Below are 56,795 nucleotides of genomic sequence, written 5' to 3' on the forward strand. Positions count from 1 at the left end.
GCCGTCTTGGCGGCCCTCACCATGCCGCTACCGCCGCCGCGGCCGGTGCAGTTCGCTGCGCTGAACGGTGGCATGGCCAACCTTCCGGCCGCAAGCGAGATCCGCGCCTTGGCCAGGACCGCTCCCGCCGAGCCAGCCCACGCGCGCACGCTGGTCGCGCCCGATGCCGATGCCAAGCTGCAATTGCGCGCCCTGTTCGAAGCGGTCTCCGCTGGTCCCGTGGCGGCGCCCGCGAGCCGCGGCGCGCCGGTTCGGATCGCCGCGACCCGTGTTCGGGACACCGCGCCGGATGCTGTCGTGGCGGCTGCACCGGAGCGTACGACGACGCGGTTCAGTGCGCGTAGCCCGGGCGATGATCTCACTGCAGCCCGTTTCACGGGATCGGCGACGCGGACGGTGTCCGGAGGGCGCTGAGCCGGCGGGTGTCATCAGGGCCGGCAGCCTCGCAGCCCCCATAGCCTTTGCAAGGAGGATGAGCGCGTAGCCGCGCTTCTCAGACCTACCGGCAACCGACCGCACTGGCGAAGCATCCCGCAGAGGATGTCCGAATACCGTAGCTTTCAGAACAGCATCAGCGCAGCGGCTTCGACAAGTTCACGCACAGCGCCGACATCAGCGTCGCCGCATACCCATCGTCCTGCATGGAGACGATGCGATCAGCCTCGGTGCTGCCGTTTGTTGCCATCGCCATCATGAGCATCCCGGCGGTGACCATTCCGCCGAGCGCAGCTACCAGGGCGAGATAGGCCCGCATGGCGGCGCGCGGTGCCGCCACGACGACCTGCGGTTCGCTGAGGCACAGGGGTGCGGAGTTGGGCTGGATCATGGCCGGTGATTCTGACGGGTGACACTGAACCCGCCGCGGATCGAAGGACGCCACGTCCGACCCATCGGCTCAACAGGTCAACGTTCGTTTTGTAGTTGAGTTCGCGGGAAGAGCCGCCTTTTTCAACGGCCCTTCCCACTCTTGGTTGACGACCGGTTATCGGGCACCACCACGCACCCTCTCCGGCGCAGCTTAGCCTTCCTTGCCGGATACCTTGCCGAGCGCCGCCTGGGCGGCCGCGAGGCGGGCGATCGGCACCCGATAGGGCGAGCATGACACGTAATCGAGCCCGACCTCCTGGCAGAAGCCGATCGAGGCCGGATCGCCGCCGTGCTCGCCGCAGATGCCGAGCTTGATGTTCGCCCGGGTCTTGCGGCCGCGCTCCACGCCGATCCGCACCAGCTCGCCCACGCCCTCCTGGTCGATCGTGATGAACGGGTCGGCCGGCAGGATGCCCTTCTGGGTGTAGGGCCCGAGGAAGGTCGCGGCATCGTCGCGGGAGATGCCGAGCGCCGTCTGGGTAAGGTCGTTGGTGCCGAAGGAGAAGAACTCCGCGGTCTCGGCGATTTGCCCGGCCATCAGGGCTGCCCGCGGCAGCTCGATCATGGTGCCGACCTGATAGTCGAGGTGTGCGCCCGTCTCGTCGGAGACGGCCTTCGCCATCGCGTCGATGCGCGCCTTGACGATGTCGAACTCGGCGCGGGTGAAGACCAGCGGCACCATCACCTCGGGTGTCACGGGGCTGCCCGTGTCGGCGGCCGCCTGCACGGCAGCCTCAAAGATCGCCCGCGCCTGCATCTCGGCGATCTCCGGGAACGCGATGGCGAGGCGGCAGCCGCGGAAGCCGAGCATCGGGTTATGCTCGGACAGCTCGCGCGTCCGGTGCCGAATCTTCTCCTCGGAGACGCCGGTCGCCTTCACGACTTCGGCCACCTCGGCATCGGTGTGCGGCAGGAACTCGTGCAGCGGCGGGTCGAGCAGGCGGATCGTCACCGGCAGGCCGGACATGATCGTGAACAGCGCCAGGAAGTCCTGCCGCTGGTAGGGCAGGATCTTGGCCAGTGCCGCCCGGCGGCCCTCGGCGTCGTCGGCCAGAATCATTTCGCGCACCGCGATGATACGGTCGCCCTCGAAGAACATGTGCTCTGTGCGGCAGAGGCCGATGCCCTCGGCGCCGAAATTGCGGGCGGTCCGCGCATCGGTCGGGGTGTCGGCGTTGGCCCGGACCTTCATGCCTCGGAACGCGTCGGCCCACTCCATCAGCGTGGCGAAGTCACCCGACAGCTCGGGCTCCAGCATCTTCACCTCGCCCTGGATCACCTGGCCGGTCGAGCCGTCGATGGTGATCCTGTCGCCGGCCTTCAGCATGACCCCGCCGACCGTCATAGTCTGCGCCTTGTAGTCGATCCGGATCGACCCGACCCCGGACACGCAGGGCTTGCCCATGCCGCGGGCGACCACCGCCGCGTGGCTGGTCATGCCGCCGCGGGTGGTGAGGATGCCCTCGGCGGCGTGCATGCCGTGAATGTCCTCGGGCGAGGTCTCGATCCGCACGAGGATGCACTTGCGCTCAGCCTTGCGATGGGCCTCCGCATCCTCGGAATTGAACACGATCTCGCCCGTGGCCGCGCCCGGCGAGGCCGGCAGGCCGGAGGCGATCACCTTCCGGTCGGCCTTCGGGTCGATGGTCGGATGCAGGAGCTGGTCGAGGGCGCCGGGCTCGACCCGGCCAATCGCCTCTTCCCGGGAGATCAACCCCTCGCCCGCCAAATCCACGGCGATGCGCAGGGCGGCCTTGGCCGTGCGCTTGCCGTTGCGGGTCTGGAGCATCCAGAGCTTCCCCTTCTCGATGGTGAACTCCATGTCCTGCATGTCGCGGTAGTGGCTTTCCAGGATCCCGTAGATCCGGGTCAGCTCCGCGTAACTCTCGGGCATGGCCTTCTCCATGGAAGGCTTGTCGCTCTCGGCCTCGGCACGGGCCTTCTCGGTGATGTTCTGCGGGGTGCGGATGCCCGCCACCACGTCCTCGCCCTGGGCGTTGATCAGGAATTCGCCGTAGAGCGCCTTCTCGCCGGTGGACGGGTTGCGGGTGAAGGCGACGCCGGTCGCCGAGGTGTCACCCATGTTGCCAAACACCATCGCCTGCACGTTGACGGCGGTACCCCAGCTCTCGGGAATGTTGTTCAACTCGCGATATTTCTTCGCGCGCGGAATCATCCAGGAATCGAACACCGCACCGATGGCGCCCCAGAGCTGGTCTTCGGCGCCCTGTGGGAAGTCCGAGCCGTGCTCCTCGCGCACGATCTTCTTGTAAGTTTGGATCAGGGCCTTCCAGTCCCCGGCGCCGAGTTCGGTGTCGAGGTCGAACCCCTTGCTTTCCTTGTACTGCTCCAGCGCCTCCTCGAAGGCGTGGTGCTCCACGCCCAGAACGACGTTCGAGTACATGGTGATGAAGCGGCGGTAGGAATCGTAGGCGAAGCGCTCGTCATCGGCCTCTTTGGCGAGCGCCAACACGGTCTGGTCGTTGAGGCCGAGGTTGAGGACCGTGTCCATCATGCCGGGCATCGAGGCCCGGGCACCCGAACGGACCGAGACGAGGAGCGGATTGGTGCTGTCGCCGAACTTGCGGTCCGTCAGCGCGCCGACCTGGGCGAGCGCGGCCACCACCTGATCCTTCAGCTCCGGCGGGTAGGACTTGCCGTGATCGTAATAGTAGGTGCAGACTCCGGTGGTGATCGTGAAGCCCGGCGGCACCGGCAGGCCGAGGTTGCACATCTCGGCGAGGTTGGCTCCCTTGCCGCCGAGCAGGTCGCGCATCTGCGACTTGCCCTCCGCCTTGCCGTCGCCGAAGGCGTAGACCCACTTCGCGCTGCCGGTCGCCATGTCGATCCCGTCCATGTCTGTTGCCCGGCTGCCGCCGGGCCGATGGGCGGGGTTGGACCATCCCGCAGCGCAACGCAAGATGAACGCGCGATGGCGTTGTGCGCACGCAGCTAACGGCGGTGGCGGTCTGTCAGGCGCGGCGCCCGCGCCCGCGGAATCTGGCGGATCCACACGTCGCGATCGGGACCAGGAGACCGCGCAGGAAACGCCCCCGCCCTCCCCCGCAGAAGGGCCAGGGAGGGAAGCGAAACGGGCCGCCTGATTTCAGTGCAGAATACCCAGTCCGATGACGCCGACGATAATTAGGTAGATCGCCACGATATAGTTGAGAAGCCGCGGCATCACCAGAATCAGGATTCCGGCAAGAATCGCGATGAGCGGCTGCAGGTTCGAGATGGTGATCGTCATGGGCGCCTCTTAAGGCCGAGCTTGGCCGCCGAGACCGACGCCTCTAGCCGATGGAGGTTCCCTGTGGCTTGCGCGCGGCGGAGCCGTCGGCTCCGCCGCCGCTCGGATCAGGGTGCTGTCGGTTTGGGCGTCGGCGTCTGCGTCCCCGGGATCGGATCCTTTGCCTCGCCGGTCGGCAGGTTTACCGCCACCGTCGGGTGCGCGAGTTCCGGATAGGGCTCGATGACGTTGGCGCCGTTGAGGGGCTTATTGGCACCGTTGTGGCAGGTCGCGCAGTTGATCTTCGGCGCATCGCCCAGCGCCCCGAGCCGATTGCGCGGGAAGGTCGAGGTCAGCGGCGTCATGTAATCCTGGTTGAGATCCCGCACCATGCGGATGCCGTACCAGGCGTGGACGCGGTTGGGCGTGCTCGTGTCCCACTGGGCCACCGAGCGGGTGTTGTGGCAGAAGGTGCAGTTCACGCCGAGCGACTGCGACATGCTGATCATGATCGCGAAGGTCTTCTCCGCGTCCTGGATCGGCTTGCCCTTGGTCTCCGGCAGCGCCGTGGTGCCGTTGACGCGCACGGCGTCCTCCGAGGTCTCCTTGTGCTGGTAGAACGCCTGATAGACGTCGTAGGGCAGCGACGTGTTGCCGACCTCCGCCGAGGCGAGATTCTGGCTGTTGTTGCGCGGGATGAACCGTCCCGCCCCCTGAACCGGATGGTCGAACCAGATATTGGCCGGAACCGGATTGCCCCGGTGGCAGGTGTAGCAGGTGACGCCGGCCTGATGGACGTGGTTCTCCTTCCAGGAGGAGTTGATGTACTGGGTCATCTGGAACATGCGGCGGGCGACGCGCTTCTGGTAGAGCTCGTCGGAGGCCATGTTCTCGGTGCTGTGGCAGTAGGTGCAGCCCTGCTGCGGCGCGACCCATTCGGTGATCGACACCATGACGCGGTTGAACTGCTCGGCCGAGAGGTCACCCAGGACCTGCACGTTCTCGTAGACGGCCGAGGCCTTGTCGCCCCCGGCCTCGGCGGGGTCGGCCGGCGCCGGGGCGACGTTGGCCGCGGCCAGCGCCTCATTGCCGGCCCGGGTGCGGATCAGGTCCATCCCGGTGCCGCGGAAGCCGGTCTGCTTGACCGCCATGGGCGGGTGGGTCCAGCCCGCGCCGCCGAACATCGCGATGGTCAGGAACAGCGCGAGCGCCCCGCCGACGACCGCCAGAACTGTCTTCATGACGGCCTCCTCACGGCTTCATGCCGGGTGCGAGATGGGCGGGATCCACGATCGGGCCGTAGACCTGCGGGTAGGCGGGCGCGACGTGGTGCTTGACGGCCCAGAGATACCAATTGTCGACGACGGTGCCGGTAAGCAGGATGCCGATTCCGCCTGTGAGCGTGGTGAGAACCGCGAACCACCACGCCCAGCGGTGGATCGACTCCATCGTGGCGTTGAAGCCCATGGTCCAGCGCCAGAACAGCGCGGCCCGCTCGGTGGCCGTGCCGCGATCGACGATCTGGTCGATCTCGCGCTCGGCGCCGTAGCGCGAGCAGGCCAGGATGGTGCCCCCGTGCATCGCGAACAGCAGCGTCGATCCGTAGAGGAACGTGATCGAGAGCATGTGGAACGGGTTGTAGAACAGGTTGCCGTAGCGGAGCGAGAACGCCGCCGTCCAATCGAGGTGCGGGAAGATCCCGAACGGCACCGCCTCCGACCACGAGCCCATCAGCACCGGACGGATGAAGCCGAGGACAAGGTAGAGCCAGATCGCCGACGCGAAGGCCCACGGCACGTGGGTGCCGAGGCCGAGCGCCCGCGCTCGCCGGTAGAGATGCACCCACCAGAGCAGGATCGAGGCGGTGAGAAAGAAGCCCGCGATCAGCCACCAGCCGCCCTCGTTCAGCGGCGGCAGGACCTTCAGCCCGTATTTCGGCAGGGGCGGCTCGAGGGCGAGCCACGGCAACTGCCGGACGAACTGGACAGGATTCCAGTTCACCGAAGCCCACATATTGAGGCCGATGATCTCGAAGGCGATCAGACCGCAGGTGATCGACAGCGCCGCGATGTAACCGATGTAGATCGGCCCGACCTGGCTGTTGCCGAAGAGCCCGAACAGGTAGCTGTTGAACGGCTTGCCGACCCGGTCATCGACCGCGACGGGAACGCCGTGCTCCGGGTTCAGCGGGCGCACCTGAACCTGCGTGAAGATGTTCTGGTAATAGGCCATGGCCTGCCCTCCCCCGGGAGTGCCGCGCCCCGGGCGCGACTCGCTTCGTCCGTCTTGCCGTGCGCTCGACCCGGCCTCTCATCGCCAAACCGGCAGGTTGAGCCACCAGCCCCACCATTGCGGCCAGCCCTGCGTCCAGAACGGTCCGCTGATCACGATGCAGACCGCGCTCCAGAATCCCGCCGACAAGGCCAGGAACAGGCCCAACCGGTGGACGCCGAGGGTGCCGATCGAGTAACCGATCGTATCGCGGAAGAACGTGTCCTCGTGCTCGGGCGTCTTGACGGTTTCACCCTTCTTCGGGTTCGTCGCCGAGAGGATCAGGCCGCCGTGCATCGCCAGCGCCAAGGTCGTCGTGAAGAAGAAGGTCACGGCCAGCATGTGCGCTGGGTTGTAGTGAAAGTGGAGGTACTGGTATCCGGTGTTCGACACCCAATCGAGGTGGCTGAGGATGCCGTACGGGAAGCCGTAGCCCCAGGCGCCCATCAGGAAAGGGCGGATCACCACCAGGGTGAAGTAGGCGAAGATCGCCATCCCGAAGGCCACAGGCACATGGTATCCGATGCCGAGCTTGCGGCAGATCTCGACCTCGCGCAGGGCCCAGGACACGAACGAGCCCAGCGCGCACATCGTGATGATCTGCCAGAGGCCGCCCTCCTTGAGGGGCGCGAGCTTCAGGCCGTAGCTGATGTCGGGCGGCGCGATATTGATCTGCCAGATGTTCCAGGTCGGCCCGATCGCCGCGCCGTAGACCACCAGCGCGGTGCCCAGCACCGTGAAGAACAACCCGACCACGCCGAAGAAGCCGACGAAGAACGGACCGATCCAGAAATCGAACAGGTCGCCGCCGAGCAGGGTGCCGCCGCGGATCCTGTATTTGCGCTCGAAGCTCAGCATCGCCATGGCGGCGGATCCTCACTCACGCGGGGAATTGGGAAGGTGACCGCGGCCCTCGCGCGCCGCGGTCCGGACCGGCTCAGGCCGGCATCTGCGGCAGCGCGAGCGTGATGGTGTTCGCGGCGGCCTTGTTGGCCTTCGCACCGTCCAGCCAGTTGAACCGGTCGGTCGAGAGCAGGATAAAGTGGATCAGCAGCGCCAGGATGAAGAGGAAGGTGAACAGAGCCACCAGCGTGCGCCGCGGATCGAACAGCAACCAGACCTTGTGCATTCGAGCCTCCTCAACCGATCATCGTGACGAGGGCGTGGGCCGCATCGCGGACGCCATCGAGGGAGGCGTAGCCCTGCGGTCCAGGGAGCCACGGGCGCCACAGCCAGACGAGGATGTGCGCGACCACGGCTATCGCCGTGAAGATCAGGAAGCTTGTCAGGAAGATCGCGTGGAACTCCTTGGCTTCCGGTTCCGTCAGCCCGGACAGGCTGCTCGGTCTTTCTGTTGTGACGGGTCCACTCGCCATGGTTCAGACCTCCGTGTGTTGGCCGCGCCCCTAGGGAAGCGCGACGGGTTCCGCCGTGGCCCGCTGGGCGGTCACGGCTTGACTTCCCCCGCGTCACCGGACGGAAGCATCTCGAGCAGGGCGCTCAGCCCATGAAGGCGAAGGGGATCGCCTGAACCGCCATGGCGCGAGCCTCGCCGAAGACCGAGCGGCGCGTCGGTGCCACGCCCGGACGGGCGACCTCGCGGGCAGGCCTCACCCGGTTCACCGCCGCCGCAGCGAGGAAGAACGGGTAGGTCGCCGCCAGGATCAGCCGGAACTGGATCGCCTCCTGGTGCTGGCGGCCGGTCAGGACCATCGTGCGCATCGGCAGGTCTCCTCTGGGTGAAACGGAAAGCTGGCTCATGCCGGGATCCCCCCGGCGAGATCGGCCCGGGCCCGCGCCACGTGAGCGGGCGCCACGGCCTCGGATTCGGCGTCGCGGGCGGCGCGCTCGGCGGCGTCGCGCAGGCGCTTGGCGGCGGAGATGCGGGCGAGCACCGGCTGCGACTCCACCAAGGTGTCGAGCGCCTGTCGGGCGTCTTCGTCCCAGGGCAGCTCCGCGTGGCGCCGCGCCGGGGTGGCCTCGACCTTATCCAGGTCGCGGGCGAGCGGCAGAATGTGGAAGAGGGTGTCGAACAGGGCGTTGCAGACCTCCTGGACGAGGTAGGTCGCCCCGGCGTAGCCCATGAACGGCGTGCCGGTGTGCCGCCGGATGATCGCGCCGGGGAACGAGGCCGGGACGTAGGTCGCCCGGGCGCCGCACTCGGCGAGGTACATCCGCTCGTTGAACGAGCCGAACAGCACGAGCGGGGGCTTGGCGGCGATCACAGCCCGCACCGCGGCGTTGTCGGGCTTCAGACCGGCCGAGCGCCCGAAGGCGAAATGGCAGGGCAGCCCCATCTCGTCTTCGAGGAAGTGGCGCACGCCCCGGGCGTAGGTCTCGGTGGCGACGATGCCGAAGCTCGCCGTCCCGAAGAAGTCCTGAGTCACCGAACGCCAAAGGTCCCAGACCGGCTTGATCGTGGTGTGGCGCTCGCGCTCGATGAACGGCTCGGGATCGAGCCCGAGGATTTCGCCGAGCGAGCGCAGGAACTTGGTGGTCGAGAGGATGCCGATCGGCGCCTGCAGGTAGGGCCGCTCCAGATCCTCGCAGAGCAGCCGGCCGAACTCGCGGTAGAGGCAGATGTTGGCGTCGGCGTTGACGAGCTTGGGCACGTCCGCGAGGTGCGAGCCGAGCGGGAAGGTCAGGTTCACCTCGGCGCCAATCCCCTCCACCAGCCGCCGGATCTCGGCGAGGTCGGAGGGCATGTTGAAGGTGCCGTAGGCCGGGCCGATCAGGTTCACCTGCGGCTTCTCGCCGGGCTTCTTCTCCGGCCGGGCCGGGATACCCTTCTTGGCGAATTTCTTGGCGCCGTATTCCTGCCAGAGCCAGCGCATGGCGCGGTCGGCGGCCTGCCACTGGTCCTCATCGATGGTGCGCGGCAGGAAGCGCTGGAGGCCGGTGCCCTCCGGCGTCACGCCGCCGCCGATCATCTCGGCGATGGAGCCCGTGACGACCACGCTTGGCTGGCCGGGATCGAGGGTGGCGTGGGCGCGCTTCATGGCGCCCTCGGTGCCGTGGCGGCCGAGTTCTTCCTCCGCCAGGCCCGTGACGACGATCGGCAGCTCGTGCGGCGGCAGCGCGTCGGTGTAGTGCAGCACCGAGGTGACCGGCAGGTTCTCGCAGCCCACGGGGCCGTCGATGACGACCTGCAGGCCCTTGATCGCCGTGAAGACGTAGACCGCGCCCCAGTATCCGCCGGCCCTGTCGTGATCGAGGATCAGCATCACGCCATCTCCCCGATCGGCTTCTTGGGACCTTCGATCTTCGGGCCCTGGCGGCGCTGCGGCACCTCCTGCCATACCCCCGCCGCGTGGCCGGTGCCGACACCCTCGAAGAAGGCGCGCATCGCGTCGAACCGTGCCTTGTTGCCGAGCGCCGCGTTGATCACGGTGGCCAGCGAGCCGGCGCCGGCCGCGCCCATCAGCGGGCGGGCCGAGATCAGGTTGGTGAAGTAGAGCGCCGGCGTGCCGCGCTCCTTGGCCCGCTGCACCACCGGCGTCGTGCCGATGGCGAGATCGGGCTTCAGCGAGTCGAGCGCGTAGAGGTCGTCCTCCAGGGAGGCCCGGTAGCGCACCTCGGTGCCGCGGGCCTCGAGCCAGTCGCGGTCGGCTTCGGACCAGGGCGTGCGCGGGCAGGCGGTGCCGACATAGGGCACCTCGGCGCCGCTCTCGATCAGGAGGCGCGCCACCAGCAATTCCGAGCCCTCGTAGCCCGAGAGCGTGATCCGGCCCTTGATCGGCATCGCGCCGAGCGCGCCGCGGATGCCGGGCAGGATCCGGTTCTTGGCCGTCTCGACGGTGGCGCGGGCAACGCCACAGGCCTCGCCGATCCGGTCGAGCCAGTCGGCGGTGCCATCGACGCCCACCGGTGCCGAGCCGACGATCGGGCGGCCCGCCGCCTCGAACTCGCGAATGGAGGCGGTGTAGAATGGGTGGATCGCCGCCACCGCGGCACAGTCGAGGGCGGCATAGAGCTCGCGCCACTCGCGGGTCGGCACGACCGGCCCGGCCGACAGCCCGAGCGGCTCCAGGAGCGCGCCGATCACCACCGGGTCGGCGGGAAACACCTCCCCGAGGAGCGCCACGCTCGGGCGCTCCGAGCGGCCGCCTCGGGGCGCCGCGACAGGACCCCGCTCGGCTTCGCCGCGGGCGACCTTCAGCATGGCACCGGCCAGGACATCCTTCGCCTCGGCGTGAGTCGGAACGCCGAAGCCCGGCACGTCGATGCCGATCACTCGCACGCCGTCGATCTCTTTGGGAAGGAGGCGCAGCGGCACGCCGGAGGCGGTAGGCACGCAGAGGTTGATGACGACGACGGCGTCGTAATCCTCAGGCTTGGCGGTGGCGTGGACTGCCTCGCGGATGTCCTCGAACAGCTTGCCGGTGACCAGCGTCTCCGAGTTGAACGGTACGTAGCCGACACTGCGCTTCGCCCCGTAGAAATGCGACGTGAAGGTCAGCCCGTAGACGCAGCAGGCCGAGCCAGACAGGATCGTGGCGGTGCGGCGCATGCGCAGGCCGACACGCAGCGAGCCGAAGGCCGGGCACATGCTCTGCGGCTGGTCGTGCGGACCCTGCGGATAATCGCTGCGCAGCTGCGCCAGCGTCTCTGACATGCCGGCGGCTTCCGCAGCCGCCACCATCGCGTCCTTGCCGGCGTGGCAACCGAGCCCGTCGGCTTGCGCCGCCGCGAGGTCGACGTTGGCGGGCGCTTTGCAGGCCCGCAGATCGGCGATGTCGAGGGAGACAGCCATGCGCGTCAGACCTCGTCGTAAACGACTTCGAGGGACAGCTTGGCCGCGTGGGCGACGCCGCACATGTCCTCGTGGGTCGCCGGCACCAGAACGACATCGCGGCCGGTCACGTCGCTGGAGAACAGGCCGAGCAGCCCGTCCTGCGTCAGCGGCGTCGGCCGGTGCGGCGCGGCGTCGGCGACATTGGCGGCGAGGTCCGCGAACAGCGAGCCCCAGCGGCTCTCCGGCCGGCCGATGATCTCGTAATTCGCGCTCTTGCGCCGGATGTCGTCGTCGGCCGGGATCGAGGCCAGGACCGGAATTCCGGTGGCGTCCGCGAAGGCCTGGGCCTCGCCGGTGCCGTCATCCTTGTTGATCACGAGGCCGCCGACGCCGACATTGCCGCCGAGCTTGCGGAAATACTCCACCGCCGAGCAGACGTTGTTGGCGACGTAGAGCGATTGCAGGTCGTTCGAGCCGACCACGATCACCTTCTGGCACATGTCCCGGGCGATCGGCAGGCCGAACCCGCCGCAGACCACGTCGCCGAGGAAGTCGAGCAGGACGAAGTCGAAGCCCCAGTCGTGGAAGCCGAGCTTCTCCAGCAGCTCGAAGCCGTGGATGATGCCACGCCCGCCGCAGCCGCGCCCGACCTCGGGACCGCCGAGTTCCATGGCGTAGACGCCGTCGCGCTTGAAGCAGACGTCTCCGATGGCGACTGCCTCGCCGGCGAGCTTCTTCCGGGTCGAAGTCTCGATGATGGTCGGGCAGGCCTTGCCGCCGAAGAGCAGCGAGGTCGTGTCGCTCTTCGGGTCGCAGCCGATCAGCAGCACCTTCTTGCCCTGTTGGGCCATCATGTAGCTGAGGTTGGCCAGCGTGAACGACTTGCCGATGCCACCCTTGCCGTAGATCGCGATGATCTGCGTTTCTTTCTTCACCGGCGCGGTGGCCACGGCATCGGGCTCGATCGCGGCCTCGGCGCGGAGCTGGGTCGCTTGGCTGAGGGCGGCCTTGTTGAGTTGAACGTTCACGCCGCGTCCCTCCAGTCGAGGATCATCTTCAGGCAGGCGGGATCGGAGAAGGCGATGCGATAGGCGCCTTCGGCCTGCGCGGCAGAAACTCGATGGGTGATCAGCCCGTCGAGCGAGAGGCGGCCGTCGTCGATCAGGCGCGTCACGGCCGCGAGGTCGTCCGGGCGGAACTCGGCCGAGATCCGGATCCGGGCCTCGCGCATGAAGGCCGGCGGGAAGGCGAAGCTCAGCGGCGCCTCGTAGAAGCCCGCCAGCACGATCTCGCCGCCGGGCGCCAGACGGGCGATCAGCGCGTCGAGGCCGGAGGCGTCGCCGCTGACATCGGTGATCACCGCGTAGTCGCGGCGCGGATCATCCTCCGGGACGAGGACCGGGTAACTGTGTTCGCCCGCTAGGCGGACCGGATCCCGCTCCCAGACGGTCGGTGCCGCGCCGGCTGCCAGCGTCAGGCGTGCAAGCAACCGGCCGAGCACGCCGTGCCCGACGATCAGCGGAGTCGCGCCGGGCCGGATCCCCCCAAGCGCACGATAGGCCGTCGCCGCTAGGGCGAGGAGACAGGCGGTGTCGCCGAGCGCTGCATCGACCGGCACGAGCCGGCTGGCGGGCGCGACCAGATGGGAGGCGGCGCCGCCGAACAGGCCGCGCACCGCGCCGAAGCAGCGGGCACCGGGTACGAAGACGGTCTGGCCGACCCGGACGGCCCCAGCGTCATCCGCCTCCACGACCGTGCCGACGGATTCGTAGCCCGGCACCAACGGGTAGCCCATCCCGGGGAACGGCGGCATGCGGCCCGACCAGAGCAGACGCTCGGTCCCGGTGCTGATGCCGCTCCAGGTGATCGCGATCACCGCGTCGGACCCGTTGGCGGGCTCCAGCGGCAGCCGCTGGACCGAAAGCTGCTCCGGACGTTCGAGGATGACGGCGAGCGCATCCATGGTGGGAATTTCCGCCCTGTTTCCCGCGACTCCCGCAGAAGCGGGGTCGCTATGTGTCATCCTAGATAGACATAGAGCAGCGTCAAGTCAGAGTTACGAAACAGCGCCTGATTTCTGGGCGATCAGCACCCGCGCGAGCAGCGGGCGTCGGGTTTTGGGCTCTCGGACCGAACCGAATCCCGCCTCCCGCAGCATCGTGCTGAGTTCCCCGCTGCGGCGTGGTCGGCCGGAACCCATGGCCAGTAGGTAGAGGCCGAAATAGGCATCCCCGACGGGCTCGGCCCCCGGCGTTCCGGCCATCGGCTCGGCCAGGATCAGGCGACCGCCGGGGGACAGCGCTGCGTGGGCCGCCGCGAGTAGGGCCTGCGCCGGGCGATCGTCGTGATCGTGAACGATCCGCACGAGGGAAATGGCGTCGACGCCTGTCGGGAGACCGGCATGGAAGTCGCCGCCGCGGCAGGCGATTCGGTCGCCGAGGCCCAGCTGCGACAGCCGCTTCGAAGCGCGCTCCGCGACGGCGGGCAGATCGAAGAGGGTCAGGTCGAGCTGCCCATGGCGGGCGGCGACCGCCTCGAGGAAGGCACCCTCGCCGCCGCCGACATCCATCAGGCGCCGTGAGCCGGACAGGTCGCAGGCGTCGAGGACATCCTCGGCGATCATGGCCTGCGAGGCGCCCATCAGGGCGCTGTAGCGGGCATAGGCCTCGGGCTCGGCCGCGGCGCCGGACGCGTAGGGCCAGTAGCCCGACAGGCGCGTCGGCTGCGCCTGGCCGCGCAGGAGGCGCACCGGATCGGCGAGATCGGCGTAGAGCAGCGCGTGGTGCTCCACCATGCCGGCGATCCCGGGATTGCCGATCAGCGCGGCGCCGAGATCCGCGAGCCCGTAGCGGTCGCCCTTGAGCTCCCGCACCAATCCGAGCGATTCGGCGGCGCGGAGCAGGCGCCGCGCATTGTCCAAGGGCAGGTCGAGCCGGCGCGCCAGCCGGTCGGTGCGCATCGGGCCATCGGCTAGAATGGCGAACAGATCGAGCCGGATGCAGGCGGTCAGCACCTGCGCGTAGACGAAGCCGGCGCACAGATCGAACAGGGCGCGGGTGTTGCGGCGGGCGATGCCGCGGGTCAGCGGAAACCCCGCCGCCCAGCGCTGGAACCGCGGGTTCGCCACGAGGCGGTTGCGCCACGCGAGCCACCGGTCGCTCCAGGCGGCCGATGCCGGCGGATTCATCTCTGCGCCGGGCAGGGACCCGGCGCTCAGGCCGCCACCGCCCGCAGGCTCGCGGGCAGAAACAGCCGCACCTGCGCCTCGATCTCGGCGGTGAGGTCCGCCGCGCCGGGACAATCCGGGATCGCCGCCACGGCCTCGCGAGTGAGGCGCGACAGGCGCTCCAGAGCGCCGCCCGTCCCGAGGAGCGCTGCGGCGTTCGGGCGCCCGAGCGTGGCATCGCGCCCGGCAGGCTTGCCGATCTCCTCCTGGCGGCAGGCGACGTCCCGCAGATCGTCGGCCACCTGATAGGCCTCGCCCAGGCATTCGCCGAGCCTGCGCCAGGGTTCCGCCTCGGCTCCGGACGCCGCGGCACCCGCCGCCGTGGCGGCGGCGAACAGCGCGCCCGTCTTGGCCTGCTGGTAGTCGCTGAGGCTGATATGCGCCTCGGATTCCCAAGCCTGACCGGCCGCGATGCCGGAGGGCGAGCCCGCGGCCCGGCCGAGAAGGCCGACGAGGCGGCCGAGCCGCCCTGAATAGGGACCCGCCGCCCGAGCCAGCGTCTCGAAGGCGAGCACGATGAGGGCGTCGCCCGTCAGCACCGCGATCGGCTGGCCGAAGGCCACGTGGACCGAAGGCTTCTGCCGGCGCATCGGCGCGTCGTCGAAGCACGGCAGATCGTCGTGGACGAGCGACGCGCAGTGCAGCAGCTCGATCGCCGCCGCCGCCGCCGTTGAGCCGGCCGGATCGTCGTCGCCGCAGGCCTGCGCGACGGAGAGGCAGAGGCGCGGGCGGATCCGGTGGCCGCCCGGAAACACCGCATAGCGCAGGGCCTCCGCGAGAATTGGCGGCGCCCCCGGGGCCTCCGCGTGCGCCACGGCGCGATCCAGCGCCATCTCGATTCGCCGGCCCGACTCCATTGCGCCGCCTCCCATGTTATTATGGCTTGTCAGCAACAAGTGTCATTTCTTATTGACACTCTCGGGCCGGGAGATCAATCCCGTTCCGGGGCTGGAAGCGGGGCGAGCGTGGCGCAGGAGCGCGTCGTCGTGATCGGGGCCGGGATCGGCGGCTTGGCCGCCGCGCTTCGGCTCGCGCAGGCGGGGCTCGACGTCACGGTTCTGGAACGGGCCGCGAAGCCGGGCGGCAAGATGCGCAGCGTTGTGGTAGAGGGCCAAGCGGTCGAGGCCGGGCCCACGGTCTTCACGATGCGCTGGGTGTTCGAGGAGCTGTTCGGCGAATGCGGCGCGCGGCTCGGCGACCGTGTAGCGCTGAGCCCGGCGAATCTCCTTGCCCGGCATGCCTGGAGCCGAGACGAGCGCCTGGACCTGTTCGCCGATATCGAAGCGTCCGCCGCCGCCATCGCGGCCTTCGCGGGCGACCGCGAGGCCGACGGCTACCGGCGGTTCTGCGCCCGGTCCGCGGAGGTCTACCGCACCCTCGAAGGCCCGTTCATCCGCGACGGGCGGACCAACCCGGCGGGCCTTGCCAAGCGGGTGGGCATCTCGGGCCTCGGCGATCTCTGGCGGATCCAGCCCTTCGCCACCCTGTGGTCGGCGCTGGGCACGTTCTTCCGCGATCCGCGGCTGCTGCAGCTGTTCGGCCGTTACGCCACCTATTGCGGCGCCTCCCCGTTCAGCGCACCGGCGACGCTGATGCTGGTGGCCCATGTGGAGCAGGCGGGCGTCTGGACCGTGGCGGGGGGCTTGAGCGCGTTGGCACAGGCCGTGGCGGATCTCGCCGCGGAGCGCGGCGCGACGTTCCGCTACGGCGCGCCTGTGGAGCGCATCGTCGTCGAGGGTGGCCGGATCACCGGTGTAATCCTGGCCGGCGGCGCGCGGATCGCGGCCGACACGGTCGTCTGCAACGCCGATTGCGCCGCCCTGGGCGCTGGGCTGCTCGGCCGGGATGCGGCGCCAGCCGGCGAGCGGCTGGCGCCGGCCGAGCGCTCACTCTCGGCCGTGACCCTCTGCGGGGTGGCGGAGCCCCGGGGCTTCCCCCTGGCCCACCACACCGTGTTCTTCTCCCGAGACTACCGGGCCGAATTCGACGCGATCCTGCGCCAACGCCGCCTGCCCGACGATCCGACCGTCTACGTCTGCGCGCAGGACCGGACGGGTTCCGGACACGCGCCGGCAGGACCCGAGCGCCTGCTCCTCCTCATCAACGCCCCGGCGGATGGCCGGGAACGTTCGCTTTCGCCGCCGGAGATCGAGACATGCGTGAGGAACCTGTTGCGCCGGCTGGAAGCCTCCGGGCTGAGCCTGAACATGGCGTCACCCGGGGTGACGACGACGCCCCGGGATTTCGAGGCGCTGTTTCCGGGGACGGGGGGCGCGCTCTACGGCCGGGCGGCGCAGGGATGGGCGGCGACGTTCAAGCGGGCCGGCGCGCGGACGGCCCTCCCGGGCCTCTACCTGGCGGGGGGCTCGGTCCATCCGGGTCCGGGTGTGCCGATGGCGGCGCAGTCCGGCCGGCTGGCGGCCGCGGCGATCCTGGACGACCGCGCTTCGACGGCCCGGTCGCGCCGGGCGGCTACGCGTGGTGGTACGTCGATGCGGTGAGCGACGACGGCCGCCAGGGCCTCACCATCATCGCGTTCATCGGCAGCGTGTTCTCGCCCTACTATGCCTGGAGCGCGGAGCGGGATCCGTTCGACCATTGCGCGATGAACGTCGTGCTCTACGGCGAGCGGAGTCGCTTCGCCATGACGGAGCGCCGCGCCGACAGCCTGTCGCGGAGCGCGGACCACATCGCCATCGGTCCCAGCGCGATGCACTGGGACGGCACGGCGCTGACCGTCCGGATCGACGAGCGCTGCGCGCCGCTGCCCTCCCGGCTGCGCGGCACGATCCGGCTGGAGCCGCCGGGCTTCACCGGCGGTCCGTTCCACCTCGACCGCGCCGGGCGCCACCGCTGGTGGCCGATGGCGCCGTCCTCGCGGGTGGAGGTCGCGTTCGATCAGCCCGGCCTCGCTTGGAGCGGGAGCGCCTATTTCGACACCAATGACGGCGACGAGGCCCTGGAGGACGCGTTCACCCGCTGGACCTGGTGCCGTGCCGACTTGTCGGATGGCGCGGCGATCCTGTACGACGTCGAGCACAGGGCCGGCGGCGGCCAGAACCTGTCGCTACGCTTCAACCGCGACGGCAGCCGCCGCGAGATTCGGCCACCGACGGCCGCGCGCCTGCCGGCGACGCGCCTCTGGCGCATGAACCGCGAAACCCGCAGCGATGATGGCCGCTCCCGCGTCCTGACCACTTACGAGAACACGCCGTTCTATGCCCGCTCCTTGCTCGCTTCGACGCTGTGCGGCGAACCGGTGCGCGCGATGCACGAGAGCCTGTCGCTCGACCGGTTCCGAAACCCGCTCGTGCGGCTGATGCTGCCGTTCCGCATGCCCCGGCCGCTGGTCCGGCGCACGTAGCGCCGCCGGCCCCGCAGGTCCGGCGGCGGAAGGCGCCCGTCACACGACTGCAATAGGGCCGATGCAACGCCGCCCTTCGGCGCTGTTTACCGCCCGGCCCAGCTTGTGCGAGAGGGCCTCGGCTGCGATCCTCGCGCCGTCAACTGAGGCGGTCACCGGAATGCGAGAGGACGAGGCGTCATCCGGCCCACGCGTTCTCATCTACAGCCACGACACTTTCGGGCTCGGCCATCTGCGCCGCTCGCGGGCGATCGCCAACGCGATCGTGTCGGGTGAAGGGAGAGCGCAGGCGGTGATCGTGTCGGGCTCGCCGGTGATCGACCGCTTCGCCTTCGCGCCCGGCGTGCGGACGGTCCGGCTGCCGCCGGTCGTCAAGTTCCTCGACGGGGGCTACGCCAGCCGCGATGCCGCCATACCGCTCGACCGGACGGTGGCGCGGCGGACGGACATCATCGCCCGCACCTGTGCGGCCTTCGCGCCCGACATGATCGTGGTCGACAAGGAGCCCGCCGGGTTTCACGGGGAGTTGCTTCCGACCCTCGAACGGGCGGCTGCGGCGGGGATCCGCTTGGTTCTCGGCCTGCGCGACGTGCTCGACGAGGCCGACCGCCTCGTCCCCGAATGGGAGCGCAAGGGCGCGGTCGAGACCATGGCGCGCTTCTACGACGAGATCTGGGTCTACGGCCTGAGCCGGATCCACGAGCCGCTGGCGGCACTGCCGATGGAGGCCGAGACCGCCGCCCGGATCGCGGAGCGGCTGATCTTCACCGGCTATCTCCGCCGCGACCTGCCGGAGCGTCGCCCCGGGCGCGAGGAGCCCGCCATGGCAAAGGGCCCGTTCATCCTCGTCACTGCGGGCGGCGGCGGCGACGGCGCCGCGCTAATCGACTGGGTCCTGGCCGCTTACGAGGCCGATAGCGGCATCCCGCTGCCCGCGCTCGTCGCCTTCGGGCCGTTCCTCGACGACGCGGCCCGCGGCGGGTTCGACGCACGCATCCGCGCGCTTGCCGGGCGGGTCGCCGCCATCACCTTCGACAGCGAGATCGAGTTCCTGATGAGCAAGGCGGCAGGCGTCGTCGCCATGGGGGGCTACAACACCTTTTGCGAGATTCTGTCTTTCGACCGTCGCGCGATCCTCGTCCCGCGCACCGAGCCGCGCCGGGAACAGGCGATCCGCGCCCTGGCGGCGGAGGGTTTAGGGCTCGTCCGGGTTCTGATGGAGGCGGATGGCCGGGCGCCGGAGCGCATGGCGGCGGCGCTGCGCGCCCTGCCAGATCAGGCCGAACCGTCGCGGGTGCTCGTTCCGGGCCTGCTCGACGGGCTCAACGCCGTCGCCCGCCGGGTCCGGGCACTCGCCGGCCCCGGCCTCGGTCACCAGCGCGTGCGGGCCTACTCGTGACGGCCTCGCGGATCGCCGTCGTCCTGAAGGGCTATCCGCGGCTGTCCGAGACCTTCATCGCCCAGGAGATCCTGGCCCTGGAGCGGCGCGGGCTGCCCCTGGAGATCTGGTCCCTGCGCCGGCCGACCGACCGGGTGTACCACCCGATGCACACGGCGGTCCGCGCGCCGGTCTCCTACCTGCCGGAGTATCTCCACACGGCGCCGCTGCGCGTGCTGCGCGGTGCCCTCGCGGCGCTCCGGCGACGCCGGCTTCCCGCGCTCCTGACGCTCTTCGCCCGCGATCTCCGGCGGGACCCGACGGCCTCACGCCTGCGGCGCCTCGGCCAGGCCCTTGTGCTGGCCCGGGAACTGCCCGCCGCGGTCACGCACATCCACGTCCATTTCCTGCACACGCCCGCCAGCGTCGCCCGCTATGCCGCCCTGCTGACCGGGCGCGGATGGAGCTTCTCCGCCCACGCCAAGGACATCTGGACGACGCCGGACTGGGAACTCACTGAGAAGCTGCACGACGCCCGCTGGGGCGTGACCTGCACCCGCGACGGCCTGAGACGCCTCGACGGGCTGGCCCCAGGCCGGACGCTGCTCGCCTATCACGGGCTCGATCTCGGCCGCTTCCCCGCGGCGCCGCGCCGGGACGACAGGCGGTCCGGTTCCGAGCCCGAGGCGCCACTGCGTCTGCTCTGCGTCGGACGGCTGGTCGCAAAGAAGGGGCACGACGACCTGATCGACGCCCTCGCCAGCCTGCCGGCCGGCCTGCACTGGAGGCTCGATCTGATCGGCGACGGCGCGTTGCGCGGCGCGCTCGAAGCGCAGGTCCGCGCCCGCGGTCTCGCCGGGCGGGTGACGTTCCGGGGCGCCCTGGCGCAACCCGAGGTGATCGCGGCCATGCGCGAGGCCGATCTGTTCGTGCTGCCGACGAAGCCCGGCCCCGGCGGCGACCGCGACGGCTTGCCGAATGTCCTCATGGAGGCCGCAAGCCAGGCCCTGCCGATCGTCGCCACAGCCTTCGGGGGCACGCCGGAATTCATCGCCGACGGCGAGCACGGCGTGCTGGTCCCGCCCGGTGAGCCAACCGCGCTGACGGCGGCTTTGACCCGCCTGGCGGGCGATCCGGACCTGAGGTGCCGCCTCGGCGCGGCGGCGCGTAGCCGGCTCGTGCTGGACTTCTCGGAAGAGGCCGCGGCGACCCTTATCGCAGGCCGCCTGCGGATGTCGGGCGGTCTCGGCGCCGCGATCGACAGCGTTGCGGAGGCCTCCGCGTGCGCGTCCTGATCACGGTCACGCATCTGCTCGGCGCGGGGCATCTGACCCGCGCGGCGGCCCTCGCCCGGACCTTCGCGGCGGCCGGCCACACGGTGATGCTGATTTCCGGTGGCGTGCCGTCCCCCCTGGTCCGGCTCGACGCGGTGCGCGTCGTCCAGCTACCGCCGTTACATATCGTCGGCACCGCGTTCTCGGCGCTGCTGAAGCCAGACGGTGAGCCGGCGGATGCGGAGTGGCTGGCCCGCCGCCGCGCGCTGATGCTCGACGCATTCGAGACCTTCGCGCCCGACGCCGTGTTGACCGAGCTGTTCCCCTTCGGCCGCCGGGCCCTGGGGGCGGAGTTCCTGGCCCTCGTCGAGGCCGCGCATACCGCGGTGCCGCGCCCCTTGATCCTCGCCTCCGTGCGCGACATCCTCGTCGCCCCGACGCGGCCGGAGCGGATCGCGCTGGCCCATGCCCGCGTGGCCGCGTTCTACGACGCCGTGCTGGTCCACGGCGATCCGGCCCTCGTGCCCCTTGAAGCCTCCTGGCCGCTCGATACCGCGACGGCGAGAAAACTCCGCTACACGGGCTATGTCGACGAGGGGATGCGCCCTGCTCCGGCCGCAGCGAGGGCCGGCGTGCTCGCCGCTGCGGGATCCGGGCCGGCCGGGCTGCTCCTGCTGCGCGCCGCGGCCGACGCGGCCCGGCAGCGGCCGGATCTGGATTGGCGGATCCTGGCCGGCCACGGGGTGCCGGAGGCCGCGCTGTCGGAGATCGGGCGCGGGCTGGCGGAAGGCGTTCTCGGCCGCGCCCGGGCGGATTACCGGACCCTGCTGGCCGATGCCGCGCTCTCGGTGAGCCAGTGCGGCTACAACACGGCCACCGACATCCTCGCGGCCGCCGTACCAGCCGTGCTGGTGCCGTTCGAGGCCGGCGGCGAGACCGAGCAGCGGCTGCGCGCAGAACATCTCGCCGCGCGCGGCCTCGCCCGGGTCCTGCCCGAGGCGGCGCTGAGTGCCGCGACGCTGCTCCGCGCCGTGGAGACGCAGCTTGCGGCGGCCCCGCCCGGCTTCCATGGGATCGATCTCGGCGGGGCCGCGCGCACGGTCGAGATTGTCGAGCGGCTGTATGCGGACCGGAGCGGCGGAAGCCGCTTCGCCGCATCGGCTCTCGATCCAGCGCAAGCCAGCCCGGTCAAACACGCGCACGACGCCGGATCAGATCGTGATGGCACGGCACGCGATGGCCGAGCTTGGTCGGATATCGGGGGTGCGACGAGACTTAATCCTCGCGTGAGCGGGGGTTGGGATGAGGGACGCGGAGAAACAGGATTTCCGCGCGTACAGGCTCAGTCCCTTTCGGACCGCCCTCATCATTCACCCTATCCCACCCGCGCGACAGAGCGGAGATCCGCACCGCACCCGTCTGCCGGCTCGCGCTGGCGCAGCCTGCGTGATGCCCTTGACGCCACCGGCCAGCGCAGCCTCACGGTTCGGTTCTTCTGGCGCGACGACGATGCGGTCACGGCCACGCCCGCCCTCGATCGGCTGCTCGCATTGGCGCAGGCCCACGATGCGCCACTCCTGCTCGCCGCCATCCCGGCCGGCATCGACGCCGACCTGGGACGGCGCCTGGCAACCACGCCCGAAGTCAATGTCGCGGTCCACGGCCTCGCGCATCGGAACCACGCCCCCTCCAACGCCAAGCCCTCGGAATTCGGCGCCGATCGCCCGCTTGTCCAACTCATCGCGGATGCCGCCGCCGGACTTCGGATCGCGCAGGAGCGATTACCGGATTTGCGCCTCCTTCCGATCTTCGTCCCTCCCTGGAACCGTCTTGCGGCGGCGCTCGCCGCCGCCCTGCCGGCCCTGGGCTATCTGGGCCTCTCCGCGGTCCCGGGGCCGCCGGTCCCCGGCCTGCGCCGGATCGACGCCACGCTCGATCCGATCGACTGGCGCGGTTCGCGCTCCCTGCGCGACCCAGACGCGATGCTCGCCGCCCTCGCCGAACACGTTGCGCGGATGCCGGAGCGCCCGATCGGCCTGCTGACCCACCATCTCGTGCAGGATTCGTCCATCTGGTGCTTCGTCGAAGAGCTGCTCGCCGTGCTCCTGAAGCATCCGGCGGTCGAGATGCTACAGCCGCGCCACATCGTCGACAGCGTCGCAATGGACAGGGGCGGTACGCCGCTCCATCATTCAGGCCACCAGCCCACGGGGACTGTTTGAGCGCGCTTCTGTCCATACGCGACCTTGCCGTCGCGTTTCGAGCCGAGCCGACACCGTTCGAGGCGCTGCACGGCCTGTCCCTCGACGTGAACAGGGGGCGGACGCTGGCGCTCGTCGGCGAGTCGGGTTCGGGCAAATCGGTGACCGCGCAGGCGATACTGCGGATCCTGCCGCCCTCGGCCACCATCACCCGCGGCCGGATCCTGTTTCGCGACGGCGCTGCGGAGGTCGACATCGCGCGGCTCCCCGCCGAAAGTTCGACGATGCGGGCGATCCGCGGCCAGCGGATCGCGATGATCTTCCAAGAGCCGATGACCTGCCTCTCGCCCCTCCACACGATCGGCGATCAGATCGGCGAGGCCCTGCGCATCCATACCGGCGCCGACCGGCGCGAGGCCGACGCGCGCGCGCAGGAGGCCCTGGCCCGCGTCGGCTTCCCGGATCCGAAGCGCGCCCTGGGGACCTACCCGTTCGAGCTGTCGGGCGGCCTGCGCCAACGCGCGATGATCGCCATGGCGCTGATCCTGAAGCCGGCCGTGCTGGTCGCCGACGAGCCGACCACGGCGCTCGACGTCACGACGCAGGCTCAGATCCTCGCCCTGCTGTCCCGGCTCCAGGAGGAGACCGGGATGGCGATCCTGCTGATCACCCACGACCTTGGCGTAGTCGCCAACGTCGCCCACGACGTTGCAGTGCTCTATCGCGGGCGCCTCGTGGAATCTGGGCCGCGCGAGGCGGTGATGCGTGCGCCTGGCCACGCCTATCTCAAGGCGCTGCTCCACGCGGTGCCCCGGTTCGACATGGCGCCGGGCGAGCGCCTGACCCCGATCCGCCCGGCCAAGGCCGACATTCCGCCGGAACGGGAGCGTGCGCCGCTGACGGGGCCGATCCTTCAGGTCGAGGGCGTGAGCAAGACCTTCACGCTGCGCTCCGGCCGCCTCTGGCAGAAGCCGCGGCTCGTCCACGCCGTTGCCGACGTGTCGCTCAGCCTCGCGGCGGGCCGGACGCTCGGACTGGTGGGCGAGTCCGGCTCGGGCAAGACCACGGTTTCGAAGATGATCATGCGGGCCCTGGAGCCGGATTCCGGCCGGATCCTGTTCGACGATGGCGGCGGCCCCCGGGACGTCCACACATTGAGCGGCGACGCGCTTTTTGCCTACCGGCGCACAGTCCAGTTCGTCTTCCAGGATCCCTACGCCTCCCTCGATCCACGCATGACGGTGCGCCAGATCCTGTCCGAGCCGATGGAGATTCATGGCGTCCCGGCCGCAACGCGCAAGGAACGCTGCCGTTCGCTGATGGCGATGGTCGGCCTGGAGGCGAGCGGCCTCGCGCGCTATCCGCACGCCTTCTCGGGCGGGCAGCGCCAGCGCATCGGCATCGCCCGGGCGCTCGCCGTGGAGCCGCGCCTCCTCGTGCTCGACGAGCCGGTCTCGGCGCTCGACGTGTCGGTGCAGGCGCAGATCCTGAACCTGCTCAAGGATCTCCAGGCGGCTTTGGGCCTCTCCTACCTGATCGTGTCCCACAACTTGGCGGTGATCGACTACATGGCGGACACGATCAGCGTGATGTGCCGGGGGCGGATCGTCGAGGAAGCGCCGCGGGCCGCCCTGTTCCGCCGGCCGGTCCATCCGTACACCCGGGCACTGCTCGCCGCCGTGCCCGATCCGAGCCTGGACCATCCCCTCGATTTCGCGGCCGTGGCGGCCGACCGCAACGACCCGACGCGCTGGGAGGCGCCCTACCGGCTGGAGCCCGACGAGGCGGGCGCGATGCGCGCCATCGAGGCCGGCCATCGGGTGCGGTTCGGCGGCGCGACCGAGGCGGCGGCCGCATGAGCCAGATGCGGCCCCCCGTCATGATGGAACGCCTGCGCCGGAAGGTGCTCGCGCCCTTGTTCGACCGGTTGGGCTACGACCTCGTGCCGGCAGCGCCCGACTGGAGCCACCGTCCGACCTCCCCGCGCGAGGTCGCAACGCTGCTCGACTCCGCCGCCGCCATCCTCGAACGCGATCTGACGGCGGCCGGGCTGGCGCCGGACGGCGCCGTCATCGATCAGGTCCGCACCTTTTGGTCGCTGATCCCGACCGCTCCTGTCCGGCAACGGCGGGGCGGCAGCGGCTTCAACGGGGCGCTGCAGCTTTATGTGGCGCTGCGGGCGCTGAAGCCGCAATTCGTGATCGAATCAGGCGTGTTCCGCGGTCTGACCACCTGGGTGATCCGGCAGGCCTGCCCGGAGGCGCGGATCTTCTGCCACGACCCTGACCTGTCGGGGCTCCAGTACCGCGACCGGCAGGCCCGCTACAGCACCGCCGACTGGTCGACGGCCGAGTGGTCGGGACTCGACCCGGCCGCGACGGTGGCGTTCTTCGACGATCACGTGGCGCAGGGCCGGCGGGTGGTGGAGGCGCACGCGAGGGGCCTGACCCGCCTGCTGTTCGACGATGACGCGGCTGGCCATCGGATCCACGCCCATGGCGGGCCCGCGCACCCGACCATCGCGATGATCACCGGCCCCGAGCACAGCCCGGAGCCGATCCGCTGGACCCGCAACGGCCGCCAGTTCGAGCAGCCCGCCGACGACGCTCTGGTCCGGCAGGCGGCGGGTCTGATCGCCCGGTCGCACGCCTTCGACGATCTACACGGGGCCACGGGGTATTCCCCGGCGCGGCTGACCTCTGTGACGTTGCGGGGTGGGCCATGAGCGGGTCGGATGGACGCGACGGTGTCCCCTACCCCCACTTCGGAGGCGGGAAGCTCAATGGGCGCCCTCTGAGTGAGCTGAGGTCGGGGCCAGACGAAGTCCCGCGCGGGTGGGGGGAGAGCGGTGTCTCCCGCCGCGCCCTCCTCGCCGGGCTCGGCGCCACGCTCGTCTGGTGGCGTGCGCCGTCCGCCGCGGGGGCCGACACGCCGGCCGAAGCCCCGGCCCCGCCGGACGCGCCCCTCGTCGTCGACCTCGCCGCCCATGGCCGCCGGCTCGGCACCGCCGGCGGCACGATCCGGACCCTGATCGCGAAAGCGCGGGACGTCCGCTACCTCTCGGTCTACGGCTACACGCGCTTGGTCGGCTACGATGCCGAGCTGAACCTGCGGCCGGACGTGCTGGAACGCGTCGATGTCGCTGGCGGGCGCTTCACCTTCACCCTCCGCAAGGGCCATCGCTGGTCGGACGGCCACCCGTTCACCACCGAGGATTTTCGCTATTACTGGGAGGATGTCGCCAACGAGAAGGCGCTGAGCCCGGACGGGCCGCCGGCCTTTTTCCGGATCGACGGCAAGCTGCCCCAGGTCGAGGTGCTGGATCCCGTCACGATCCGCTTCGGCTGGGACCGGCCGAACCCGCTGTTCCTGCCCGCCCTGGCGGCGCCGCGAGACCCGTTGATCTACCGGCCGGCGCACTATCTCAAGCCGGTCCACGCCCGGTACATCGGCAAGGACGCTGCCGACGCGAAGGCCAAGGCGCTCAAGCTCCGGGGCTGGGCCGCCCTCCACAACCGTATGGACGACAATTACGAGCTCAACAATCCGGACTGCCCGACCCTCCAGGGCTGGATCCCGAAAACCCGCTCGCCCGCCACACGGTTTCGGTTCGAGCGCAATCGCTCCTACCATCGGGTCGACACCGCCGGCACCCACCTGCCCTACATCGATTCGATCGTGATGGACGTCGCCTCGCAGGGCCTGCTGGTCGCAAAGACCAATGCGGGCGAGGCCGATCTGATGTTCCGTGGCCTGTCGATGCCCGACATCCCGAGCCTCAAGGAAGGCGAGGCGACCCATCGCTACCGTACCAACCTGTGGCCGGTGGCGCGCGGCTCGGAATTCGCCCTCTACCCGAACCTGACCACGATGGATCCCGTCTGGCGCCAGATCAACCGCGACGTGCGCTACCGTCACGCCCTGTCACTCGCGATCGATCGCCGGACCCTCAACAACACGCTTCTGTTCGGGCTCGGCACCGAGGGCAACGACACGATCGTGTCCGACAGCAAGCTGTTCGAGCCGGAGATGCGCACGCTCAACGCCGGCTACGATCCGTCCGAGGCGGCCAAACTTCTGGACGCGATCGGTTTGACCGGCCGTGACGGCTCCGGCACGCGGCTCCTGCCCGGCGGCCGCGCCCTGGAGATCGTCGTGGAGAGCGACGGCGAGGCCGAGATGGTGCTCGATGCGCTGCTGCTCATCACGGAGTTCTGGCGCGAGGTCGGCATCCGCCTGATCACCAAGCCGCAGGAGCGCACCAACCTGCACCGGCGCTCGATCGCCGGCCTGACCGTGATGGTGGCGGCCCAAGGGCTCGACCTAGCGGTTCCGACCGCCATCATGCCGCCGACCGAGCTGAGCCCGGCGCAGCCCGAGCATTATTCCTGGCCGCTCTGGAGCATGAACCTCGAAAGCCGCGGCAAGAGCGGTGAACCCTGCGACGTCCCCGAGGTCCAGCGCCTGATCGAGCTCGACCGCCAGTGGCGCGATACCGACGACGCGGTCCAGCAAGCCGCGATCTGGCGCGAGATGCTACTGAACCACGCGAGCAACACCTGGGTGATCGGTACCGTGGCCGGGGCGTTGCAGCCCGTGGTCGGCGCCGATCGCCTCGTCAACCTGCCGAAGCGCGCCCTCTATTCCTGGGAGCCCACCGCCATGATCGGCGTGCAGCGCATCGACGAGCTGTTCTGGGACACCGGCGCCGACACGCGCGCGGAGGCCCGGTGATCGCCGCGATCCTGCGCCGCATCGTCACCATGGCGGCAACGCTGCTGGTGATCTCGGCGCTCGTCTTCATCATCATCAAGTTGCCGCCGGGCGACTACCTGACCAACCAGATCTTGGAGCTGCGCGCCACCGGCGACGCGAGTTCCGTTGCGAAGGCCCAGCTGCTCGTCACGCAGTACGGGCTCGACCGGCCGATCTGGCAGCAATACCTGATGTGGATCGGCGTCATGCCCGGTGCGGGAGGCTTCTCGGGGCTGCTGCAGGGTGATTGGGGCTGGTCATTCGAGTACGACAAGCCGGTGGCCGACGTGGTCGGCGACGCCCTGTGGCTGACCCTGCTGATCAACCTGACGGCCGTGGTGTTCGTCCACCTCGTGGCGATCCCGGCGGCGATCTACTCGGCGACGCACCGGAACACGTTCGGCGACGCGGTGGTGACCCTGCTGGGCTATGTCGGCCTCGCGGTACCGGGCTTTCTGCTGGCGCTGATCCTTCTGTTCTACGCCAACCGCTGGTTCGGCCTGTCGATCGGCGGCCTCTACGATTCGGCGCTCACCAACCGGCCCTGGACCTGGGACAAGATCCGCTCCCTCCTCGGCCATCTGATCGTGCCGACCCTGGTGATCGGGCTCGGCGGGACGGCGGCGATGATCCGGCGCATGCGCGCCAACCTGCTCGACGAGCTGGCCAAGCCCTACACGGTCACCGCCCGGGCCAAGGGCCTGCCGCCCCTGAAGGCGCTGCTGAAATATCCGTTCCGGATGTCGCTGAACCCGTTCGTGGCGGATATCGGCAACCTGCTGCCGCACCTCGTGTCGGGTTCGGTTCTGGTCTCGCTGGTACTGAGCCTCCCCACCGTGGGGCCGCTGCTGCTCGATGCCCTGCGCAGCCAGGACCAGTTCATGGCCGGCTTCATCCTGATGTTCGTCGCCGCCCTGACGCTCGTCGGGATGTTGATCTCCGACCTGACCCTCGTCTGGCTGGACCCGCGGATCCGCATGGGGCTGCGATGATGGACGCGATCCCCGCCGGCCGCCATTTCGTCGATCCGGCGCCCTTCGAGCCCGAGGCCGGCCCCGAGGGCGGTGCCGGGAATGCCTCCGCATGGCGGCTGATCGCCCGAAAGTTCCTGCGTCACCGCTTGGCGGTCGCATCGGCCGTGATCCTGCTCCTGCTCTACGCGATCGTGCCGTTCGTGGAACTGCTGGCGCCCTACGGCCAAGCGCGGCGCAACGGCGACTTTCTCTACGCGCCGCCACAGGGTGTTCACCTCGTCCACGAGGGCGGCTTCGTCGGGCCGTTCGTCTACCCGTACCGAGCCCATCTCGATCTCGACACGTTCCGCCGGGACTACAAGGTCGACACGGCCGCCCCGCAGCCCCTGCGCTTCCTGTGCCGGGGCGACGGCTACGACTGGCTCGGGCTCGTCCATACGGACCTGCACCTCGTCTGCCCGCCGGAGAACGGCACGCTGTTTCTGCTCGGCACCGACAAGCTCGGCCGCGACCTGTTCTCGCGCCTGATCTACGGCGCGCGAATCTCGCTCACCATCGGCCTCGTGGGCGTCGCGATCTCCTTCACGCTCGGGCTCTTCTTCGGCGGCATCGCGGGTTATTTCGGCGGGATCGTGGATGCTGGGGTACAGCGGCTGATCGAGGTGGTGCGCTCGCTCCCGGAGCTGCCGCTCTGGCTCGCCCTCTCGGCCGCCCTGCCGCCGAGCTGGAGTCCGCTGCTGATCTTTTTCGGCATCACGGTGATCCTGGGGCTCCTGGATTGGCCGGGCCTCGCCCGGGCGGTGCGCGGCAAACTCCTGGCGCTCCGCGAGGAGGATTTCGTTCAGGCGGCCGAGCTGATGGGCGCCTCGCCGGCCCGCGTGATCGGCCGGCACCTGATCCCAAACTTCATGAGTCACCTGATCGCCTCGGCGACGTTATCGATCCCCACCATGATCCTCGGCGAGACCGCCCTCTCCTTCCTGGGCCTCGGCCTGCGGCCACCCGTGACGAGCTGGGGGGTGCTGCTCAACGAGGCGCAGAATCTGGCGGCGGTACAGCTCTATCCCTGGCTGCTGGTGCCGGTTCTGCCGGTGCTGGTGACGGTGCTGGCCTTCAATTTCATGGGGGATGGCCTACGCGATGCGGCCGATCCGTATCATTGAGACTGCGGCGACCTCGGGTCATCCCGCTAGCGGAAGCGGCGCGATCCGCGCTGGCGCGGCGGCGCTCTTGCGTTCCAGCAGGCCCGGCGGCGGCACCGGTGCCTCGATGGTGCAGACGACGCCGGCCGGTTCGTAGCTCAGGGCGACCTCGCCGGCGAGTTCCCGGGCAAGGCTGCGCTCGATCAGGCGCGAGCCGAAACCGGTGCGGGTCGGCTTCTTGACCGGGGGACCGCCGCGCTCGGACCAGCGCAGGTAGAGGCGGATCTCGGCCTCGCGCCGCACGGTCCAGGAGATGTCGACCATCCCGCCCTCGATCGACAGGGCACCATACTTCACCGCGTTGGTGCCGAGTTCGTGCAGCGCCATGGCGATGGACAGGGCGAGCCGCGGTGCGAGGCGGAGCGGCGGCCCGTTGACCCGGAACCGCGAAGCGCGGCCGTCGCCGGATTCGAGCGGACGGATCGCATCCGCAACGACAGCCGACAGCTCCGCGCCCTCCCAGCTCTCCCGGGTGAGCACGTCGTGGACGCGGGCCAGAGCCAGAAGCCGCGCCTCGAAGGCGGCCCGGGCGGCGTCGGCTTCGGCGCCTTCGAGGCCGCGCAGGGACTGCACGGCGATCGACTGAACCGTGGCCAGGGTGTTTTTCACCCGGTGATTGAGCTCGTGAATCAGCAGGAGCAAGTGCTCCTCGGCATTCTTGGCATCGGTGATGTCGATGTTGCAGCCGGTATAGCCCAGGAAGTTATGGTCATCGTCGAGGCGCGGAACGCCCTCGCAGCGCAGCCAGCGCGCGGCCCGATCCCGGTCGATCACCCGAACCTCGATGCGGAACGGAATACGGTCATCGAAGGCCTCCGAGAAGGCGGCGCGGAACCCTTCGAGGTCCTCGGGATGGATGATCCGCGTCCAGCCTTCGTTGGCGAGTTCGGCTGCCGGCATCCCGAACATGTGCTCGAAATGCAGGTTGGCGAAACTCACCTCGCCGGTCTCGTCCGTCATCCAGATCAGAGCCGGCGCCGAGTCGGCCATGTGCCGGAACCGGGCCTCGCTCTCGCTGAGCGCCGTCAGGCCGCGCCGCGTGTCTTCGAGCGCCCGATCGCGCTCCTCCTCCCGGGTGCGCAGCCGGAGCGAGGCCTCGGACAGCACGAGGGCGAGCCGCTGGATCTCGTGGACCGGCGAGGCGATCCGTGGAATCGCCTCGCCGCGCGCCAGAGCGGGTCCGGAGGCGGAGAGCAGACGCAGCGGGCGGGAGACCCGCGACCATAGATTGACGGCCAGCAGCGATGAGGTCGCGAGAACCAGCAGGCCGAAGCCCGCGAAGGCCCAGACCCAGCGCCTGACGCGCGCGTCGACCAACGCCTGGGGGATGCTGGTGGCGACCATCCAGCCTGTCAGGCGGGAGCGCGCCTCGATCACCACCACCGGCTTATGCTGGCGATCCTGCCCCTCCCAGACGCCGGGCGTCGCGGATTGTACCTGCCGCAGGCTCGCGAGCCGCGGACGGCCGATCACCGCATCGGGCTCCGGCAGGCGGGCCAATACGATGCCGTTGCGGTCGCTGATGCCCGTCGTCCAGCCGGGCACGACCTCGCGCGACAGGATGCCCTGGAGGCGTGACAGCGGAACGGTGAAGCTGAGGATGTAGCCGACCTCGCCGTCCATCATCACCGGCACGCCGACCGCGTAGGTAGCCTCGTTGACGGAGGGGCCCGGCACGTAGCCGCTCACCATGGCGCGCTGCGTCCCCTTCGTCAGTTCCTGGTCGAAGGGCAGCGCAACGACCGGGAGCGGCGCGCCCCGCGGCACGCCGGTGTTGACGACCTCCTGGCCGTTCGGACGCCTGAGCAGAACGTCGAGGTCAATTGATTCGCGCACGAGGCGCGCCTGCGCGTCGAAGGCGTCGAAATCGCCCTGCCGTATCCGCGGGGATGTGGCCAGCGTCTGCAGCACGGATACGAGGCCGGCGGTGTCGCGGTCCAGCGAGAGGCCGATCCCGCGCACGTTCTCGCGCGCATCCTGCTCGAACCGCGCCCGCTCGGCTGAGGCGTAGCGCATCAGCAGGATGCCTGTGAACAGGAGGCCCGGCCCGATCAGCGCCACGACGAGGGCGATCAGGTAGACCTGCGTCGAGAAGCCGTTGCCGGCGAAACGGTGAAGCCGCCGCGACAGCCACGACCGGCGCGCGGGGATCACCGCCGGGACGCCGCCGCCCGCCTGCTGGTCCGGACTCAAGCGGGGCCCGTCCCCGGCCCGCAGCGCCCCGCGGGCTCCTCGCCGTTGCCTCGCCTCATGACCGATCGATATGGCCGAGATCGCGCTCCGGGTCGAGGTGGTCCCGCACCCGTTGCTTGAGCGCCTTCACGTCGGGGAAGCCACCGTCGCGCACCCGCTCCCAAACCACCGCCGTCCCGATCTCGATCCGGAACGCCCCGCCCGAAGCCGGGATCAGCGCGACCTCGCCGAGAGCATCGCGAAAGGTCGAGAGCAGCTCCTGCGCCATCCAGGCGGATCGCAGCAGCCAGTTGCACTGCGTGCAGTAGGTGATCGCCACGCGCGGCGGTTGCGCTCGGCTCGCGCCATCCACCGTCACGTCGCTGCCGGGATTCACGTCCACTGACCCCTCGTGCATATGGGCACAGCGCACCGGACCAGACGACTTGTCAACCTGGGGACGGACGAGACGCTGGGGGATCGGCTCCTTGCAGTCCCAGAACGTCCGGCCTGCCGTCGCACTCGTGAATCAGCGAACGTCGCTTGACGTCCAGGCCTGCCGCGCCCTAGAAGGCCGGCCACCGGATCGCAGCGCTTCGATCGGCGGCGCCGACCGGCGCGTGGCCGGCACGGACGGTTAGCACAGCGGTAGTGCGTTCCCTTCACACGGGAAAGGTCGCAGGTTCGATCCCTGCACCGTCCACCAGCCTTCTCCCCCTCATGTCCAACCGCACGGAGCGGCGCGTCTGTTTGCCGCCCAGAAGGCGCGTGCTAAGGGCGCACAAGCGGTCAATGCATAAGCTTGGACCGGCCCGATCCGGGTCGCGCGGTCCAGCAGGGGAAGGGCGGACGTCAACCATGAAGGATATCCTCGACAAGCTCGAAGAGCGCCGGGCGCAGGCCCGTCTCGGCGGCGGTGAGCGGCGCGTCGAGGCGCAGCACAACCGCGGCAAGCTGACCGCGCGGGAGCGCATCGAACTCCTCCTCGACCACGGGTCGTTCGAAGAGTTCGACATGTTCGTGCAGCACCGCTCCACGGATTTCGGCATGGAGGCCCAGAAGATCCCGGGCGACGGCGTGGTGACCGGCTGGGGCACGATCAACGGCCGCACCGTCTTCCTGTTCTCCAAGGATTTCACGGTGTTCGGCGGCTCCCTGTCGGAGGCCCACGCGCAGAAGATCGTGAAGGTCCAGGACATGGCGCTGAAGATGCGCGCCCCGATCATCGGCATCTTCGATGCCGGCGGCGCGCGCATCCAGGAGGGCGTGGCGGCGCTCGGCGGCTACGGCGAGGTGTTCCGCCGCAATGTCATGGCGTCGGGCGTCATCCCGCAGATCTCGGTGATCATGGGACCTTGCGCGGGGGGCGACGTCTACTCGCCGGCCATGACCGACTTCATCTTCATGGTCCGCGACACGAGCTACATGTTCGTGACCGGTCCCGACGTCGTGAAAACCGTGACCAATGAGGTCGTCACCGCCGAGGAACTGGGCGGCGCCAAGGTCCACACCACCAAGTCGTCGATCGCGGACGGCGCGTTCGAGAACGACGTGGAGGCGATCCTCCAGATCCGCCGCCTGCTCGACTTCCTGCCGGCCAACAACATCGACGGCGTGCCCGAGATCGAGAGCTTCGACGATGTCGAGCGGCTCGATTCGTCCCTCGATACGCTGATCCCCGACAACCCGAACAAGCCCTACGACATGGGCGAGCTGATCCGGCGCATCGTCGACGAGGGCGATCTTTTCGAGATTCAGGCGGCCTACGCACGCAACATCATCACGGGCTTCGGCCGGATCGAGGGGCGTACCGTCGGCTTCGTGGCCAACCAGCCGCTGGTTTTGGCGGGCGTGCTTGACGCGGACGCCTCGCGGAAGGCGGCGCGGTTCGTGCGCTACTGCGACGCCTTCGGCATCCCGATCGTGACCTTCGTGGACGTGCCGGGCTTCCTCCCGGGGACGGCGCAGGAATATGGCGGCCTGATCAAGCACGGCGCCAAGCTGCTCTTCGCCTATTCGCAGGCGACCGTGCCGCTGGTCACCATCATCACCCGCAAGGCCTTCGGCGGGGCCTACGACGTCATGGCATCGAAGCACGTCGGGGCCGACGTCAACTATGCGTGGCCGACGGCCCAGATCGCCGTGATGGGCGCCAAGGGTGCAGTGGAGATCATCTTCCGCAGCGAGATCGGCGACCCCGAAAAGATCGCGGCGCGGACCGGCGAGTACGAGGACCGGTTCCTGTCGCCCTTCGTGGCGGCCGAGCGCGGTTACATCGACGAGGTGATCATGCCGCATTCGACCCGGCGCCGGATTGCCAGGGCACTCGGCATGCTCCGCACGAAGAAGATGGAGCAGCCCTGGAAGAAGCACGACAACATCCCGCTCTGAGGCGGGACCGCGCCGCTCCGCAGCGTCAGCTCCGGTCGCTGTGCTCGATCACGGCGCAGAGCGTCAGTGGCCCCTTGTCGGGCGAGACCATCGCCGAGCACGTGATCCGGGCGCCACCGAGATCGACGTTGCTGTGGCGGAGCCGGATGGAGGCCGCCTGGGCCTTGTGGGCGGCCTCGGCGATTAACGCGGCATCGATGCCGGTCACCGCGTGCCCGGCATGGCCGAACAGGTCGTAGTAGGAGTCGGGCGGGTTCGCCCCGCGGAACTGGGCGCCGACCGAGGACAGGTCCGGGCCGCCGCAGGCGAGCGTCAGCGTCATGTCGGGGCTCGCCGAAAAGCTCGCGTAATCGCTGCGCCGCTCAGTCGCCTGCGCGGCGGTCTCGGCGGTGACTCGATCGACGAGGGTATCGCAGGATTGGGCTCGCGCGGCTCCAGGGGCCGCAGCAAGGCAGGACAGGGCGAGGAGGGGGAGCAGCGCGCGCATGCCGAGCAGGTAGCGCGGCCCGAGCCGGGCGACGAGCGGCGTGGCGTTCGGGCGCGGTGCCCCATCCGCACCGCAACCACCCCATGACCGCCAAACCCGAACACGCTCGTCGCCGTCCGGCTGTCAGGCGGACCCGTCCCGGCGTGTGTCGAGCGCGCGCGTCTCGCCCGCCAGAAGCTTGCGCCGGAGCCGGGCGATGCCCGCGCGCTGAAGCGCGCTCGGGGCCGAATGGGCGCCGGCGACCTGGGTGAGCATCGCGATCAGTTCCGTGCGCTCGGCCAAGGTAAGCGTCTCGCGGCAGAGCGGCGTGAGCTGATCGGAGACCAGCGAGAACGGCAGACGCGCCTGCGTGTAGCCCCAGGCCCGCTCGAATGTCGCCGAGATTCTTTCGATCTTTAGGGGCGTCTCCATGAATTCGAGGATCCAGGTCTTCTCGCTCGCCGTGAGGGGGCTACCCGTGCGCACGATCTGGATCATCAGGATCGTGACCGCCAGACGCGGATCCCGCACGCGTTGCAGCGGGGTGCCGACGATATCCTCGAATGTCGAAACGGCCCGGCGCTGCAAGCCCTTGGTGTCGCGATCGACGGCCTGCAATCCCTTGACGGTGCCGTGGACCCGCAGAACCCAGAACAGGATCGCGGCGAGCACGCCGACGAGACCAAGGAGCAGCGGCATAAGTGTCTTCTGCCGAATCGACAGAGGACGATTCCATGAGAAGCGACGGCCGTCAAATGATGACGGAGGTCGATTGCCGTTATATTCAATCACAAGATCTGATTTTCATAGATATTCTAGAGATGGAGAGCCATTAATTCTTTAGATGAAACGGACGTCTAACGATTTTCGACAAATTGAGCGCCGCCGAGATCGCTCAGGCGGCAGCTTCGGCTTGGTTCTGGCCGAGTTCGAGCAGCACGATCTCTGGCGGCACCCCGAGCCGCACCGGGATCCGGCTCATGCCGAAACCGCCGGATACGATCATGTGGCGGCCATCCTCCACGACGTGCCCGTAGGAATAATCGTGGCCGCGGACCTTGCGGACCGCGGGCGAGCGTCCGAACAGCCGAATCTGCCCGCCATGGGTATGGCCGGCGAGCGTGAGCGAGACCCGTTCCGGCACCGTCGCGAAGATGTCGGGCTCGTGCGCCATCAGGATCACCGGCGCCGCATCGGTGACATCCTTGAGCGTACGCGGCACGTCCGCGTGACTCAGCGACATCCAGGTGCTCTTGAACGGCTGCTGGTCCGCCAGACCGGCGAGCCAGAACGGACGCCCGTCCTTCACCAGGCGGACGGCTTCGTTCTCCATCACCGGAATGCCCCGGTCCTCGAGCAGGCGCTTGACCGCGGGTGTCCCGCTTCCGGCTTTCTGGACGGTCTCGTCGTCCCACCAATCGTGATTGCCGAGGATCGCGTGCGTGCCGAGCGGTGCCTTCAGGTCTTCCATCATCCGGGCGAATTGGCTGAGCGGCAGCGTCTGCCACGCGATCTGCCCCGCCGGGTAGTCGCCGAGGAGCAGCACCAGATCGGGCTGGAGGGCGTTGGTGGCGTCCACGATCTCGGCGACCCGATCGAACGGCATGTACGGCTCGCAGATGTGGAAATCCGCCAGAACCGCCACGCGCAGGCGCAAGCCCGGATCCCAGCGCGGCAGGGCCGGCGCGTAGGCTGTCACGACTAAGCGGTGCAGCGGTTCGACGTCGAAGGCGTAGACGCCCGTGGCGGCCGTCAGGCCGACGCCCGCGCCGAGGCCGGTTAGGAACTGCCGTCGGCTCGGCAGGATCAGCATGGCACCATATCCGTTCGCCCTATGTCGCGCCGTCGCCCCGCTAGGCACGCAGTCCGGCGAAAGCGGGGCGGCGCCGCGGACGGTTTTGCCGCACGGCCGGTTCAGGAAAGCTGAATACCGCTGACCGCAGCGTGACAGCCGGTCTATAAGAGCCTGCCCTTACCAGCCGAGAAGTTCCGAACACAGATGTTGAACCGCCCCCTGCGCATCGGCACCCGCGGCTCCCCGATGGCGCTCGCGCAGACCGGAATGGTGCGCGACCGGATCGTCGCGGCCAATCCGGGCCTCGACACCGAGCTCGTCGTCGTCACCACGGTGGCCGACAAGATCCTGGACCGACCCCTCTCCGAGATCGGCGGCAAGGGGTTGTTCACCAAGGAGCTGGAGCAGGCCCTCTTCGCCGGGGAGGTCGATGTCGCCGTCCATTCCATGAAGGATGTGGAGACCTGGCTCCCGGACGGCCTGACCATCGCCTGCATCCTCGAGCGCGACGATCCGCGAGACGCCTTCCTCTCGCCGCACGCCGACGGGCTGGCGGCCCTGCCGCAGGGCGCGCGGGTCGGCACCTCGTCGCTGCGCAGGGGTGCACAGGTCCTGATGCACCGTCCGGATCTCAGGGTCGTGCCGTTGCGCGGCAACGCCAACACCCGGATGCGCAAGCTCGAAGCGGGCGAATGCGACGCGACGCTCCTCGCGCTGGCGGGCCTCCAGCGCCTCGGCTTGGAGACCATGGCCCGCAGCGTCCTGTCCGTGGAGGAGATGCTGCCCGCGGTGGCACAGGGCGCCCTCGGAATCGAATGCCGCGCGGCGGACGGCGCGATCCGCGAACTCCTGGCGCCGATCGCCTGCACCCGCACGACCACGGCGATCACCGCGGAGCGCGCGCTCCTCGCCGAACTCGACGGCTCGTGCCGGACGCCGATCGCCGCCCTAGCGCGGATCGAGGGCGAGGCCCTGACGCTCGATGGCCTTCTGTTCCTGCCGGACGGCAGCCGACACTGGTCGGTGTCACGTCACGGGCCGGCTGCCGAAGCCGAGCGGATCGGCCGCGAGGCCGGCGCGGCCCTTAAGGCTGCGGCCGGGGATACCTATGTGCGCGATCTGAAGTGAGGTTCAGCCCCCATCACCGCCGCTCGAGCGGCTGCCGGATCCTTCGCGATCGCGGCGCATGCTCCGGCGGACGGCGATGAGTTGCCAGAGGCCGATCCCCAGCACCGCGGCGAAGGCGAGCCCGAGATCGAGGGCGGCGAACAGCGATTGACCCATTTGCACGCCGCTCAGGACGCCGCGGACCGGCCGAACGCCTCCCGCTGACGCATCCGCTCGATCAGGTCGAGGACGTGGACGACGCGGCCGGCCACATCCCACCAGGGCCGCAGAGCGGGCCGCTGGCCGAGGGCCGGAAGCGGATGGCGCGCGACCGCCTCGATCAGGAACAGCGCCTGCGGCAGCGCAGGCGCTGCGGGACCCGGGGCGGCGGCGGGTGCCCGCGTTGCCTGGGCGATCAGCGCGAGCTTGCGAACGCCCGCGACGCGGGCCCGGCGAGAGACCGAATCGTGTCCTGATGCGGCGATCACCCGCCCGATCTCGCGGTAGATCATCCCGGCCGCATGGATGGCCGGCCGGCAGCGCGTCGGAAGCAGCGCGATCCCGTCCGCGGCCTGGACGTAGAGCCGGTCGGCCTCGGCGAGCAGCTGGGCAACGACGGCGGCGAGCGCCGGACTCGGCCGCGGATCGGCCAGGAAGGCGTCGGGGTCGATCCCGGCTGCCCGCATCCAGTCGCGCGGCAGGTAGAGCCGGCCCAGGCGGGCATCCTCACCGACATCGCGGGCGATGTTGGTGAGCTGCATCGCGGCCCCGAGATCGCAGGCCCGGGCCAGGGCCTCAGGTGAGCGCACGCCCATGATCAGCGCCATCATGGCGCCGACCGAGCCGGCGACCCGCGCCGCGTAGGCGTGGAGCGCGTCGAGATCGGCGTAGTGCCGCCCCTCGGCATCCCAGGCGAAGCCCTCGATGAGCGCCTGAGGCAGGGCTTCCGGGATCGCGCAGGCAGCGACGATCTCCGAGAAGGCCCGATCGGCAGGCGTATCGGCGGGCTCGCCGGCATAAGCTCTCGCGATCCGATGACCAAGGCGCGCCACCGCCGCGTGGCGGGCGGAGGCGCTGGTGGCCTCGTCCACGAGGTCGTCCGAGTAGCGGCAGAAGGCGTAGAGGCCGTAGGCCGCCTCGCGGACCTCCCCGGGCAGCATCTGGCCGGCCGCGAAGAAGCTCTTCGACCCCCGCCGGATCGCGGTCCGGCAGGCGGTCCGGTCGGCCGCAGCGGCGAATTCAGGCGGTAACGCGGGCATCGGGAACCACGGTGTCGAGGACGCGGGCGGAGGAGAGTACGCCGGGCAGGCCAGCACCCGGATGCGTGCCCGCGCCGACGAGGTAGAGGTTGCGCACGTCCCCGGAGCGGTTGTGCGGCCGGAACCACGCGGACTGCGTCAGCACGGGTTCGAGCCCGAAGCCGGAGCCGCGGTAGCTCAGGAAATCATCCTGGAAATCCTGCGGCGTCGTCACGCGGGATGTGACGATCGTCTCCGACAGGCCCGGGAGCACGCTGGTTTCCAGGATCCGGGCGATCCGGCGCCGGTACGGCTCCGCCAGCGCCCGCCAATCCTGGCCGCCGGCAAGGTTCGGCACGGGCGCAAGGACGTAAAACGCATCGCATCCCGGCGGTGCGAGACCGGGATCGGTGGCGGTGGGTCGGTGCAGGTAGAGGCTCGCATCGTCGGCCAGCACCTTCCGGTCGAAGATGTCGGCCAGGAGCCCGCGATAGCGCGGCCCGAGCAGGATCGTGTGGTGATCCACCTCCGGGTAGCGGCGCTTCGTGCCGAAGTACCACACGTACAGGCCCATGGAGGAGCGGGCGCGGCGGTACCGCCATGGGCTCCAGCGCTGGGCCTCCGGCAGCAGGCGCGCATGGGTGACCGCCGAATCGGCATTCGACACGACCAGATCCGCCGCGATCACCTCGCCGCCGTGCAGTTCGACACCGGTCGCCGCCCCGCCTTCGACCCGGATGCGCGCGACGTCGGCGCCGAGCCGCACCCGTCCGCGCTGGCTGCGGATCAGGCGCACGAGGCCATCGACGAGCTGCCCGGTCCCGCCCAGGGCGAAATGGACGCCCCAGCGGCGCTCCAGATCCGCGATCAGGCAGTAGATCGCGCTTGCCCGGAATGGATTCCCGCCGATGAGCAGCGGGTGGAAGCTGAATACCGTGCGCAGCCGCTCGTCGCGGATGAAGCGGGCCACCACTTCGTGGACCGAACGGTGCCCCGACAGACGGACCAGATCCGGGGCGATCTTCAGCATCGCGCCGATCCGCCCGAACGGGACGTGGCCGAGCCGCTCGAACCCGATCTCGCAGACGGCCCGGCTGTGCGCCATGAAGCGCTCGTACCCCGCGACATCTTCCGGCGCGAAGCGGGCGACCTCGGCGCGCATCCGTTCCGGGTCGCCGCTGTAGGCGAACGACGAACCGTCCGCGAACCGGATCCGATAGAACGGATCCATCGGGACGAGCGTCACGTCATCCGACAGGCGCCGGCCCGCCAAAGTCCAGAGCTCCTCGAACAATTGGGGCGCCGTGACGATGGTCGGGCCCGCATCGAAGGTGAACCCGTCCTGCCGGTGAACCCGCGCGCGACCGCCGGCCTGGTCCAGCCGTTCCAGGACGGTGACGCGGTATCCGCGCGCACCGAGCCGCACGGCGGCGGCGAGCCCGCCGAAGCCCGAGCCGATGACCACGGCGTGCGGGCGCCGATCACGCTCTTGTCCTACGCTCTGATCGACCGCAAGTGTCAGCATGGCTTGACACTATCGCGGCGTCTCGACGGGGCGCAAGGGACAATCGTCGACGCGCGTTGTCCGATCGCGACGCAGTCTGGGCCGGAGCATTCGGTTCGCGCGTGCGGGCGAGGCTTCGCGGGCGAGGGTTTGTCGTGCGAGGTGCGCGTCCTGGCCCTCGCCGCTCGGTACCACCCCCGGTATCGCGGAGCTTTCACGTTCGCGCCGCGATTCTCCGGCCGAACGGCGCTATAGGGCCGTGACGAGGCGATGATGGGATTGGGAACGGGGCGGGTGATGGACGATCGCGGTCAGACGATCTTCGTGGCGGGCCATCGCGGCATGGTGGGCTCGGCGATCGTGCGCCGCCTGAAGGCACAGGGGCACGAACGGATCCTGACGGCCGACCGACAGACCCTCGACCTGCTCGATCAGGGCGCGGTCCGGCACTTCTTCATCGAGAACCGAATCGATCAGGTCTATCTCGCCGCCGCCAAGGTCGGCGGCATCCACGCCAACAGCACCTTCCCGGCCGAGTTCATCCACGACAATCTCGTGATCCAGACCAACGTCATCCACGCCGCCCATCTGAGCGACGTCGACCGGCTGCTGTTCCTGGGCTCGTCCTGCATCTATCCAAAGCTCGCCGAGCAGCCGATGCGCGAGGACGCGCTACTCACCGGCACGCTCGAGCCCACCAACGAACCCTACGCGATCGCCAAGATCGCCGGGATCAAGATGTGCGAGAGCTACAACCGCCAGTACGGGCGGCGCTACCGCAGCGTGATGCCGACCAATCTCTACGGTCCCAACGACAACTTCCACCCCGACAACGCCCACGTGCTGCCAGCGCTGATGCGTCGCCTGCACGAGGCGAAGGAAGCGGGCCGTGCGAGCGTCATGGTCTGGGGCACGGGCCGGGCGAAGCGCGAGTTCCTCCACGTTGACGATATGGCGCGCGCCAGCGTGTTCGTGATGGCGATGGACGAGGCAGTCTACGCGGCCAACACGCGGCCGGACCTGTCCCACATCAACGTCGGTACGGGGGAGGATTGCACGATCTTGGAGCTGGCCGAGGCGTTGGCGCGGGTGATCGGCTACGAGGGCCAGCTCGCGTTCGACGCGACGAAGCCCGATGGCACGCCGCGCAAGTTGATGGACGTTTCACGGCTCAAGGCCATGGGTTGGCGGCCGGAGATCGGGCTGGAGGACGGCTTGCGTGAGACCTACGGCTGGTTCCTCGCACATCAGGCCGACCTGCGCAGCTAGGCAGATGTCACGGTGGCGCGGATAGATCCGCCGGGGGGAAGAGCGCTCATGGACCAGCGGTCGCCTCATGCCGACGCCTACGTCCGATAGCAGCTGGTGGTGGAGCCACTTCGCAAGTTGGCGGTCGCCGCCGTGTCGTTCGGCGCTTGAACAGGAGCCTCGCACTGAACCATGATCAGTCCGATCGTCTTCATCGGTGACTCGATCACCGAGCAATGGGGCAACGACCGCGCCGCGGTCTTTGCGGCCCACGATCTGATCCCCCGCGGGGGATCGGGCCAGACGGCGCGCTGGATCACCATGCGGTTCCGCCGCGATCTGGAGGAGACCGGGGCCAGGGGCGTGCATCTCCTGTGCGGGGTGAACGACATCGGCCGCAACGAGGGATTCTTTGTGCCCGCCGACGGCATCGCTCAGACGATCGCCGGCATGCTCGACGAGGCGCGGGCGATGGGCGTGCAGGCGTGGGTCGGCTCGATCATGCCGGCCGCCCGGATCCCGTGGAACCCTGTGGTCCAGGACGCCCCGGCGATGATCGCCGCGGTGAATGCGTGGCTGCGCAACCACGCGCATGAGCACGGGGCGACCTACATCGACTACCATTCCGTGCTGGCCGACGAATCGGGGGGCTTGCGGCGGTCCTACGGAACGGATGGGCTTCACCTCAGCCCGGCCGGATACCGGGCGATCGAGCCGCTCATGCTGACCGCCCTCGGACGCACCCCGCCCGGCGCGACCGCCGAGGTCGCGCCGGCGCGCAGATCCCTGCGTCAGCGCATCACCGCCCTGGTCAGGGGCAGCCGCTGATCAGACCCGGCGCACGGCCCCGTGGGCGGCGCTGGTCGTGAGCATCGCGTAGGCGCGCAGAGCCGCGCTGACCTTGCGCGTGCGGGGCTTCGTGGGCTGCCAGCCGGCCGCTTCCTGCTCGGCGCGGCGCCGATCGAGTTCGCCCGCATCCACGTCGAGGCGGATGCTGCGGTTCGGAATGTCGATGGCGATGATGTCGCCGTCGCGCACGAGGCCGATCAGGCCGCCCTCGGCCGCCTCGGGAGAAACGTGGCCGATCGACAGGCCGGAGGATCCGCCGGAGAACCGCCCGTCGGTCACCAGGGCGCAGGCCTTCCCGAGCCCCTTCGATTTCAGGTAGCTCGTCGGGTACAGCATCTCCTGCATGCCGGGGCCGCCGCGGGGTCCCTCGTAGCGGATCAGCACCACCTCGCCGGCCGCGACCTTGCCGTTGAGGATGCCGTCGACCGCCGCGTCCTGGCTCTCGAACACCCGGGCCGAACCCGAAAAGGTCAGGATCGCGTTATCGACGCCCGCGGTCTTCACGATGCAGCCCTGCTCGGCCAGGTTGCCGTAGAGCACGGCGAGGCCGCCATCCTGCGAGTACGCGTGCGCAGCGTCGCGGATCACGCCGCCCGCCCGGTCGAGGTCGAGTTCGTCGAAGCGGGAATCCTGGCTGAACGCCACCTGGGTCGGCACGCCACCGGGGGCGGCGCGATAGAAGGTCTCGACGGACGCGCTTGGCGCGGCGCGCACGTCCCAGCGTGCCAGGGCGCCGCCCAGCGTCCCGGCCGAGACGTTGCCGACCTCCGTGTCGATCAGGCCGGCGCGATCGAGCTCGCCCAGGATGCCCATGATGCCGCCGGCACGGTGCACGTCTTCCATGTGGACGTTGGCGACCGCCGGGGCGACCTTGCACAGCACCGGCACCCGCCGCGACAGCCGGTCGATATCGGCCATCGTGAAGGGCACCTCGCCCTCGTGGGCGGCGGCCAGCAGGTGCAGCACCGTGTTGGTCGAGCCGCCCATGGCGATGTCGAGCGTCATCGCGTTCTCGAAGGCCTTGAGGCTCGCGACCGCGCGCGGCAACACGCTGGCATCGTCCTGCTCGTAGTGGCGGCGGGCCAGATCCACGATCAGGTGGCCGGCCTCCACGAACAGGCGTCTGCGGTCGGCATGGGTGGCCAGCACCGAGCCGTTGCCCGGTAGCGCCAGACCCAGTGCCTCGGTGAGGCAGTTCATCGAGTTCGCCGTGAACATGCCCGAGCAGGAGCCGCAGGTCGGGCAGGCCGAGCGCTCGATCACCGCCACGTCGGCATCCGAGATCCGGTCGTCGGCCGCCGCGATCATCGCGTCGACGAGGTCGACCTTCCTGGCGATGCCAGGGAGCTGCACCTTCCCGGCCTCCATCGGGCCGCCGGAGACGAACACGGTCGGGATGTTGAGGCGCAAGCACGCCATCAGCATGCCGGGGGTGATCTTGTCACAGTTCGAGATGCACACCATCGCGTCGGCGCAATGCGCGTTGACCATGTACTCGACGGAATCGGCGATCAGCTCCCGGGATGGCAGCGAGTACAGCATCCCGTCATGGCCTATGGCGATACCGTCATCGACCGCGATCGTGTTGAATTCCTTGGCGACGCCGCCGGCCGCCTCGATCGCGCGGGCCACGAGCTGGCCGAGATCCTTCAGGTGAACGTGGCCGGGCACGAACTGCGTGAACGAGTTCACCACCGCGATGATCGGCTTGCCGAAATCGCCGTCCTTCATGCCGGTGGCGCGCCAGAGGCCGCGGGCGCCGGCCATGTTGCGGCCGTGGGTGGTGGTGCGGGAACGATAGGCAGGCATCGGCAGAGTCGACCGTTTCGAGATGCCGGGCTTCTGCGCCCCTGGTCGCCCGCCTGCAAGCGTCGCCGAAGGCCACGCATCCGTGGCATGCTCCCGGCGGATAGCGGGATGGAGGCGACAGCGCACGATGGCACAGGTGGACTTCCTGCGGCGGGCCATCGATCAGGGATCGGGCCGTACCGAGGCCGATCTGGTCCTGAAGGGCGGGCGGTTCCTCGATCTCGTGACCGGCGATCTCGTGGCGTCGGACATCGCCCTCTGCGGCGACAGAATCGTCGGCACCTTCGGGACCTATCGCGGCCGGCGCGAGATCGACATCGTTGGCAAGGTCGTGGTGCCGGGCTTCATCGACACGCATTTCCACGTCGAATCGTCGCTGATGCCGCCGCAGGAATTCGAGCGGTGCGTCCTGCCGCACGGCGTGACCACCGGGATCTGCGACCCGCACGAGATGGCCAACGTCCTCGGCGTCGAGGCCTTCACGTGGTTCCTGGCCTCGGCGGAGACGATGGCGATGGACCTGCGGGTGCAGCTCTCCTCCTGCGTGCCGGCGACCGACCATCTGGAAACGTCGGGCGCGCGGATCGAGGCAGCCGACCTGCTGCCCTTCGCCGCCCATCCCAAGGTGATCGGGCTCGCCGAATTCATGAACTTCCCCGGGGTGCTCGCAGGCGAAGCGGGGGTGCTAGAGAAGCTCGCGGCCTTCCAGGGCCGGCATATCGACGGCCACGCGCCACTTCTGCGCGGCGAACGCCTCAACGGCTACATCGCCGCCGGCATCCGCACGGAACACGAGGCGACGACGCCCGAGGAGGCCCTTGAAAAACTCTCGAAGGGCATGACGGTGCTGATCCGTGAGGGTTCGGTCTGCAAGGATCTGCACGCGCTGGCGCCGATCCTCACCGAGCGCACCGCGCCGTTCCTGGCCTTCTGCACCGACGACCGGAACCCCCTCGAGATCGCCGAGGAAGGGCATCTCGACTTCGTCATCCGCACCGCCATCGCGCTCGGGGCGCCGCCGCTCGCCGCCTACAGGGCCGCCTCATGGTCGGCGGCCCGCGCTTTCGGCCTTCACGACCGGGGGCTCGTCGCGCCGGGACAGCGCGCCGACCTCGTGGTGCTCGACGATCTCGCGACCTGCGCGGTCTCCTCGGTGCTCGCCGCCGGCCGGCCGGTGGAGGAGACGCTGTTTGCCGCCCGCCCGCCCATCGCACCGATCGGACGGGGCAGCGTCCGGGCGCGGCGGGTGACGGCGGCGGACTTCGCCGCGCCGGGATCCGGACCCGCGACGCCGGCGATCGGCGTCGTGCCGGGCAAGATCATAACCCTGCGCTACGACCTTTCGCTGCCCTATGCCGACGGCCATCGCCACGTCGATCTCGCGCAGGACGCCATCAAGGTCGCGGTCGTGGAACGCCACGGGCGGACGGCGCCGGGCGCAGGCGGGATCGGCATCGCCTTCGTGAAGGGGTTCGGGCTGCAACGCGGCGCCATCGCGTCCTCGGTCGGGCACGACAGCCACAACATCACGGTGGTCGGCGTCGACGAGGCCGACATGGCGGTGGCGGTGAACCGTCTGGGCGAGATCGAGGGCGGGTTCGTGGTGGTGGAGGGCGGCCAGGTGCTCGCCGAGATCGCGCTGCCGCTTGCCGGCCTCATGAGCCTGATGCCGTTCGATGCGATCCGGCTGGATCTGATCGCCCTGCGGGCCGCAGCGCGGAGCCTTGGCGTTGTCCTGCCCGAGCCGTTTCTGCAAGTGGCGTTCCTGCCCCTGCCGGTCATCCCCCATCTCAAGATCACCGATCGCGGGCTGGTCGATGTCGATCGATTCTGCCTGATCGACCCGTGAATTTAGATTGCGCACAATCTAAAATGGGCCTATGCATTCGCCTGCCGGCCCCTAGATGCCGACACCCATTCTGATACCGGAGATTCTCATGTCCGTGGACGTGAAGTACCGCACCACCGCCACCGCCACCGGGGGCCGCGACGGCGCCGCTCGCACCGCCGACGGCAGCTTCGAGGTCAAGCTCTCGACCCCGAAGGAACTGGGCGGCGGCGGTGGTCCCGGCGCCAACCCGGAACAGCTCTTCGCCTCCGGCTATTCGGCGTGCTTCCTCGGCGCGATGAAGGCCGTGGCGCCCTCGCTGCAACTGAAGGTCCCGACCGACACCAGCGTGACCGCCGATGTCGGCATCGGCCCGCGTTCCGAGGGCGGCTTCGGCATCACTGCAGACCTGACGATCAGCCTGCCGGGCCTCGACCGCGCCGACGCGCAGAAGCTCGTGGACGCCGCCCATCAGGTCTGTCCGTACTCGAACGCCACGCGCGGCAACGTCGACGTCGGGCTGAAACTCGCCTGAGCCGGGTGTCGTGACGGTGAGGCGCCTCCGAGGGCCTCACCAGCGCGGCGTAGAACGGTTCGCGATGGGAATCGCCCGTCCCATCATTCGCCTCACCCTGAAGTGCGAGTACGGCGAGCCTTGAGGAGCCCTCCAGAAGCCACGCGGTCGCTGGAGCCCTCCTCCGAGGCCTCCGCTGCGCTCCGGCATTTCAGGATGAGGTCGAGGGTCGGACCATCGTCTCCCCCTCGGCCCAGGCCCGCATGCAGACGCGGCCCGTCTCATCGAGCGTGACGCCCTCGTACCCGGCCTCGCTCATGCGGCCGCACACGCGAAAGACCTGGTTCGCGGTCATCGGGGACAAGCCGCGATAGCGGAAGATTCGCGGCACGTGCCTCAGCATCGTGGCGGCGAGGTTCATCAGCAGCGTCGCCTGCATCGGTCCGTGGACCACGAGGTCGGCATAGCCTTCCACCCGCGTCGCATAGGGCTGGTCGTAGTGGAAGCGATGCCCGTTGAAGGTCATGGCCGAGTAGCGGAATAGCAGCGTCGGCGTCGCGGGCACCGACCAGACCTGCGCGTAAGCGCTTGCCGCGTCGCGCTCCCCGTCGGAGTTCCGGCCCGTCTGCGCATCGGCCGCTTCCCGGTATACGATATCCTGCCGCTCGCGGATCGCTACGCCGCGGCCCGTCTCCACGACGTGCTCCACGGTGACGAAGCATAGCTGCCCGCTCCGCCCATCCTTCAGTGCGACGTCCCGCACCGTTTCCGAGCGCGTGACGGAATCGCCGATTCGCAGCTCCGAGAAGGTCTCGATCTGTCCGCCGGCCCACATGCGGCGTGGCAGCGGCACGGGGGGCAGGAAGCCGCCCTTTGCGGCATGGCCGTCCGGACCGAGGGCGTCGGCCGGCGGCGTCTCCGGGGCGAGGCACCAATGCAGGGCGGGCGGCACCGTCTGATCCATGGCCGGCGCCAGGTGCGGCGCGAACGTGGCCCTGAACTCGGCGCACAGCCGCGGCGTGACGAGATCCGATTGCTCGCGGGTGCGGCCGATCCAGGCGGTCAAGTCGGTCATGTCAGTACGAGCGCGGCAGGCCGAGCACATGCTCGGACAGGTAAGCCAGGATCAGGTTCGTGGAGATCGGCGCGACCTGATAGAGGCGCGTCTCGCGGAACTTGCGCTCGACATCGTATTCCTCGGCGAAGCCGAAGCCGCCATACGTCTGGATGCAGGCATTGGCCGCCTCGAAGGAGGCATCGGCGGCGAGCATCTTGGCCATGTTGGCCTCCGCGCCGGGATTGGCGCCGCCCTCATAGAGGGTCAGCGCCTCGCGGACCATCAACGCGGCCGCCCGCATGTTGGCGTAGGCCCGGGCGATCGGGAACTGCACGCCCTGGTTGGCGCCGATCGGCCGGCCGAAGATCGAGCGCTCCCCGGCATAGACCCTCGCCTTGTCGATGAACCACTTGGCGTCGCCAACACACTCGGCCGCGATCAGGATGCGCTCCGCGTTCATCCCCGAGAGGATGTAGCGGAAGCCCCGTCCCTCCTCGCCGATCAGGTTCTCGGCCGGCACGCGAAGGTTGTCGAAGAACACCTCCGTGGTGGCGTGGTTCATCATCGTGCGGATCGGCCGGATGGTAAGGCCGTTGCCCCGGGCCTCGCGCATGTCGACGAGGAGAACCGACAGGCCGTCCGTGCGCTTCATGCCTTCCGTGCGCGGCGTCGTGCGGGCCAGCAACAGCATCAGGTCGGAATGCTCGGCCCGGCTGGTCCAGATCTTCTGCCCGTTGACCACGTAGTGGCCGCCCTCGCGGCGCGCCGTGGTCTTCAGACTGCCGGTATCGGTACCGGAGGTCGGCTCCGTCACCCCGAAGGCCTGGAGGCGGAGGCGGCCCTCGGCGATGCCCGGCAGGTACTCAGCTTTCTGAGTCTCGGATCCGTGCCGGAGCAGGGTGCCCATCGTGTACATCTGGGCATGGCAGGCTCCGCCGTTGCAGCCGGCCCGCTGCACCTCCTCCAGGATCGCGGCGGCCGCCGAGAGCGGGAGCCCCGAACCGCCATACGCCTCCGGGATCAGGACCGAGAGGTACCCGCTTTCGGTGAGCGCGTTCACGAACGCGGTCGGGTAGGCCATCTCCCGGTCCAGGGCACGCCAGTAGGCGCCCGGGAAGCCCGCGCAGAGCTTCGCCACGGCGTCGCGGATCTCGGTATAGGCTTCCATGGCGTGCTCCTCAGGCCGTGCGACCGCCATCGACCGGTAGATCGACGCCGGTGATGAACTCCGCCTCGTCGGAGGCGAGGAACAGCGCCGCCGCCGCGATGTCGCGCGCCTCCGACATCCGGCCGAGCGGGATCGTGGCGATGAACCGGGCGCAGTTCTCGGGCGTGTCGGGCACGCCCATGAACTGTTTGAGCAGCCCGGTCGCGCCCATCACCGGACAGAGGGCGTTCACCCGGATCTTCCAGGGCGCGAGTTCCAGCGCCAGCGACTTGGAGGCAAGGCTCGCGGCGCCCTTCGAGGCGTTGTACCACGTCAGCCCGGGACGTGGCCGGAGCGCCGCCGTCGAGCTGACGTTCAGGATCACGCCGCCGCCCTGATCGCGCATCTGCGGGGCGACTGCCCGGACGAAGTGGAAGATCGACTTCACGTTCACGCGGAACACGCGGTCGAACTCCTCCTCGGTCACCTCCAGCAACGGCTTGTTGCGGTGGGTGGTGCCGGCATTGTTGACCAGGATGTGCGGAGCGCCGAACCGCGCGCAGGTCGCCGTGACGGCAGCCTCGACCTCACCGGCGTCGCCGACATCCGCGCCGATCGCGAGGGCGTTCGCGCCGATCTCGGCCGCCACGCGCTCGGCCGACGCACGGTCGAGGTCGAGGCAGGCGACCCGGGCGCCTTCCTCCGCGAAGCGGCGGGCGATACCCGCTCCGAAGCCGCCGCCCGCGCCTGTCACGATCGCGATCTTGCCGTCGAGCCTCATGGTCCCCTCCCCTGTTGTGTTGGTCAGCGCGCCGCGAATTCCGCGCGGATGCGCGCGGTGTGCTGGCCGATATCCGGAACCGGGCCGAGCGCCCGCGCCTGCCCGTCGACCAGCACCGGCGGAGCCACGATTCGAGCGGTCCCACCGGGCGTCTCGACCGCGGCGCGCAGCAGGGCGGGATGGGTGGCGAGATCGGCGAGCGTGTTGACGAAGCCGTAGGCGGTACCGGCTTCCGCCAGCCGAATGGCCGCCGTGTCGCGGGTTAGCCGCGCCAGGGCGTCGCCGATGCGCCGATCGACCGTCTCCCGGTTGGCCACCCGGGCGGTGTTGGGCGCGTAGCCCTCGGCCGTGGCGAGATCGGGTTCCTCCAACACGACCGCGCAGAAGCGCGCCCATTCGCGCTCGTTCTGAATCGAGATCAGCACGAGGCTGTCGTCGGCCGTCGGGAAGGCGCCGTAGGGGCATATCGACGGGTGGGCGAGGCCGACCCGCTGCGGCACCCGACCGGTGCCCTCGAAATAGAGCAGCGGCACGTTCATCCAGTCGGCCGCGCCGCTGAACAGGCTGACGTCCAGAGCGCAGCCCTCGCCGGTGATGCCCCGGGCGATCAGTGCCTCCAGCACGGCGGCATGGGCGTCCATTCCGCAGGCGACATCGCAGACGGAGACGCCGACCCGGCCCGGACCGGCAGGATGGCCGGTGATCCCGGCGAGCCCGCTCTCGGCCTGGACCAGCAGATCGTAGGCCTTCATGTCGCTGTAGGCGTGGCCGGCGCCGTAGCCGGAGATGTCGACGGTGATCAGGCGCGGATGGCGGGCGCGCAACGCGGCGGATCCGAAGCCCGCGCGGGCGGCGGCACCGGGGGCGAGGTTCTGCACGAACACGTCGGCCCGCGCGAGGATCGCGTGGAGCAGGCGCGCATCCGCTGGATCCTTGATGTCGGCGACGAGGCTCTCCTTGCCGCGGTTGAGCCAGACGAAGTAGCTCGACAGGCCGTGGACCGCGGCGTCGTAGCTTCGGGCGAAGTCGCCTTCCGGGCGCTCGATCTTGATGACGCGGGCGCCGGCATCGGCGAGCCGCGACGTGCAGTACGGGGCTGCGACCGCCTGCTCCAGGGCGAGGACGATCAGCCCTCGCAACGGCAGGTTCCAGCTCATCGACGTCCTTCGGATCCGAGGCCTATCGGCCGATCCGGACTCAAGTGGTTCGTCAGCGGGTTACGCCAAGCGGCGCGGGGTTACAGGGGCCGAGGGCTCAGGGCCAGGGCCGCCGGACCCGTGTCCGTCATCGCGAGCATGGAAAAGCGACCCGGGCGGCGCGACCCGACAGCGCGTCGCGCCGGACGGGGTTGGTTCGCTCCACCGACCGAGACGGCGGCGCGGCTCCAGCCTCACTCCGCCGCCCGCAATGTCGGAGGCCCACGGACTTCCTCCACGGGCTCCGCCTCGGGCTCGACAGCCTCGATCGCCGCCGGCTTGTCCCGGTAGGAGAAGCGATGCGCCAGCTGGTCGAGGTAGATGTAGATCACGGGCGTCGTGAACAGCGTCAGGATCTGGCTCACTGCCAGCCCGCCCACCATGGCGTAGCCCAGCGGCTGCCGGATCTCGGATCCGGTGCCGTGCGCGAACATCAGCGGGATGCCGCCGAGCAGCGCCGCCATGGTGGTCATCAGGATCGGGCGGAAGCGCAGCAGGGCGGCCAGGCGGATCGCCTCTTCGGGGCTGAGGCCCTCCTCCCGCTCGGCCACGATCGCGAAGTCGACCAGCATGATGCCGTTCTTCTTCACGATGCCGATCAGCAGGATGATGCCGATCAGCGCGATCAGGCTGAAGTCGAACCCCGCCCACATCAGCACCGCCAGCGCACCGACGCCGGCCGAGGGCAGCGTCGACAGGATGGTGATCGGGTGGATGAAGCTCTCGTAGAGGATGCCGAGGATCAGGTAGACCACGAACAGGGCCGCCAGGATCAGCAGCGGCACCGTCGAGAGCGATTGCTGGAAGGCCTGCGCCGTGCCCTGGAAGCCGCTCACCACGGTCGGCGGAACCTGCAGCTCGCGCATCGCCCGTCCGATCGCCTCGGTGGCCTGCCCGAGCGCGACGTCGGGGGCGAGGTTGAAGCTGATCGTCACCGCCGGGAACTGGCCCTGGTGGTTCACGGCGAGCGGCGCCACCGGAACGGTCGTCCAGTGGGCGAAGGCCGCAAGGGGCACCTGGCCGCCGCCGTTCGGCGCCTTGATGTAGATCTTGTCCAGGCTCTCGACGCTGCCTTGCAGGACCGGCAGCACCTCCAGCACCACGTGGTAGCTGTTGAGCTGCGTGAAGTACTGCGCAATCTGCCGCTGGCCGAACGCGTCGTAGAGCGTGTCGTCGATGAGCTGGGGCGAGATGCCGTAGCGCGGGGCGGCGTCGCGGTCGATCGACAGGGTCAGGGTGGTGCCCCGGGTCTGCTGGTCGGTGGCGACGTCCCGCAGCTCCGGCAGGGTCTTCATCCGGTCGAGGATTTTTGGCGCCCAGGTGTTCAGCTCGGCGAGATCCGGATCCTGAAGTGTGTATTCGAACTGCGTGCGCGAGGTGCGGCCGCCCGTGCGCACATCCTGCGTCGCCTGGATGAAGGTGCGGATGCCCTCGACCTGATCCAGCTTCGGGCGGAGACGCCCGATCACCTGGAAGGCATTCACGTCCCGCTCGTCCCGGGGCTTGAGCGTGATGTACATGCGCCCGGAATTCAGCGCCTGCCCGTTGCCGCCGAGCGACATGCCGACCGTCGCCACCGCCGGATCGGCCTGGACGATGGCACCGACCTTCTCCTGCAGCGTCTGCATCGCCGAGAACGAGATGTCCTGCCCCGCCTCGGTGACGCCGATCATGAAGCCGGTGTCCTGCTGCGGGAAGAAGCCCTTCGGGATCGCCACGAACAGGTAGCCGGTGAGTGCCAGCGTGGCGAAGAAGACGAGGAGCGTGACCTTGCGGAAGCGCAGGGCCATGTCGAGGGCGCCCTCATACGTGGACAGCAGCCAGTCGAAGCCGGCCTCGCTCATCCGGTAGAGGCGGCCGTGCCGCTCGGCGCCGTGCGGCTTGAGCAGCCGCGAGGCCATCATCGGCGTCAGCGTCAGCGACACGAAGGCCGAGACCGCGATCGTCATCGACAGCACGACGGCGAATTCGCGAAACAGCCGGCCGATGATGCCGCCCATCAGCAGCAGCGGGATCAGCACCGCGATCAGCGACACCGAGATCGACACGATCGTGAAGCCGATCTCGCCCGCACCCTTGAAGGCGGCCTCCATGGGCCGCATCCCCTCCTCGACGTAGCGGCTGATGTTCTCCAGCACGACGATGGCATCGTCGACCACGAAGCCCACCGCGATGGTGAGCGCCATCAGCGAGAGGTTGTCCAGGGTGTAGCCGGCGAGCCACATCAGCGCGCAGGCGCCGAGCAGCGCGAGCGGCACGGTGACGCTCGGAATCACGGTCGCCCAGAAGCTGCGTAGGAAGACGAAGATCACCGCCACCACCAGCACGATGGTGAGCAGAAGGGTGAACTGCACGTCCTCGACCGAGGCCCGGATAGTCTGGGTGCGGTCGCTCAGGATACCGATCTTGATGCCCGCCGGGAGGGTCGCGGTGAGCTGCGGAAGCTGCGCCTTGATGCTGTCCACCGTGTCGATGACGTTGGCGCCGGGCTGCTTGAACACCACGAGGAAGACGCCGCGCCTGCCGTTGGTCCAGCCCGCCTGCTTGGTATCCTCGGGCCCGGCGACCGCGCGGCCGATGTCGCGCACGCGCAACGGGGCGCCGTTCTGGTAGGCGACGATCACGTCGTCCCAGTTCTTCGCCACCGTGAGCTGGTCGTTGGCGTAGATCGTGTAGCTGTGGCTGCCGCCGTCGATACTGCCCTTCGGATTGTTGACCGTCGTCAAGGTGAGCTGCGAGCGCACGTCCTCCAGCGACAGGTTCTTCGCGACGAGCTTGGCGGGATCGACTTGGATACGGATCGCCGGCTTCTGCTGGCCGCCGATAAAGACCTGCGCGACGCCTGAGATCTGGCTGATGCGCTGGGCAAGCTGCACGTCGACCGCGTCGTCGACATCGATCAGCGGCAGGGTGTCGGAGGTCGCCGACAGCAGAAGGATCGGCGAATCGGCCGGGTTGACCTTGCGGTAGGTCGGCGGGCTTGGAAGATTCTTCGGCAACTGGCCGCCAGCGGCGTTGATCGCGGCCTGGATGTCGCTGGCGGCGCCGTCGATGTTGCGGTTCAGATCGAACTGCACCGTGACCGTCGAGATCCCGAGGGAACTCTGCGACGTCATCTGCGACACGCCCGGGATCTGCGAGAACTGCCGCTCGAGCGGCTGCGCCACCGAGGATGCCATGGTCTCCGGGCTCGCGCCGGGGAGCTGTGCCGTCACCTGGATCGTCGGGAAATCCACCTGCGGCAGCGGCGCGACGCCCAGCAGCGGGTAGGCCACCACCCCGAGGAACAGGATGCCGACCATGATCAGGGTGGTCGCCACCGGGAAGCGGATGAACGGCGCGGAGATACCGCCTTTCATCGCCCGCCCCCGCGGCGCCGGGGGGCCATCCTCAGGGCAAAGGCCTGCATCAGCGCTGAGCCTCCTTCTGAGGCGCGGGCGTATCCGCCTGCGCTGATCCGGCGGCGCGGGCTTCCGCGATGAGGCTGCCGTCCTGAACCTTGTACTGGCCGGCCGTGATGACGCGCTCGCCCGACTTCAGATCCCCGCTCAGAATCTGCGTGCGTCCTGAATCCGACCGTCCGGCCTTGAGGTGCACCTGATGCGCGTGATCGTTCTCGTCCACCACGAAAGCGAACAGGCCGTCCGGCCCGTGCTGGATGGCGTTGTCCGGCACCGTGGTAGCGAGCGCCACGATGCCGACCCGCATCTTGGTCGAGACCGACAGGCCAGGCCAGAGCGCGTGGTTCTGGTTCTCGTACACGGCCTTGAGACGGATGGTGCCGGTCGCGGTATCCACTTGGTTGTTGAACAGGGCGAGCTTGCCGTCCGCGAGCTTTGTGAGGCCGTCCGAGCTCCAGGCTTCGACGGGAACGTCGCCCTTCCGCAGGGCCGCGGTGATCGCGGGGAGCTGATCCTCCGGCGCGGTGTAAACGACGAAGATCGGCTCGACCTGGGTGATCGTCACGATCGGGGTCTGTCCGGCGGCGTTGACGATGTTGCCGATATCGACCTGCCGAAAGCCGGTCACGCCGGCGATCGGCGCGCGAATCGTGGCATAGCCGAGCTGCGTCGTGGCGTTGTCGATGGCGGCCTGATCGGAGGCGACTTGCGCGGTGAGCTGCGCCACCAGGGCGGACTGCGTCTCGGTCTGCTGCCGCGAGGCATAGGCGCCGAGACCCGTGTACCGGACCAGATCCGCCTTGGCATTGTTCAGGTTGGCGGTGTCCTGCTCCTTCTTGGCCTTGGCCTGATCGAGCGTCGCCTGATAGGGGCGCGGATCGACCTGCACGAGCACATCGCCCTTACGGACCGTCTGGCCCTCGTGGAAGGCGACCTGCTGGATCTCGCCGTCGACCCGGGTGCGGACCTGGACGGTGTTGTAGGCCTGGACCGTGCCGAGGCCGTTCGACACGAGGGCGAACGGCCCTTGCTCGACGGTTCCGAGGGTCACAGGCACGGCGCGCGGCGCGGCGCTCTTCGGCTTCGCGTCAGGCTGGTTGAGGCGCGTGTAGCCATAGGCGCCGCCGCCAGCAGCGACGAGCAGCAGCAGGATCAGAGCGACGCCGCGGGACCGCTTCTTCGGCCGTCCGCCGGCCGGCCGCCGATCGCCTCCGCCGGGCGCCGCTTCGATCGCGTCCGATCGAGATGCGACGCGATGATCCGCGTCATCGCTCAGCATGCGCTCACGCCCGCTCCCCAACCGGTCCGCAGAGCGGCCTGGAATATCTTGCATTCCGTAGCATACAATCAGAGCGATCGACACCGATGCGGTACACCGACCCACGCGGCCGTTTGCGGAGCGGGCAGGTGAAAGTTCGATCGTCGCGGAGTAGACGTGGCGGCGTCGCGTTCGATGGGGGCGCCGACCGCTCCGATCGGTCGCCCGGGACCCGACGACGGCGAGCGGCACGCCTTGCATCTCTTTTCACCGTCGGCTGCCGCTCCCGCGACGGATCTGTGAGACCGGAACGCCGCATGACCCAGAGCCCGGAACTGGACGGACTGATCGAACTGCGTGCTGCGCTGATCGAGGAGCGGCAGATCATCGCTGCGGCGGTGCAATCTTTGCGCGAGACGCGGCGTCGGAAGGGCAGCTTCGTGCTGGGCGACGGGTCGGAGTCCGGCCCGCGGTTCGTCGCCGTGCAGCAGCAGATTGATGTGGTCGAAGCCGTCATCGCCACGTTGATCGGATCCAAAAGCTGACAGGCTGCGCTTGCGGAACGCCGGGCAATCCAGATCCCGTCCGCGAGGCCTGAGGCTCTGTAGGCCGCTCCCGTATTCACGATGTTTCTGTCAGGACGGCGGCGAGAACAAAACCCGGGACCTTTTGCCAGCACACAGGCGTCGCTGTACTGAAGACACTAGATCTGGACTCCGCTCTCCACCAGTGTTTTCATGTGGCCAAATCATTAATGTTTTGTCACCGATGGTTTTTCGGCCAATCCATCTGTCGTTCTGCTATCGACCGGTCCCGGCGGTGCCGGGTTGGGCTAGCCTAAGGCACGTTCCCGGCTTCGCAGGGCGAGCGGTGACGATGGCGACTGTTTGTCGAAGCTAAGGCGCAGGTTCGGGCTGGACCGGCCGGCCGTCGGGCTGTAGCGGACGGCAGCCCAGCGCACGGACGACCCACGATGGACGCCTTCGACCAAATCCCATCGCCGCACGAGATCGACGCGCGCGACGCGTCTCAGCGCGAGGCCGAGACGGTCGCCCTGTGGCTGGCCCTCGATGCGGATCGGCGGTCGCGCGACGAGCGCACGGAACGGCTGCGCGCGATGCGCCTGATCGGTGGCGAGGACGACGCAGGCTGATCAATTTTCGGGCGTCACGCCGTCCACGCCGCGGGCGGCCAGCGCATACCCCACCGCCATGGCCATTGCCTCGGCGTGCGCGATCAGCGTCGGGTCGCCGGCATCGCGGGCAGCCTCCAGGAGAGCGACCGCGTGCCGTCCCAGGCGCAACTCGATCTCCGCCGCGGCTGCGGGTGCCGCGTCATCGGATCCGTCGTTCTGACGTCGATCAATCATTGGCATGGGTCGATCTGGGGGCGAAGGCGGCGGCACCGAAGGGGGTCGCGGCGGCGATCCACTCTCGGGTGCGCATGACGTCCCCGAACGAACGCAGGACGGCGCTCACCGAGCGGTGAATATCCTCGGCGGCGATGCCGTCGAGGTTGTGGCTGGCCGAGGCGTCGCTCAGGAAGGTGACGTCGTGGC

Annotated in this window: 51 protein-coding genes and 1 tRNA gene (2 of these 52 cut by a window edge); 20 read left to right on the forward strand and 32 right to left on the reverse strand. The window is 69.3% G+C overall.

The annotated features are described in order from the left end of the window. Positions 1-414, forward strand: the 3' portion of a protein-coding gene (locus MKK75_RS33520) for a DUF882 domain-containing protein (protein WP_244046783.1). Its footprint begins 1,083 nt before the window's first position; 414 of the gene's 1,497 nt are visible here — the last part of the coding sequence; the start codon falls outside the window, past its left edge; its stop codon occupies positions 412-414. Between the two features lie 157 nt (positions 415-571). On the opposite strand, the gene MKK75_RS33525 is transcribed toward MKK75_RS33520, so the two are convergent. The 15 genes from MKK75_RS33525 to MKK75_RS33595 all read right to left on the reverse strand — a co-directional run bounded on the left by MKK75_RS33525 (position 572) and on the right by MKK75_RS33595 (position 15,185). Next, positions 572-880 (reverse strand): hypothetical protein, encoded by a 309-nt coding sequence (locus MKK75_RS33525; RefSeq protein WP_244046784.1) that lies wholly within the window; start codon positions 878-880, stop codon positions 572-574. Between the two features lie 138 nt (positions 881-1,018). Next, positions 1,019-3,709, reverse strand: a complete 2,691-nt coding sequence (gene ppdK / locus MKK75_RS33530) for a pyruvate, phosphate dikinase (RefSeq protein WP_244046873.1) — start codon at positions 3,707-3,709, stop codon at positions 1,019-1,021. Between the two features lie 264 nt (positions 3,710-3,973). After that, positions 3,974-4,117 (reverse strand): DUF3096 domain-containing protein, encoded by a 144-nt coding sequence (locus MKK75_RS33535; RefSeq protein WP_075380395.1) that lies wholly within the window; start codon positions 4,115-4,117, stop codon positions 3,974-3,976. Positions 4,118-4,224: 107 nt separating this feature from the next. Further along, entirely contained in the window at positions 4,225-5,337 is a 1,113-nt protein-coding gene (gene pufC / locus MKK75_RS33540; RefSeq protein WP_244046785.1) for a photosynthetic reaction center cytochrome PufC, read from the reverse strand. Positions 5,338-5,347: 10 nt separating this feature from the next. After that, on the reverse strand, positions 5,348-6,328 hold the full coding sequence (gene pufM, locus MKK75_RS33545; RefSeq protein ID WP_244046786.1) for a photosynthetic reaction center subunit M: 981 nt from the start codon (positions 6,326-6,328) through the stop codon (positions 5,348-5,350). 78 nt (positions 6,329-6,406) lie between these two features. Beyond that, on the reverse strand, positions 6,407-7,231 hold the full coding sequence (gene pufL, locus MKK75_RS33550) for a photosynthetic reaction center subunit L (protein WP_244046787.1): 825 nt from the start codon (positions 7,229-7,231) through the stop codon (positions 6,407-6,409). A gap of 73 nt (positions 7,232-7,304) precedes the next feature. Beyond that, complete coding sequence (gene pufA / locus MKK75_RS33555; RefSeq protein ID WP_244046788.1) at positions 7,305-7,496, reverse strand: light-harvesting antenna LH1, alpha subunit; 192 nt, start codon at positions 7,494-7,496, stop codon at positions 7,305-7,307. A 10-nt stretch (positions 7,497-7,506) separates the two neighbouring features. After that, positions 7,507-7,743, reverse strand: coding sequence for a light-harvesting antenna LH1, beta subunit (pufB, locus tag MKK75_RS33560; RefSeq protein WP_043349888.1), 237 nt, complete (start codon positions 7,741-7,743; stop codon positions 7,507-7,509). 124 nt (positions 7,744-7,867) lie between these two features. Continuing rightward, on the reverse strand, positions 7,868-8,089 hold the full coding sequence (locus MKK75_RS33565) for a hypothetical protein (protein ID WP_244046789.1): 222 nt from the start codon (positions 8,087-8,089) through the stop codon (positions 7,868-7,870). A gap of 35 nt (positions 8,090-8,124) precedes the next feature. Beyond that, complete coding sequence (gene bchZ, locus MKK75_RS33570) at positions 8,125-9,591, reverse strand: chlorophyllide a reductase subunit Z (RefSeq protein WP_244046790.1); 1,467 nt, start codon at positions 9,589-9,591, stop codon at positions 8,125-8,127. Beyond that, complete coding sequence (gene bchY, locus MKK75_RS33575; RefSeq protein WP_244046791.1) at positions 9,591-11,120, reverse strand: chlorophyllide a reductase subunit Y; 1,530 nt, start codon at positions 11,118-11,120, stop codon at positions 9,591-9,593. Before bchY ends, bchZ begins: the two co-directional genes overlap by 1 nt. A 5-nt stretch (positions 11,121-11,125) precedes the next feature. Continuing rightward, the gene (locus MKK75_RS33580) at positions 11,126-12,130 is read right to left on the reverse strand and encodes a chlorophyllide a reductase iron protein subunit X (protein WP_244046792.1); all 1,005 of its coding nucleotides are present in this window, start codon (positions 12,128-12,130) and stop codon (positions 11,126-11,128) included. Continuing rightward, positions 12,127-13,065, reverse strand: a complete 939-nt coding sequence (gene bchC / locus MKK75_RS33585; RefSeq protein ID WP_244046793.1) for a chlorophyll synthesis pathway protein BchC — start codon at positions 13,063-13,065, stop codon at positions 12,127-12,129. The genes MKK75_RS33580 and bchC overlap by 4 nt, the downstream gene beginning before the upstream one ends. 93 nt (positions 13,066-13,158) lie before the next feature. After that, the gene (locus MKK75_RS33590; protein WP_244046794.1) at positions 13,159-14,289 is read right to left on the reverse strand and encodes an acetylserotonin O-methyltransferase; all 1,131 of its coding nucleotides are present in this window, start codon (positions 14,287-14,289) and stop codon (positions 13,159-13,161) included. Between the two features lie 26 nt (positions 14,290-14,315). Next, positions 14,316-15,185, reverse strand: coding sequence for a polyprenyl synthetase family protein (locus MKK75_RS33595; RefSeq protein WP_244046795.1), 870 nt, complete (start codon positions 15,183-15,185; stop codon positions 14,316-14,318). Positions 15,186-15,293: 108 nt separating this feature from the next. Between MKK75_RS33595 and crtD the strand changes: the two genes are divergently transcribed. The 10 genes from crtD (at position 15,294) to MKK75_RS33645 (ending at position 29,437) form a co-directional block, all read left to right on the forward strand. After that, a complete protein-coding gene (crtD, locus tag MKK75_RS33600; RefSeq protein ID WP_244046796.1) occupies positions 15,294-16,829 on the forward strand; it encodes a 1-hydroxycarotenoid 3,4-desaturase CrtD in 1,536 nt (511 codons plus the stop codon). Continuing rightward, a complete protein-coding gene (locus tag MKK75_RS33605; protein ID WP_244046797.1) occupies positions 16,826-17,692 on the forward strand; it encodes a carotenoid 1,2-hydratase in 867 nt (288 codons plus the stop codon). The genes crtD and MKK75_RS33605 overlap by 4 nt, the downstream gene beginning before the upstream one ends. Positions 17,693-17,852: 160 nt before the next feature. Then, the gene (locus MKK75_RS33610; protein WP_244046798.1) at positions 17,853-19,091 is read left to right on the forward strand and encodes a glycosyltransferase family protein; all 1,239 of its coding nucleotides are present in this window, start codon (positions 17,853-17,855) and stop codon (positions 19,089-19,091) included. Beyond that, positions 19,088-20,365 (forward strand): glycosyltransferase family 4 protein, encoded by a 1,278-nt coding sequence (locus MKK75_RS33615; protein WP_244046799.1) that lies wholly within the window; start codon positions 19,088-19,090, stop codon positions 20,363-20,365. Before MKK75_RS33610 ends, MKK75_RS33615 begins: the two co-directional genes overlap by 4 nt. After that, the gene (locus tag MKK75_RS33620; RefSeq protein WP_244046800.1) at positions 20,353-22,566 is read left to right on the forward strand and encodes a glycosyltransferase; all 2,214 of its coding nucleotides are present in this window, start codon (positions 20,353-20,355) and stop codon (positions 22,564-22,566) included. The genes MKK75_RS33615 and MKK75_RS33620 overlap by 13 nt, the downstream gene beginning before the upstream one ends. Beyond that, positions 22,563-24,404, forward strand: coding sequence for an ABC transporter ATP-binding protein (locus MKK75_RS33625; protein ID WP_244046801.1), 1,842 nt, complete (start codon positions 22,563-22,565; stop codon positions 24,402-24,404). The genes MKK75_RS33620 and MKK75_RS33625 overlap by 4 nt, the downstream gene beginning before the upstream one ends. Beyond that, entirely contained in the window at positions 24,401-25,270 is an 870-nt protein-coding gene (locus MKK75_RS33630) for a hypothetical protein (RefSeq protein ID WP_244046802.1), read from the forward strand. The genes MKK75_RS33625 and MKK75_RS33630 overlap by 4 nt, the downstream gene beginning before the upstream one ends. Beyond that, entirely contained in the window at positions 25,267-27,279 is a 2,013-nt protein-coding gene (locus MKK75_RS33635; RefSeq protein ID WP_244046803.1) for an ABC transporter substrate-binding protein, read from the forward strand. Before MKK75_RS33630 ends, MKK75_RS33635 begins: the two co-directional genes overlap by 4 nt. Continuing rightward, on the forward strand, positions 27,276-28,292 hold the full coding sequence (locus MKK75_RS33640; protein ID WP_244046804.1) for an ABC transporter permease: 1,017 nt from the start codon (positions 27,276-27,278) through the stop codon (positions 28,290-28,292). Before MKK75_RS33635 ends, MKK75_RS33640 begins: the two co-directional genes overlap by 4 nt. Then, complete coding sequence (locus tag MKK75_RS33645) at positions 28,289-29,437, forward strand: ABC transporter permease (RefSeq protein ID WP_244046805.1); 1,149 nt, start codon at positions 28,289-28,291, stop codon at positions 29,435-29,437. Before MKK75_RS33640 ends, MKK75_RS33645 begins: the two co-directional genes overlap by 4 nt. Positions 29,438-29,455: 18 nt before the next feature. On the opposite strand, the gene MKK75_RS33650 is transcribed toward MKK75_RS33645, so the two are convergent. Then, positions 29,456-31,669, reverse strand: a complete 2,214-nt coding sequence (locus MKK75_RS33650) for an HWE histidine kinase domain-containing protein (RefSeq protein ID WP_279594281.1) — start codon at positions 31,667-31,669, stop codon at positions 29,456-29,458. Between the two features lie 55 nt (positions 31,670-31,724). Further along, complete coding sequence (locus MKK75_RS33655) at positions 31,725-32,051, reverse strand: SelT/SelW/SelH family protein (protein WP_244046806.1); 327 nt, start codon at positions 32,049-32,051, stop codon at positions 31,725-31,727. A 228-nt stretch (positions 32,052-32,279) separates the two neighbouring features. Here MKK75_RS33655 and MKK75_RS33660 point away from each other — a divergent pair. Together MKK75_RS33660 and MKK75_RS33665 are read left to right on the forward strand one after the other, a co-directional pair. Beyond that, a tRNA-Val gene (locus tag MKK75_RS33660) sits at positions 32,280-32,354 on the forward strand. 152 nt (positions 32,355-32,506) lie between these two features. Continuing rightward, positions 32,507-34,039, forward strand: coding sequence for an acyl-CoA carboxylase subunit beta (locus MKK75_RS33665; RefSeq protein ID WP_244046807.1), 1,533 nt, complete (start codon positions 32,507-32,509; stop codon positions 34,037-34,039). Between the two features lie 25 nt (positions 34,040-34,064). Here MKK75_RS33665 and MKK75_RS33670 read toward each other — a convergent pair whose 3' ends face one another. The 3 genes from MKK75_RS33670 to MKK75_RS33680 form a co-directional block, all read right to left on the reverse strand. After that, on the reverse strand, positions 34,065-34,526 hold the full coding sequence (locus tag MKK75_RS33670) for an ABC transporter ATPase (protein WP_244046808.1): 462 nt from the start codon (positions 34,524-34,526) through the stop codon (positions 34,065-34,067). A 123-nt stretch (positions 34,527-34,649) separates the two neighbouring features. Beyond that, entirely contained in the window at positions 34,650-35,204 is a 555-nt protein-coding gene (locus MKK75_RS33675; protein ID WP_244046809.1) for a TerB family tellurite resistance protein, read from the reverse strand. Positions 35,205-35,400: 196 nt separating this feature from the next. Beyond that, complete coding sequence (locus tag MKK75_RS33680; protein WP_244046810.1) at positions 35,401-36,318, reverse strand: metallophosphoesterase; 918 nt, start codon at positions 36,316-36,318, stop codon at positions 35,401-35,403. 186 nt (positions 36,319-36,504) lie between these two features. Here MKK75_RS33680 and hemC point away from each other — a divergent pair, with 186 nt between their 5' ends. Continuing rightward, positions 36,505-37,428, forward strand: a complete 924-nt coding sequence (gene hemC / locus MKK75_RS33685; protein WP_244046811.1) for a hydroxymethylbilane synthase — start codon at positions 36,505-36,507, stop codon at positions 37,426-37,428. 3 nt (positions 37,429-37,431) lie between these two features. Here hemC and MKK75_RS33690 read toward each other — a convergent pair whose 3' ends face one another. From MKK75_RS33690 to MKK75_RS33700, 3 genes are read right to left on the reverse strand one after another with little or no spacing between them, the layout of a single operon-like run. Continuing rightward, a complete protein-coding gene (locus MKK75_RS33690) occupies positions 37,432-37,584 on the reverse strand; it encodes a hypothetical protein (RefSeq protein WP_244046812.1) in 153 nt (50 codons plus the stop codon). Positions 37,585-37,595: 11 nt separating this feature from the next. Next, positions 37,596-38,666, reverse strand: coding sequence for a phytoene/squalene synthase family protein (locus tag MKK75_RS33695; RefSeq protein ID WP_244046813.1), 1,071 nt, complete (start codon positions 38,664-38,666; stop codon positions 37,596-37,598). After that, the gene (locus MKK75_RS33700; RefSeq protein WP_244046814.1) at positions 38,647-40,170 is read right to left on the reverse strand and encodes a phytoene desaturase; all 1,524 of its coding nucleotides are present in this window, start codon (positions 40,168-40,170) and stop codon (positions 38,647-38,649) included. The genes MKK75_RS33695 and MKK75_RS33700 overlap by 20 nt, the downstream gene beginning before the upstream one ends. 276 nt (positions 40,171-40,446) lie before the next feature. Between MKK75_RS33700 and MKK75_RS33705 the strand changes: the two genes are divergently transcribed. Next, positions 40,447-41,418, forward strand: coding sequence for a GDP-L-fucose synthase family protein (locus tag MKK75_RS33705; RefSeq protein WP_244046815.1), 972 nt, complete (start codon positions 40,447-40,449; stop codon positions 41,416-41,418). Positions 41,419-41,589: 171 nt separating this feature from the next. Next, entirely contained in the window at positions 41,590-42,225 is a 636-nt protein-coding gene (locus tag MKK75_RS33710) for a GDSL-type esterase/lipase family protein (protein WP_244046816.1), read from the forward strand. Here the strand turns inward: MKK75_RS33710 and ilvD are convergent, their stop codons facing one another. Beyond that, a complete protein-coding gene (gene ilvD / locus MKK75_RS33715; protein WP_244046817.1) occupies positions 42,226-44,055 on the reverse strand; it encodes a dihydroxy-acid dehydratase in 1,830 nt (609 codons plus the stop codon). It abuts the gene before it with no gap. 127 nt (positions 44,056-44,182) lie between these two features. Between ilvD and ade the strand changes: the two genes are divergently transcribed. Together ade and MKK75_RS33725 are read left to right on the forward strand one after the other, a co-directional pair. Beyond that, complete coding sequence (ade, locus tag MKK75_RS33720) at positions 44,183-45,904, forward strand: adenine deaminase (RefSeq protein ID WP_244046818.1); 1,722 nt, start codon at positions 44,183-44,185, stop codon at positions 45,902-45,904. A gap of 88 nt (positions 45,905-45,992) precedes the next feature. After that, positions 45,993-46,418, forward strand: a complete 426-nt coding sequence (locus MKK75_RS33725) for an organic hydroperoxide resistance protein (protein ID WP_244046819.1) — start codon at positions 45,993-45,995, stop codon at positions 46,416-46,418. A gap of 190 nt (positions 46,419-46,608) precedes the next feature. Here the strand turns inward: MKK75_RS33725 and MKK75_RS33730 are convergent, their stop codons facing one another. The 6 genes from MKK75_RS33730 to MKK75_RS33755 form a co-directional block, all read right to left on the reverse strand. After that, positions 46,609-47,472 (reverse strand): MaoC family dehydratase N-terminal domain-containing protein, encoded by an 864-nt coding sequence (locus MKK75_RS33730; RefSeq protein WP_244046820.1) that lies wholly within the window; start codon positions 47,470-47,472, stop codon positions 46,609-46,611. Between the two features lies 1 nt (position 47,473). Continuing rightward, complete coding sequence (locus MKK75_RS33735; protein WP_244046821.1) at positions 47,474-48,622, reverse strand: acyl-CoA dehydrogenase family protein; 1,149 nt, start codon at positions 48,620-48,622, stop codon at positions 47,474-47,476. 10 nt (positions 48,623-48,632) lie between these two features. Next, positions 48,633-49,382 (reverse strand): glucose 1-dehydrogenase, encoded by a 750-nt coding sequence (locus MKK75_RS33740; protein WP_244046822.1) that lies wholly within the window; start codon positions 49,380-49,382, stop codon positions 48,633-48,635. A 23-nt stretch (positions 49,383-49,405) separates the two neighbouring features. Continuing rightward, positions 49,406-50,539: a CaiB/BaiF CoA transferase family protein gene (locus tag MKK75_RS33745; protein WP_244046823.1), complete on the reverse strand. Its 1,134-nt coding sequence runs from the start codon at positions 50,537-50,539 to the stop codon at positions 49,406-49,408. A 233-nt stretch (positions 50,540-50,772) separates the two neighbouring features. Beyond that, positions 50,773-53,937, reverse strand: coding sequence for an efflux RND transporter permease subunit (locus MKK75_RS33750; protein ID WP_244046824.1), 3,165 nt, complete (start codon positions 53,935-53,937; stop codon positions 50,773-50,775). A 49-nt stretch (positions 53,938-53,986) separates the two neighbouring features. Next, entirely contained in the window at positions 53,987-55,258 is a 1,272-nt protein-coding gene (locus tag MKK75_RS33755) for an efflux RND transporter periplasmic adaptor subunit (RefSeq protein WP_244046825.1), read from the reverse strand. Positions 55,259-55,554: 296 nt separating this feature from the next. Between MKK75_RS33755 and MKK75_RS33760 the strand changes: the two genes are divergently transcribed. Further along, positions 55,555-55,782: an HOOK family protein gene (locus tag MKK75_RS33760; RefSeq protein ID WP_244046826.1), complete on the forward strand. Its 228-nt coding sequence runs from the start codon at positions 55,555-55,557 to the stop codon at positions 55,780-55,782. Positions 55,783-56,210: 428 nt separating this feature from the next. Next, entirely contained in the window at positions 56,211-56,390 is a 180-nt protein-coding gene (locus MKK75_RS33765; RefSeq protein WP_244046827.1) for a hypothetical protein, read from the forward strand. Here the strand turns inward: MKK75_RS33765 and MKK75_RS33770 are convergent, their stop codons facing one another. Further along, positions 56,391-56,606: a hypothetical protein gene (locus MKK75_RS33770; RefSeq protein WP_244046828.1), complete on the reverse strand. Its 216-nt coding sequence runs from the start codon at positions 56,604-56,606 to the stop codon at positions 56,391-56,393. It lies immediately after the preceding gene. Then, positions 56,599-56,795: the final stretch of a cysteine hydrolase family protein gene (locus MKK75_RS33775; RefSeq protein WP_244046829.1), read on the reverse strand. 415 nt of this gene lie beyond the right edge of the window; 197 of the gene's 612 nt are visible here — the last part of the coding sequence; the start codon falls outside the window, past its right edge; it ends in the stop codon at positions 56,599-56,601. The genes MKK75_RS33770 and MKK75_RS33775 overlap by 8 nt, the downstream gene beginning before the upstream one ends.

It is taken from the genome of Methylobacterium sp. J-030 (genome assembly GCF_022829545.1).
GTDB lineage: Bacteria > Pseudomonadota > Alphaproteobacteria > Rhizobiales > Beijerinckiaceae > Methylobacterium.

Excerpts from the sequence above, each read along its gene's own strand:
- MKK75_RS33590 (WP_244046794.1), bottom strand. The coding sequence starts at position 14,289 with ATGAATCCGCCGGCATCGGCCGCCTGGAGCGACCGGTGGCTCGCGTGG.
- pufA (WP_244046788.1), bottom strand. The coding sequence starts at position 7,496 with ATGCACAAGGTCTGGTTGCTGTTCGATCCGCGGCGCACGCTGGTGGCT.
- pufC (WP_244046785.1), bottom strand. The coding sequence starts at position 5,337 with ATGAAGACAGTTCTGGCGGTCGTCGGCGGGGCGCTCGCGCTGTTCCTG.
- MKK75_RS33740 (WP_244046822.1), bottom strand. The coding sequence starts at position 49,382 with ATGAGGCTCGACGGCAAGATCGCGATCGTGACAGGCGCGGGCGGCGGC.
- MKK75_RS33700 (WP_244046814.1), bottom strand. The coding sequence starts at position 40,170 with ATGCTGACACTTGCGGTCGATCAGAGCGTAGGACAAGAGCGTGATCGG.
- MKK75_RS33610 (WP_244046798.1), top strand. The coding sequence starts at position 17,853 with ATGCGAGAGGACGAGGCGTCATCCGGCCCACGCGTTCTCATCTACAGC.
- MKK75_RS33750 (WP_244046824.1), bottom strand. The coding sequence starts at position 53,937 with ATGAAAGGCGGTATCTCCGCGCCGTTCATCCGCTTCCCGGTGGCGACC.
- MKK75_RS33630 (WP_244046802.1), top strand. The coding sequence starts at position 24,401 with ATGAGCCAGATGCGGCCCCCCGTCATGATGGAACGCCTGCGCCGGAAG.
- ade (WP_244046818.1), top strand. The coding sequence starts at position 44,183 with ATGGCACAGGTGGACTTCCTGCGGCGGGCCATCGATCAGGGATCGGGC.
- bchC (WP_244046793.1), bottom strand. The coding sequence starts at position 13,065 with ATGGATGCGCTCGCCGTCATCCTCGAACGTCCGGAGCAGCTTTCGGTC.
- MKK75_RS33755 (WP_244046825.1), bottom strand. The coding sequence starts at position 55,258 with ATGCTGAGCGATGACGCGGATCATCGCGTCGCATCTCGATCGGACGCG.
- pufM (WP_244046786.1), bottom strand. The coding sequence starts at position 6,328 with ATGGCCTATTACCAGAACATCTTCACGCAGGTTCAGGTGCGCCCGCTG.
- bchY (WP_244046791.1), bottom strand. The coding sequence starts at position 11,120 with ATGGCTGTCTCCCTCGACATCGCCGATCTGCGGGCCTGCAAAGCGCCC.
- MKK75_RS33745 (WP_244046823.1), bottom strand. The coding sequence starts at position 50,539 with ATGAGCTGGAACCTGCCGTTGCGAGGGCTGATCGTCCTCGCCCTGGAG.
- MKK75_RS33735 (WP_244046821.1), bottom strand. The coding sequence starts at position 48,622 with ATGGAAGCCTATACCGAGATCCGCGACGCCGTGGCGAAGCTCTGCGCG.
- MKK75_RS33705 (WP_244046815.1), top strand. The coding sequence starts at position 40,447 with ATGGACGATCGCGGTCAGACGATCTTCGTGGCGGGCCATCGCGGCATG.
- MKK75_RS33635 (WP_244046803.1), top strand. The coding sequence starts at position 25,267 with ATGAGCGGGTCGGATGGACGCGACGGTGTCCCCTACCCCCACTTCGGA.
- pufL (WP_244046787.1), bottom strand. The coding sequence starts at position 7,231 with ATGGCGATGCTGAGCTTCGAGCGCAAATACAGGATCCGCGGCGGCACC.
- MKK75_RS33680 (WP_244046810.1), bottom strand. The coding sequence starts at position 36,318 with ATGCTGATCCTGCCGAGCCGACGGCAGTTCCTAACCGGCCTCGGCGCG.
- MKK75_RS33595 (WP_244046795.1), bottom strand. The coding sequence starts at position 15,185 with ATGGAGTCGGGCCGGCGAATCGAGATGGCGCTGGATCGCGCCGTGGCG.
- MKK75_RS33690 (WP_244046812.1), bottom strand. The coding sequence starts at position 37,584 with ATGGGTCAATCGCTGTTCGCCGCCCTCGATCTCGGGCTCGCCTTCGCC.
- MKK75_RS33665 (WP_244046807.1), top strand. The coding sequence starts at position 32,507 with ATGAAGGATATCCTCGACAAGCTCGAAGAGCGCCGGGCGCAGGCCCGT.
- MKK75_RS33760 (WP_244046826.1), top strand. The coding sequence starts at position 55,555 with ATGACCCAGAGCCCGGAACTGGACGGACTGATCGAACTGCGTGCTGCG.
- hemC (WP_244046811.1), top strand. The coding sequence starts at position 36,505 with ATGTTGAACCGCCCCCTGCGCATCGGCACCCGCGGCTCCCCGATGGCG.
- MKK75_RS33675 (WP_244046809.1), bottom strand. The coding sequence starts at position 35,204 with ATGCCGCTGCTCCTTGGTCTCGTCGGCGTGCTCGCCGCGATCCTGTTC.
- MKK75_RS33730 (WP_244046820.1), bottom strand. The coding sequence starts at position 47,472 with ATGACCGACTTGACCGCCTGGATCGGCCGCACCCGCGAGCAATCGGAT.
- MKK75_RS33725 (WP_244046819.1), top strand. The coding sequence starts at position 45,993 with ATGTCCGTGGACGTGAAGTACCGCACCACCGCCACCGCCACCGGGGGC.
- MKK75_RS33695 (WP_244046813.1), bottom strand. The coding sequence starts at position 38,666 with ATGCCCGCGTTACCGCCTGAATTCGCCGCTGCGGCCGACCGGACCGCC.
- MKK75_RS33710 (WP_244046816.1), top strand. The coding sequence starts at position 41,590 with ATGATCAGTCCGATCGTCTTCATCGGTGACTCGATCACCGAGCAATGG.
- MKK75_RS33645 (WP_244046805.1), top strand. The coding sequence starts at position 28,289 with ATGATGGACGCGATCCCCGCCGGCCGCCATTTCGTCGATCCGGCGCCC.
- MKK75_RS33565 (WP_244046789.1), bottom strand. The coding sequence starts at position 8,089 with ATGCGCACGATGGTCCTGACCGGCCGCCAGCACCAGGAGGCGATCCAG.
- bchZ (WP_244046790.1), bottom strand. The coding sequence starts at position 9,591 with ATGCTGATCCTCGATCACGACAGGGCCGGCGGATACTGGGGCGCGGTC.
- MKK75_RS33765 (WP_244046827.1), top strand. The coding sequence starts at position 56,211 with ATGGACGCCTTCGACCAAATCCCATCGCCGCACGAGATCGACGCGCGC.
- MKK75_RS33670 (WP_244046808.1), bottom strand. The coding sequence starts at position 34,526 with ATGCGCGCGCTGCTCCCCCTCCTCGCCCTGTCCTGCCTTGCTGCGGCC.
- MKK75_RS33770 (WP_244046828.1), bottom strand. The coding sequence starts at position 56,606 with ATGATTGATCGACGTCAGAACGACGGATCCGATGACGCGGCACCCGCA.
- MKK75_RS33535 (WP_075380395.1), bottom strand. The coding sequence starts at position 4,117 with ATGACGATCACCATCTCGAACCTGCAGCCGCTCATCGCGATTCTTGCC.
- pufB (WP_043349888.1), bottom strand. The coding sequence starts at position 7,743 with ATGGCGAGTGGACCCGTCACAACAGAAAGACCGAGCAGCCTGTCCGGG.
- ppdK (WP_244046873.1), bottom strand. The coding sequence starts at position 3,709 with ATGGCGACCGGCAGCGCGAAGTGGGTCTACGCCTTCGGCGACGGCAAG.
- ilvD (WP_244046817.1), bottom strand. The coding sequence starts at position 44,055 with ATGCCTGCCTATCGTTCCCGCACCACCACCCACGGCCGCAACATGGCC.